This window comes from Microcoleus vaginatus PCC 9802, from assembly GCA_022701275.1.
Classification (GTDB): domain Bacteria; phylum Cyanobacteriota; class Cyanobacteriia; order Cyanobacteriales; family Microcoleaceae; genus Microcoleus; species Microcoleus vaginatus_A.
The window spans coordinates 3,595,284-3,652,954 of sequence record CP031740.1; the positions used below are offsets into that span (position 1 = coordinate 3,595,284).

Annotated in this window: 37 protein-coding genes and 2 pseudogenes (2 of these 39 cut by a window edge); 23 read left to right on the forward strand and 16 right to left on the reverse strand. The window is 45.0% G+C overall.

Annotated features, from left to right (window positions below; all coding sequences use genetic code 11):
• The 8 genes and pseudogenes from D0A34_14570 to D0A34_14605 form a co-directional block, all read left to right on the forward strand.
• Positions 1–2,716, forward strand: partial view of a GAF domain-containing protein gene (locus tag D0A34_14570; GenBank protein ID UNU19940.1) — the final stretch only. It extends 3,143 nt beyond the left edge of the window; 2,716 of the gene's 5,859 nt are visible here — the last part of the coding sequence; the start codon falls outside the window, past its left edge; it ends in the stop codon at positions 2,714–2,716.
• A 202-nt stretch (positions 2,717–2,918) separates the two neighbouring features.
• On the forward strand, positions 2,919–3,884 hold the full coding sequence (gene phnD, locus D0A34_14575) for a phosphate/phosphite/phosphonate ABC transporter substrate-binding protein (protein ID UNU19941.1): 966 nt from the start codon (positions 2,919–2,921) through the stop codon (positions 3,882–3,884).
• Complete coding sequence (locus D0A34_14580; GenBank protein UNU19942.1) at positions 3,881–6,076, forward strand: hybrid sensor histidine kinase/response regulator; 2,196 nt, start codon at positions 3,881–3,883, stop codon at positions 6,074–6,076. Before phnD ends, D0A34_14580 begins: the two co-directional genes overlap by 4 nt.
• A 9-nt stretch (positions 6,077–6,085) precedes the next feature.
• Entirely contained in the window at positions 6,086–7,369 is a 1,284-nt protein-coding gene (locus D0A34_14585) for a hybrid sensor histidine kinase/response regulator (GenBank protein UNU19943.1), read from the forward strand.
• A gap of 173 nt (positions 7,370–7,542) precedes the next feature.
• Positions 7,543–12,894, forward strand: coding sequence for a GAF domain-containing protein (locus D0A34_14590; GenBank protein ID UNU19944.1), 5,352 nt, complete (start codon positions 7,543–7,545; stop codon positions 12,892–12,894).
• 173 nt (positions 12,895–13,067) lie between these two features.
• Positions 13,068–18,449, forward strand: a complete 5,382-nt coding sequence (locus D0A34_14595; protein ID UNU19945.1) for a GAF domain-containing protein — start codon at positions 13,068–13,070, stop codon at positions 18,447–18,449.
• Positions 18,450–18,543: 94 nt separating this feature from the next.
• On the forward strand, positions 18,544–23,994 hold the full coding sequence (locus D0A34_14600) for a GAF domain-containing protein (GenBank protein ID UNU19946.1): 5,451 nt from the start codon (positions 18,544–18,546) through the stop codon (positions 23,992–23,994).
• Positions 23,995–24,022: 28 nt separating this feature from the next.
• Positions 24,023–24,151: pseudogene (locus D0A34_14605) on the forward strand (sensor histidine kinase).
• A gap of 170 nt (positions 24,152–24,321) precedes the next feature.
• Here the strand turns inward: D0A34_14605 and D0A34_14610 are convergent.
• The 3 genes from D0A34_14610 to D0A34_14620 form a co-directional block, all read right to left on the reverse strand.
• On the reverse strand, positions 24,322–26,574 hold the full coding sequence (locus D0A34_14610) for a PAS domain-containing sensor histidine kinase (protein UNU22301.1): 2,253 nt from the start codon (positions 26,572–26,574) through the stop codon (positions 24,322–24,324).
• 384 nt (positions 26,575–26,958) lie between these two features.
• Entirely contained in the window at positions 26,959–28,437 is a 1,479-nt protein-coding gene (locus D0A34_14615; protein UNU19947.1) for a leucyl aminopeptidase, read from the reverse strand.
• 86 nt (positions 28,438–28,523) lie between these two features.
• Complete coding sequence (locus D0A34_14620; GenBank protein UNU19948.1) at positions 28,524–29,702, reverse strand: transposase; 1,179 nt, start codon at positions 29,700–29,702, stop codon at positions 28,524–28,526.
• Between the two features lie 450 nt (positions 29,703–30,152).
• Between D0A34_14620 and bamD the strand changes: the two genes are divergently transcribed.
• Entirely contained in the window at positions 30,153–32,354 is a 2,202-nt protein-coding gene (gene bamD / locus D0A34_14625; GenBank protein ID UNU19949.1) for an outer membrane protein assembly factor BamD, read from the forward strand.
• Between the two features lie 147 nt (positions 32,355–32,501).
• On the opposite strand, the gene D0A34_14630 is transcribed toward bamD, so the two are convergent.
• A complete protein-coding gene (locus D0A34_14630) occupies positions 32,502–32,999 on the reverse strand; it encodes a pentapeptide repeat-containing protein (GenBank protein UNU19950.1) in 498 nt (165 codons plus the stop codon).
• Between the two features lie 109 nt (positions 33,000–33,108).
• Here D0A34_14630 and D0A34_14635 point away from each other — a divergent pair, with 109 nt between their 5' ends.
• The gene (locus D0A34_14635; protein ID UNU19951.1) at positions 33,109–33,477 is read left to right on the forward strand and encodes a phage holin family protein; all 369 of its coding nucleotides are present in this window, start codon (positions 33,109–33,111) and stop codon (positions 33,475–33,477) included.
• A 4-nt stretch (positions 33,478–33,481) separates the two neighbouring features.
• Here D0A34_14635 and D0A34_14640 read toward each other — a convergent pair whose 3' ends face one another.
• On the reverse strand, positions 33,482–34,273 hold the full coding sequence (locus D0A34_14640; GenBank protein ID UNU19952.1) for a cobalamin biosynthesis protein CbiG: 792 nt from the start codon (positions 34,271–34,273) through the stop codon (positions 33,482–33,484).
• A gap of 120 nt (positions 34,274–34,393) precedes the next feature.
• Here D0A34_14640 and D0A34_14645 point away from each other — a divergent pair, with 120 nt between their 5' ends.
• The gene (locus D0A34_14645) at positions 34,394–34,756 is read left to right on the forward strand and encodes a hypothetical protein (GenBank protein UNU19953.1); all 363 of its coding nucleotides are present in this window, start codon (positions 34,394–34,396) and stop codon (positions 34,754–34,756) included.
• 50 nt (positions 34,757–34,806) lie between these two features.
• Here D0A34_14645 and D0A34_14650 read toward each other — a convergent pair.
• Positions 34,807–35,049 (reverse strand): annotated as a pseudogene (locus D0A34_14650) (TetR/AcrR family transcriptional regulator).
• Positions 35,050–35,124: 75 nt separating this feature from the next.
• On the opposite strand from D0A34_14650, the gene D0A34_14655 reads away from it, so the two are divergent.
• Positions 35,125–35,487, forward strand: a complete 363-nt coding sequence (locus tag D0A34_14655; protein ID UNU19954.1) for a hypothetical protein — start codon at positions 35,125–35,127, stop codon at positions 35,485–35,487.
• Between the two features lie 110 nt (positions 35,488–35,597).
• Here D0A34_14655 and D0A34_14660 read toward each other — a convergent pair whose 3' ends face one another.
• Positions 35,598–36,215, reverse strand: a complete 618-nt coding sequence (locus D0A34_14660; GenBank protein UNU19955.1) for a TetR/AcrR family transcriptional regulator — start codon at positions 36,213–36,215, stop codon at positions 35,598–35,600.
• A 282-nt stretch (positions 36,216–36,497) separates the two neighbouring features.
• On the opposite strand from D0A34_14660, the gene D0A34_14665 reads away from it, so the two are divergent.
• On the forward strand, positions 36,498–38,093 hold the full coding sequence (locus tag D0A34_14665; GenBank protein ID UNU19956.1) for an insulinase family protein: 1,596 nt from the start codon (positions 36,498–36,500) through the stop codon (positions 38,091–38,093).
• A gap of 323 nt (positions 38,094–38,416) precedes the next feature.
• Positions 38,417–39,898: an insulinase family protein gene (locus D0A34_14670; protein ID UNU19957.1), complete on the forward strand. Its 1,482-nt coding sequence runs from the start codon at positions 38,417–38,419 to the stop codon at positions 39,896–39,898.
• Positions 39,899–39,979: 81 nt separating this feature from the next.
• Here D0A34_14670 and D0A34_14675 read toward each other — a convergent pair whose 3' ends face one another.
• The 3 genes from D0A34_14675 to D0A34_14685 form a co-directional block, all read right to left on the reverse strand.
• Positions 39,980–41,371, reverse strand: coding sequence for an asparagine--tRNA ligase (locus D0A34_14675; protein UNU19958.1), 1,392 nt, complete (start codon positions 41,369–41,371; stop codon positions 39,980–39,982).
• Positions 41,372–41,502: 131 nt separating this feature from the next.
• Entirely contained in the window at positions 41,503–41,868 is a 366-nt protein-coding gene (locus D0A34_14680; protein UNU19959.1) for a DUF2203 domain-containing protein, read from the reverse strand.
• Positions 41,869–41,909: 41 nt separating this feature from the next.
• Positions 41,910–42,095 (reverse strand): hypothetical protein, encoded by a 186-nt coding sequence (locus D0A34_14685; GenBank protein ID UNU19960.1) that lies wholly within the window; start codon positions 42,093–42,095, stop codon positions 41,910–41,912.
• 2 nt (positions 42,096–42,097) lie between these two features.
• Between D0A34_14685 and D0A34_14690 the strand changes: the two genes are divergently transcribed.
• On the forward strand, positions 42,098–42,373 hold the full coding sequence (locus D0A34_14690; protein UNU19961.1) for a hypothetical protein: 276 nt from the start codon (positions 42,098–42,100) through the stop codon (positions 42,371–42,373).
• A 245-nt stretch (positions 42,374–42,618) separates the two neighbouring features.
• On the opposite strand, the gene D0A34_14695 is transcribed toward D0A34_14690, so the two are convergent.
• A complete protein-coding gene (locus tag D0A34_14695) occupies positions 42,619–43,107 on the reverse strand; it encodes an anti-sigma regulatory factor (GenBank protein UNU19962.1) in 489 nt (162 codons plus the stop codon).
• A 101-nt stretch (positions 43,108–43,208) separates the two neighbouring features.
• On the reverse strand, positions 43,209–43,418 hold the full coding sequence (locus D0A34_14700) for a hypothetical protein (GenBank protein UNU19963.1): 210 nt from the start codon (positions 43,416–43,418) through the stop codon (positions 43,209–43,211).
• A gap of 140 nt (positions 43,419–43,558) precedes the next feature.
• Between D0A34_14700 and D0A34_14705 the strand changes: the two genes are divergently transcribed.
• The 3 genes from D0A34_14705 to D0A34_14715 all read left to right on the forward strand — a co-directional run bounded on the left by D0A34_14705 (position 43,559) and on the right by D0A34_14715 (position 45,828).
• Positions 43,559–43,753 (forward strand): hypothetical protein, encoded by a 195-nt coding sequence (locus D0A34_14705; protein ID UNU19964.1) that lies wholly within the window; start codon positions 43,559–43,561, stop codon positions 43,751–43,753.
• 51 nt (positions 43,754–43,804) lie between these two features.
• Positions 43,805–44,698 (forward strand): alpha/beta hydrolase, encoded by an 894-nt coding sequence (locus D0A34_14710; GenBank protein ID UNU19965.1) that lies wholly within the window; start codon positions 43,805–43,807, stop codon positions 44,696–44,698.
• Positions 44,699–44,841: 143 nt separating this feature from the next.
• The gene (locus tag D0A34_14715) at positions 44,842–45,828 is read left to right on the forward strand and encodes an aldo/keto reductase (protein UNU19966.1); all 987 of its coding nucleotides are present in this window, start codon (positions 44,842–44,844) and stop codon (positions 45,826–45,828) included.
• 482 nt (positions 45,829–46,310) lie between these two features.
• On the opposite strand, the gene D0A34_14720 is transcribed toward D0A34_14715, so the two are convergent.
• Complete coding sequence (locus D0A34_14720) at positions 46,311–47,939, reverse strand: transglutaminase (protein ID UNU22302.1); 1,629 nt, start codon at positions 47,937–47,939, stop codon at positions 46,311–46,313.
• A gap of 486 nt (positions 47,940–48,425) precedes the next feature.
• On the opposite strand from D0A34_14720, the gene D0A34_14725 reads away from it, so the two are divergent.
• Both D0A34_14725 and D0A34_14730 read left to right on the forward strand, forming a co-directional pair.
• A complete protein-coding gene (locus D0A34_14725) occupies positions 48,426–49,292 on the forward strand; it encodes a DUF928 domain-containing protein (GenBank protein UNU19967.1) in 867 nt (288 codons plus the stop codon).
• 307 nt (positions 49,293–49,599) lie between these two features.
• Entirely contained in the window at positions 49,600–51,720 is a 2,121-nt protein-coding gene (locus D0A34_14730) for a ShlB/FhaC/HecB family hemolysin secretion/activation protein (protein ID UNU19968.1), read from the forward strand.
• A gap of 67 nt (positions 51,721–51,787) precedes the next feature.
• Here the strand turns inward: D0A34_14730 and D0A34_14735 are convergent, their stop codons facing one another.
• Both D0A34_14735 and D0A34_14740 read right to left on the reverse strand, forming a co-directional pair.
• Positions 51,788–52,186 (reverse strand): hypothetical protein, encoded by a 399-nt coding sequence (locus tag D0A34_14735; protein UNU19969.1) that lies wholly within the window; start codon positions 52,184–52,186, stop codon positions 51,788–51,790.
• 259 nt (positions 52,187–52,445) lie between these two features.
• Positions 52,446–52,961, reverse strand: a complete 516-nt coding sequence (locus D0A34_14740; protein ID UNU19970.1) for an HNH endonuclease — start codon at positions 52,959–52,961, stop codon at positions 52,446–52,448.
• Positions 52,962–53,528: 567 nt separating this feature from the next.
• Between D0A34_14740 and D0A34_14745 the strand changes: the two genes are divergently transcribed.
• Together D0A34_14745 and D0A34_14750 are read left to right on the forward strand one after the other, a co-directional pair.
• Positions 53,529–53,864, forward strand: coding sequence for a hypothetical protein (locus tag D0A34_14745; GenBank protein UNU19971.1), 336 nt, complete (start codon positions 53,529–53,531; stop codon positions 53,862–53,864).
• Between the two features lie 506 nt (positions 53,865–54,370).
• Positions 54,371–55,702 (forward strand): D-alanyl-D-alanine carboxypeptidase, encoded by a 1,332-nt coding sequence (locus tag D0A34_14750; protein UNU22303.1) that lies wholly within the window; start codon positions 54,371–54,373, stop codon positions 55,700–55,702.
• Positions 55,703–55,843: 141 nt separating this feature from the next.
• Here the strand turns inward: D0A34_14750 and D0A34_14755 are convergent, their stop codons facing one another.
• Entirely contained in the window at positions 55,844–56,974 is a 1,131-nt protein-coding gene (locus D0A34_14755) for a DUF1460 domain-containing protein (protein ID UNU19972.1), read from the reverse strand.
• A gap of 206 nt (positions 56,975–57,180) precedes the next feature.
• Between D0A34_14755 and D0A34_14760 the strand changes: the two genes are divergently transcribed.
• A protein-coding gene (locus D0A34_14760) for a hypothetical protein (GenBank protein ID UNU22304.1) crosses the window boundary here: on the forward strand, positions 57,181–57,671 show its 5' end (the start). Its footprint extends 736 nt past the window's final position; the window shows 491 of its 1,227 coding nt (coding positions 1–491); its start codon is at positions 57,181–57,183; its stop codon lies off the right edge, out of view.

Consider the following 57,671-nt stretch of genomic DNA (forward strand, 5'->3'; position numbering starts at 1 on the left):
CTTTTTCGGTGGGGTAGAACTTGATACTTGGGAACCGGAACTTGCAGTCTACAGTGCTACATTGGCTCAGGTGAAGCAATATTCTGCTCGGACTTATTTGCATATGGAGCGGCAGATGTTGCAGAACTTGAGGGAAGTAGTGAATCACCCGGATTGCTTAATCGGCGAAGCCTATGATGAAACGGTGATGATTCCTAAGCACTATCAGGATCGTGAATTCAGTGCGATCGCCCTTGTCTACGTCTACAAACTACTGCTTGCTTATTCCTTTGGTAATTATCCGGCTGCTCTAAACTACATTACCCGAGCCAAAGAGTGTGTGATGGCCGTATCGGGATTAATTATTGTTCCCATTTTCCATTTTTATGCAGCCTTGACGCACCTGGCGCTCTTCCCCACACACCCAAAAACCGAGCAATCTGAAATTCTCGCCCTAGTGGAAACCCATCAAACGACTCTGCACCAATGGGCGCAAAATGCTCCCATGAATCATCTGCATAAATGGTATTTGGTTGAAGCAGAACGGCAGCGGGTTTTGGGCAATAAAGCAGATGCAATTGAAATGTACGATCGCGCCATCCAACTAGCTCAAGATCATAAATTTATCAACGAAGAAGCCCTCGCCAACGAACTAGCAGCGAACTTCTACTGGGAATGGGGCAAAGAAAAAGTAGCGAGCGCCTACATGATTGAAGCGTATTATTGTTATGCCCGATGGGGAGCTAAAGCCAAAATAGACGATTTGGAAAAAAGTTATCCTCGCCTACTCGGTATTATCCTTCAGCAAGCTCAATCCTTTAGTTCCTTTAAAGAAACGATCGCCCGGGGAACGATTACTTATACCCACTCTTCTAGCAGCAACTCTGAATTTCTAGATTTGCCTACTCTGATCGACGCCTCTCAAGCCATCTCTGGGGAAATTGAACTAGATAAACTCCTGACTACTATTTTAAAAATAGCGATCGCGAATGCGGGGGCAACTAAGTGTGTCTTATTGCTCAAACAAGAACAGTATTTACAGGTAGCGGCTCTTGTAGCAGAGGGACAGGAACCTAAGCTATTACCAGCAATACCTCTAGAATCAAGTCAGGATGTAGCGATTAGTTTGGTTAACAGTGTCAAGCGTAGTTTGAAACCTTTGGTAATAGTCGATGCTAGGGTAAGTTCCCAGGTTGCGGGCGATCGCTATATTGAACAGCACCAGCCGATAAGTGTTCTGTGTATGCCAATTCTTAATCAAGGGCAGTTGATCGGAGTTTTATACCTGGAAAATAACCTGACGGTTGGGGCCTTTACGACCGATAGGGTTGAAGTGCTAAACCTTATTTGCGCTCAAGCTGCCATCTCTTTAGAAAACACCCGACTTTATGCCCAAGAGCAGGAAAAATCCCAGTCATTACAAGCATCACTAGAACAATTAAAACAGGTGGAAGAATCTCTAGCCAAAGAACGAGAATTCTTGAATGCCATCATTCACAATATTACAGATGGGATTGTTGTTTGTAATTCTAGTGGCCAATTGACCCTATTCAACAAGGCAACTCGTGAGTTTCATGGCTTACCCGTGGAAGCATTACCACCCGAACAATGGGCAGAACACTTCGCTCTCTATCAAGCTGATGGTCAAACACCCCTATCAACAACGGAAATTCCACTGTTTCGCGCCTTGCAAGGAGAAATAGTCGAAAATGTAGAAATGGTAATTGCGCCGAAGCAGGGTTCTATCAGAATTTTGTTAGCCAGCGGACAAGCAATCTTCGATCCTTGGGGAAAAAAAGTCGGTGCGGTAGTTGTGATGCGAGATATTAGCGATCTCAAACGCATCGAAGCCGAACGGCAACAAAAGTCTGAAGCCCTAGAAAAGACTCTACGAGAACTCCAACAAGCTCAAATCCAACTTATCCAAGGTGAAAAAATGTCAGCCTTGGGCAATTTAGTAGCTGGTGTCGCTCACGAAATCAACAACCCTGTCGGCTTCCTTGCTGGCAACATTACCCCAGCCTTAGATTACATCAAAGATTTGTTTGGATTGCTCGATTTGTATCAAGAAAAATATCCGCAACTCGATCCAGAAATTCAAGAGGAAATCGAGAACATGGATCTTGACTACATCCGGGAAGATTTACCGAAATTAGTAGGTTCGATGCGGGAAGGCGTGAAGCGGATTCGGGATATTAGTACCAGTCTACGAACCTTCTCCCGTGCCGATACTAACTATCCCGTAGCTTGTAATATCCACGATGGCCTCGATAGCACCATTATGATCCTGAAACATCGCCTCAAGGCTAACGAAACTCGTCCAGAAATCAAAGTGATTAAGGAATACGGGAATTTGCCACAAGTGGAGTGTTATGCCGGACAGTTGAATCAAGTATTTATGAATTTGTTAGGTAATGCGATCGATGCTTTGGAGGAATCAAATCAAGGACGACATTATGCAGAAATTGCCAATCAGATTACCATTAAGACAGACATTTATCTGGACAAAAAACAAGCGATAATTTGCATTAAAGATAACGGTGTGGGCATGAGTGAAGCAGTGCAAGAGAATATTTTTGATGAGTTATTTACTACCAAGGAAGTAGGAAAAGGGACGGGGTTGGGATTGGCGATCGCCCGCCAGATTGTGGTTGAGAAACACGGCGGTACAATAGAGGTAAATTCTGTATTGAGAGAAGGGACGGAGTTTGCGATCGTCCTACCCTTAAAAAACTAGCGAGAACAAGATGAGTTATTACCAATTCGTTAACATTAGATTAAGTTGAGAAAATTGCTGTGATTGTATTTTTACACTTGACAAAAGCATGATAATGTGCAATAAAAAAGTAGGAATTTGAAATTCTACTAGACGTTGGGTTTCCGCTTAATTAAACCTCCCAAATATTAGTATCAATATCCAATTTAAGGAGCGTCCAGCTATGCAACCATATTTACAGCAACAACTCAATTCATTGATTAAGCGACCAATCGCCCTTATTGCTCTAGTAGTCCCTACATTAATAGTGATTAGTACAGGTTGCACTACTCAAACTTCTAGTAATAATAATCCTCAGCCAACGCCAACCAGCCAAGTAAGTGTTGAAAGCGTGCCATCAACTTTAACAATCGCATATATCTCTATAAGGAATGACACGCAGCAACAGGAACAACTACAAACTTTAACTAAATACTTAACTAAAACCCTGAAACGACCTGTATCTATCCAAGCGCTCAAAGATTACAATCGTAGCGTTGACCTCTTAGTAGAAGAAAAGGTGCAAGTCGCCATATTAGGACCACTCTCTTATATTGAGGCAAAGCAACGGAATCCGCAAATCGAGCCGATCGCTGCCCCTATCAATAAAGGTACGGGGCGGCCTTGGTATAAATCAGCTATTATCGTTAATTCTGGGAGTCGGATCAAAACCATCGAGGATCTTAAGGGCAAGCGGCTTGGGTTTGTCAGTAAACTATCAACATCAGGCTATATGTTTCCTGTAGTTTACTTGTTAGAGCAAGGTTTCAACTTGGATACTGATTTTGCCTCCGTTCAGTTCTTTAAGAATCAAGAGGACACATTAGCTGCGCTGCTAGATGGGAAAGTTGATGCCATAGCCACTAATTTAGAGATTTATAATCAAGCCAAAGAAGCTGGCAAAATTAATGATTCTTATCAGGTACTTTGGAAATCGGAACCAATTCCCGAATCTCCCATTGTTGTTTCTCAGAAACTACCCCCCCAGCTTATTGCTGAATTGAAAGAGGCATTTCTCAGCGTCCCTATTGGAATGCTGAGTCTTACTGGTGCTCCTTCTAATGGATATACCCTAGTGCAAGACTCAGACTACGATCGGGTCAAGCAAGTCAAGAAACAATTAGAGGAAAAATTGGGTAATACACAATGAAGATTTGGCAAAAATTTTTTGGTTCTTCTGTAATAACTTTAGGGATGATTATCATTGCCCTAGGAATGAGTAACATAGTGCTAGGACGCGCACGTAATGTGGTAGAAAAGGCACATTATAAAAGCCTGAAATTGATGGGGAATGCTCAAACTATAGATTCTCTCCTAGCGCGTCAAATTATTACATTAAAAGATTTGTTAGTGCTAGAAAATCCTCAAGTCAAAATTGCCGAATATGAAACGGAAAAGCAAAAATTTTTATCTATCTTAGATGAAATGCAAAAACTCAGTCCCGCCACTAAAGAATTAGATATTGTGTATCGTCGCTATCAAACTTTTGATCGGTTGGCTACCGAAATTAGTCAATCGGTTATTGCCCAAAATATTCGACCTCTAGCAGAGGTTAAGGAAGACTATAGGTCTATCAACACTTTTAACAGAGACATTAATTTTTTTACTTCTAAGATTATTAAAATTTTCCAAGAACAGCAAAAACAAGCTGTTAAAGAAGGGGAAAATCTCAATCAAACTGAGGAAATAGTCAAGTGGGGAATTCTTCTTTTTACTTTGCTAGTTCTTACGGGGCAGTTTTTCTTAATTCTATTACCTGCTGTGTGGTCTATCAAAAAACTTCAGGCAGGAGTAGCGACAATTAGAGAGGGTAATCTGGACTACAGATTAGACATCCAGACTGGTGATGAAGTCGAGCAATTAGCCAGCGAGTTCAACCGCATGACTGTCAAGCTAGCAGAATCTTATCGCGATTTGGAGGCAAAAAAGGATTATGCCAATGCGGCAAACCAAGCTAAAAGCGAATTTTTAGCTAACATGAGCCACGAACTCCGCACACCTCTCAACGGGATTCTCGGTTATGCTCAAATTCTGGGACGCTCCAAAGTTATCCCCGAAAAAGAACGTCACGGTGTGAATATTATTCACCAGTGCGGGTCTCACTTACTGACATTAATCAACGACGTTTTAGACCTCTCCAAAATCGAAGCCCGCAAACTAGAACTTACCCCCAAAGCCATTTACTTACCATCCTTCCTGCAAGGAGTAGTAGAAATCTGTCGAGTGCGTTCTGACCAAAAAGGTATCGATTTCATTTATCAACCAGATCCCAACTTACCCACAGGGATTAAAACTGACGAAAAACGACTCCGCCAAGTGCTGCTCAATCTCTTAGGAAACGCGATTAAATTCACCGACCAAGGCAGCATCACCCTCAAAGTAGAAGCGATAGAATCAAATGCAACTATGCCCTTGCCTCGGCTCAAATTCCAAGTGATAGATACAGGAGTCGGCATCGCATCTGACCAAGTAAACAAACTATTCCAAGCCTTTGAACAAGTAGGCGATCGCAAACGCCAATCGGAAGGCACAGGCTTAGGTTTAGCCATCAGCCAAAGAATTGTGCAATTAATGGGCGGAGAAATTCAAGTTGAGAGTCAGCTTGGGGTAGGCAGCACCTTCTACTTTGAGGTAGCACTGCCAATCGCCACAGACTGGGCACAAAAAAGTTCAGTCAAAGACGGACGCACCATCATCGGTTATGAAGGTGCATCGCGTCATATTCTAATTGTGGATGACCGCTGGGAAAATCGCTCAGTGTTGGTAAACCTGCTGGAGCCAATAGGGTTTACGTTTACCGAAGCGGAGAATGGTCAAGCAGGCTTAGAGAAAGCCAGAGAAAAACTGCCAGATTTGGTCATTACTGACTTAGCGATGCCGATAATGGGTGGATTTGAACTGCTCAAACAGTTACGCAACTCAGAGGAGTTAAAACACTTGAAAGTGCTTGTATCGTCAGCATCAGTAGCGCAAATAGATCAACAGATGAGTATAGAAGCAGGAGGGGATGATTTTCTGACCAAACCCGTTGATGCAGAGGAGTTGTTGATGTTGTTGGCCAAGCATTTACAACTCACCTGGAAATATGACGCAACTGAGTTAAGCACAAGCGATAATAAAGTATCCGCTACAGAACTAATTCCCCCATCGGCGGCGGACTTGCAAATTTTACTGGAACTCGCACAGGATGGTCTGCTGAGACAACTGGCAGAAACCGCTGCAGAAATTGGGCAAAAGGATGAGCGTTATCAGTCCTTTATTCAGGAAGTAATACAATTAGCTAAGCAATTCCAAACAGAGAATATTGAGCAATTGATTCAAGAACACCTTACTGATACTTAAGATTGAAGGATGACTATGACAACGGGTTTAACTGGCTTAATTTTAATCGTTGATGATACTCCCAGCAATCTGGATGTCATCTCGGAAGCGTTGAGCAATGCGGGGTATAAGGTGGCAATCGCTACCAGTGGCGAACGCGCTCTGCAACAAGTTGAGCGGCGACCGCCCGATCTGATTTTACTGGATGTGATGATGCCCGGAATTGATGGATTTGAAACCTGTCAACGCCTTAAAGCTAATTCCAAAACTTGCGATATTCCAGTTATGTTTATGACTGCTCTGGCGGATGTAGACAACAAAGTTAAAGGGCTTAACCTTGGTGCAGTAGACTACGTTACCAAGCCCTTCCAAGAACAAGAAGTGTTAGTGCGAGTGAAAACTCATTTACAGTTGCGTCTCTTGACTCAGAATTTAGAACAGCAAGTGGCTCAAAAAACTGCTGAATTACGAGCAGCTCAGCTCCAAATCATTCAACGCGAAAAATTGTCTGCTCTGGGTAACTTGGTGGCTGGTGTTGCCCACGAAATTAATAACCCTGTTGGCTTTCTTTATGGCAATATTCAGCCCGCTTTAGATTATATTAAAGATTTGTTTGGATTGCTGGATTTAGTTCACCAAGAATCTGCTAACTTCAGTGCGGCAATTCAAGAGGAAATTGATGCGATTAACCTCGAATACATCCGCGAAGACTTACCCAAGTTAATTGGCTCAATGCAAGAAGGAGTAAACCGGATTAAAGACATTAGTACCAGCTTGCGGACATTTTCTCGTGCTGATAGCGATCGCCCCATTGCTTGCAACATTCACGATGGTATTGATAGTACAATTATGATCCTCAAACATCGCCTCATAGCTTCTGATACTCGTCCAGACATTCAAGCGATCAAAGAGTATGGGAATCTACCACAAGTAGAATGTTATCCAGGACAATTAAATCAGGTATTTATGAACCTGTTGGCTAATGCGATCGATGCTTTAGAAGAATCCAATACGGGACGTAGTTATGCTGAAATTAAAATTAATCCTAATCAAATTATTATCCAGACTGAATTATCGGAAGATCGGCAGAAAGCAATAATTCGTATCAAAGATAACGGTATTGGCATGAGTGAGACGGTGCGGCAGAAGGTTTTTGATGAGTTATTTACTACCAAGGAAGTAGGGAAAGGGACGGGGTTGGGATTGGCGATCGCACGGCAGATTGTGGTTGAGAAACACGGCGGTACAATCGAGGTAAATTCTGTATTGAGAGAAGGGACGGAGTTTACAATTTTATTGCCGATGAAAGGATAAAACTATCTTGATAAATCGCCATCTTTCTGTTCAAAAGTGAAAAAGAATAAAAGCGGTAGAGTCGGTCGCCTGGGGATTTCGCAGTTCTATTTTCCTCAGACTCGACCAAGAAAAGTGTATACTTAGCTACAAGAGTCAATGTCTAAGATGGAATAATCCAGAGGAGTGCAGCAGTGGATTTGACGAACCGAATTTCGGGATATCATCTGGTTGAGCAACTATACTGCGGTTCGAGAACCCTAGTTTATCGAGCCATCCGAGAGATCGATCGGCTTCCGGTTGTCATTAAACTATTAAATCGAGACTATCCCAGCTTCAGCGAACTGCTGCAATTCCGCAACCAGTATACTATCGCCAAAAACCTACGTCTGCCTGGAGTCGTTGAACCCTACAATTTGGAATCCTATCGCCACAGCTATGCCCTAGTAATGGAGGATTTTGGCGGTATTTCTCTGCGAGACTACGCCCAAGAAGCCTCGCTGAATCTAACAGAAATCTTGGCAATTGCCCTTCAAGTAACTGACATCCTTGACGGACTGTACCGAAACAGAGTCATTCATAAAGATATTAAGCCAGCTAACGTCCTGATTCATCCCAAAACTAAACAAATTAAACTCATAGACTTTAGCATCGCCTCCCTACTGCCGAGAGAAACTCAAGAAATTCAAAATCCCAACGTTTTAGAAGGAACCCTCGCCTATATTTCTCCCGAACAAACTGGACGAATGAACCGAGGCATCGACTACCGCACCGACTTTTATTCTCTGGGAGTAACCTTTTACGAACTGCTGACAGGAAAACTGCCATTTGAATGTGACGACCCGATGGAGTTGGTTCACTGCCATATTGCCAAACAACCTCCTTCAATAAACAGCAAAGAAATCCCGCAGGTGGTTTCGGATATTGTCATGAAGCTGATGGCAAAAAATGCCGAAAAACGCTATCAAAGTGCATTAGGATTGAAGCACGATTTAGAGATTTGTCTGGCTCAATTACAAAAAACGGGTAACATTGAGACGTTGGCATTGGGAACGCGGGATATAACAGACCGTTTCCTCATCCCCGAAAAGCTATACGGCAGAGAAACTGAAATTGAGAATTTATTAGCGGCCTTTGAACGAGTTAGCACTGGCAGCACCGAAATGATGCTCGTGGCAGGTTTTTCTGGCATTGGCAAAACGGCAGTAGTGAATGAAGTTCATAAGCCGATTGTTCGTCAGCGCGGTTATTTTATTAAAGGCAAATACGACCAATTTCAGCGGAATATTCCGTTTTCGGCTTTTGTGCAAGCCTTCCGGGATTTGATGGGACAATTGCTATCAGAATCGGACGCTCAGTTACAAAGCTGGAAAACCAGGATTCTGTCAACAGTTGGAGACAACGGGCAAGTCTTGATAGAGGTGATTCCTGAATTAGAACGCATCATTGGCACTCAACCCCCTGCACCAGAACTGTCGGGAAGTGCAGCACAAAATCGCTTCAATCTGCTAATGCAGAAATTTGTGCAAGTGTTTACCACAGCAGAACATCCCTTAGTGATATTTTTGGATGATTTGCAGTGGGCAGATTCGGCATCTTTTAAGTTATTGCAACTGTTGATGCAAGATACAGGGCATCTGTTGGTGTTGGGTGCTTATCGGGATAATGAAGTGTCGCCCGTTCACCCGTTTATCCTGACAGTGGATGAGATTATTAAGTCTGGGGCGAGGGTGCATACTATTACACTGCAACCGTTGAGTTTAGCGGATATGAATCAGTTGGTAGCGGATACACTGAATTGCGATTTTCCTATTGCTAAACCAGTGACAGAATTGGTGTATCAAAAAACTCAGGGCAATCCTTTCTTTGCCACCCAGTTCCTTAAGGGGTTACATGACGATGGGTTGATTGCCTTTGATGGGAATATACGGTATTGGCAGTGCGATATTGCTCAAGTAAAAGCTTTAGCTATCACCGATGACGTGGTGGAGTTTATGGCACTGCAATTGCAGAAGCTACCGACACAAACTCAGGAACTTCTCAAGTTAGCTGCTTGTATTGGATCGCAGTTTGATTTAGATACTTTGGCGATAGTTTCAGAAAAGTCACCTGAAGAAACGGCGGCTGATTTGTGGAAAGCTTTACAAGAAGGCTTGCTCGTCCCCACCACCGAAATCTATAAATTCTTCACCCCAAGTGATGAGATAGCTACTGTTAACCAAGCTGCTGCTAATGCAAATTACAAATTCCTACACGATCGCGTCCAGCAAGCCGCATATTCGCTAATTCATGATTCGCAGAAAAAAGCAACTCATCTGAAAATTGGACAGTTACTCCAGCAAAAGTGCGCCGAGATAGAGCAAGAGGAAAAACTGTTTGATATTGTCGGGCATTTGAATCGAGGAATTGAGTTAATCACCCAACCGACCGAACGAGAAGCCTTAGCTAAACTAAACTTGGCAGCCGGTTGTAAAGCCAGAAAATCTACCGCCTACACCGCCGCCAGAGTTTATCTGCAAGTGGGGGTTGAGCTACTGAGGGCCAACTGCTGGCAAAGCCAGTATGAATTGACCGTGAACCTGTATGTTGCTGCTGCTGAAGCCGCCTATTTGAATGCTGACTTTGATGGCATGGAACAGATTGCAGCACAAGTGTTAGAGAATGCACAGACAATCTTAGACAAAATCAAAATTTACGAAATTCAAATCGCTGCCCAGACAGCACAGAGCAAGTCACTAGAAGCCATTGCAGTAGCAAGAGATGCACTCTGGCAATTGGGGATTGAACTACCCAGTGCACCTGATGAAGCCTTGATTAGCCAAGCGCTACAAGCCGTTGCCAGCCAACTCCAAGGTAGACGGATTGAAGACCTAGCTAATCTGCCGATGATAACTGAGGCCAAGGCTCAGGCTGCCATGCCACTGTTAGGAACGTTATATTCTCCCATCTTTTTGGGAATGCCGGGTTTGCTGCCCCTACTTAGCTGCAAGATGGTGAGTTTATCGCTCTCCTTTGGGAATGCGCCAGCATCGACGGTGGGGTATGGCATTCACGGACTGGTGTTGTGTGCCTTTTTGGGAGAGGTGGAAACCGGATATGCCTTTGGTAAATTGGCACTCTTACTGCTCGATAGGTTCAATGTCCGGGAATTCAAGTCCATGATTCTGAATCTATTTGGAGCCTTTATTCAGCATCGTCAGGAACCTCTGAGGGCAGTGATGCTGACGACGAAAGATAGCTATACGGCTGGCATGGAAACTGGCGATTTTCTAAGCGCTGGCTATAGCATGGTCACTTACAGCTATATGAACTTTTTCAGTGGAGTAGAACTGAGCAATTTGGAATCAGAAATAGCAAGTTACAGCGCCGCCTTGGCTCAGGTAAAGCAATATTCGGCTCAGATTTATGTAGATATGGTGCGGCAGACGGTGAATAACTTAAAGGAAGTCGAGATTCTGTCGGATTGCTTAATCGGCGAAGCTTACGATGAAACAGTGATGATGCCCAAGCATAATCAGGATTATGAATTCACTGCGATCGCCGAGGTCTATATCTACAAACTGTTGCTTGCTTACTGCTTTGGTAACTACCAAGATGCGAGCAATTACATTAGCCAAGCCCAGCCATATTTGATAGCAGTACCGGGATGTATTTTTATTCCCATTTTCCATTTTTATGCAGCCTTGACACACCTGGCGCTCTTCCCCACACATCCTGAAATTGAGCAAGGTGACATTCTCGCCTCTGTGGAAACCCATCAAACGACTCTGCACCAATGGGCGCAAAATGCTCCCATGAATCATCTGCATAAATGGTATTTGGTTGAAGCAGAACGGCAGCGGGTTTTGGGCAATAAAGCAGATGCACTTGAAATGTACGATCGCGCCATCCAACTCGCTCAAGATCATAAATTCATCAACGAAGAAGCCCTCGCCAACGAACTAGCAGCGAACTTCTACTTGGAATGGGGCAAAGAAAAAGTAGCGAGCGCCTACATGATTGAAGCGTATTATTGTTATGCCCGGTGGGGAGCTAAAGCCAAAATAGACGATTTGGAAAAAAGTTATCCTCGCCTACTCGGTATTATCCTTCAGCAAGCTCAATCCTTTAGTTCCTTTAAGGAAACGATCACTCGGGGAACGATTACTTATACCCACTCTTCTAGCAGCAACTGTGAATTTCTAGATTTGCCTACTCTGATCCAAGCCTCTCAAGCCATTTCTGGGGAAATTGAACTCGATAAACTCCTGACTACTCTTTTAAAAATAGCGATCGCGAATGCTGGGGCAACTAAGTGTGTCTTATTGCTCAAACAAAAACAGTATTTACAGGTAGCGGCTCTTGTAGCAGAGGGACAGGAACCTGAGCTATTACCAGCAATACCTCTAGAATCAAGTCAGGATGTAGCGATTAGTTTGGTTAACAGTGTCAAGCGTAGTTTGAAACCTTTGGTAATAGTTGATGCTAGGGTAAGTTTCCAGGTTGCGGGCGATCGCTATATTGAACAGCACCAGCCGATAAGTGTTCTGTGTATTCCAATTCTTAATCAAGGGCAGTTGATCGGAGTTTTATACCTGGAAAATAACCTGACCGTAGGGGCGTTTACTAGCGATCGCATTCAAGTGCTAAATTGGCTGGCTTCTCAAGCGGCTATTTCCTTAGAAAATGCCCGTTTGTATCAAGAATCTCAACAAGCATTTACCCATCTCAAACAGGCACAGATAAAAATAGTTCAAAGCGAAAAAATGTCAGCGTTGGGAAACTTAGTGGCTGGGGTTGCTCACGAAATTAATAATCCAGTTGGTTTTCTGGGTGGTAATATTCAACCCGCCTTAGATTATATCAAAGATTTGTTTGGATTGCTCGATTTGTATGAACAAAAATATCCGCAACTCGATCCAGAGATTCAAGAAGAAATCGAGAACATCGAGCTTGACTACATCCGGGAAGATTTACCGAAATTAGTAGGTTCGATGCGGGAAGGCGTGAAGCGGATTCGGGATATTAGTACCAGTCTACGAACCTTCTCCCGTGCCGATACTAACTATCCCGTAGCTTGTAATATCCACGATGGCCTCGATAGCACCATTATGATCCTGAAACATCGCCTCAAGGCTAACGAAACTCGTCCAGAAATCAAAGTGATTAAGGAATACGGTAATTTGCCACAAGTAGAGTGTTATGCCGGACAATTGAATCAAGTATTTATGAATTTGTTAGGTAATGCAATCGATGCTTTGGATGAATCAAATCAAGGACGAACTTATGCAGAAATCGCCAATCAAATTACAATTAAAACTGAAATTTATGAGGACAAAAAACAAGCGATGATTCGCATCAAAGATAACGGTATTGGCATGAGTGAAGCAGTGCGAGAGAATATTTTTGATGAGTTATTTACTACCAAGGAAGTAGGGAAAGGGACGGGGTTGGGATTGGCGATCGCACGGCAGATTGTGGTTGAGAAACACGGCGGTACAATCGAGGTAAATTCTGTATTGAGAGAAGGGACGGAGTTTACAATTTTATTGCCGATGAAAGGATAAAACTATCTTGAGAAATCGCCATCTTTCTGTTCAAAAGTGAAAAAGAATAAAAGCGCTAGAGTCGGTCGGCTGGGGATTTCGCAGTTTTATTTTCCTCAGACTCGACCAAGAAAAGTGTATACTTAGTTACAAGAGTCAATGTCTAAGATGGAATAATCCAGAGGAGTGGAGCAGTGGATTTGACGAACCGAATTTCGGGATATCATCTGGTTGAGCAACTATACTGCGGTTCGAGAACCCTAGTTTATCGAGCTATCCGAGAGATCGATCGGCTTCCGGTTGTCATTAAACTATTAAATCGAGACTATCCCAGCTTCAGCGAACTGCTGCAATTCCGCAACCAGTATACTATCGCCAAAAACCTACGTCTGCCTGGAGTCGTTGAACCCTACAATTTGGAATCCTATCGCCACAGCTATGCCCTAGTAATGGAGGATTTTGGCGGTATTTCTCTGCGAGACTACGCCCAAGAAGCCTCGCTGAATCTAACAGAAATCTTGGCAATTGCCCTTCAAATAACTGACATTCTCCAGGGACTTTATCGGCATCGAGTCATCCACAAAGATATTAAGCCAGCTAACGTCCTAATACATCCCGACACTAAACAAATTAAACTCATAGACTTTAGCATCGCCTCCCTACTGCCGAGAGAAACTCAAGAAATTCAAAATCCCAACGTTTTAGAAGGAACCCTCGCCTATATTTCTCCCGAACAAACTGGACGAATGAACCGAGGCATCGACTACCGCACCGACTTTTATTCTCTGGGAGTAACCTTTTACGAACTGCTGACAGGAAAACTGCCATTTGAATGTGACGACCCGATGGAGTTGGTTCACTGCCATATTGCCAAACAACCTCCTTCAATAAACAGCAAAGAAATCCCGCAGGTGGTTTCGGATATTGTCATGAAGCTGATGGCAAAAAATGCCGAAAAACGCTATCAAAGTGCATTAGGATTGAAGCACGATTTAGAAAAGTGTTTGCAGCAGTGCCAAGAAACTGGAAAAATTGAAACTTTTGAGTTAGGAACGCGGGATATATGCGATCGCTTCATCATTCCCGAAAAGCTTTATGGACGAGAACGAGAAATACAGCAACTTTTAGCAGCCTTTGAACGAGTAGCACAAGGGAACAGCGAAATGGTGCTAGTTGCAGGCTTTTCCGGCATCGGAAAAACTGTTGTAGTCAATGAAGTTCACAAACCCATTGTCCGACAGCATGGCTATTTTAGTAAAGGTAAATTTGACCAGTTCAATCGCAATATTCCCTTTTCGGCATTTGTGCAAGCCTTTCGCGATTTAATGACACAATTGCTCAGTGAAAGCGATCTCCAACTTAAAGCATGGCAAACCAAAATTTTAGCAGCACTCGGTGACAACGGACAAGTCATTATTGAAGTAATTCCCGAACTAGAACGCATTATCGGACAACAACCCCTAGCGCCAGAATTATCGGGAATGGGGGCTCAAAATCGGTTTAATTTGCTATTTCAAAAATTTATCTCGGTCTTTACTAGAAAAGAGCATCCCTTAGTGATGTTTTTGGATGATTTACAGTGGGCAGATTCAGCATCTTTAAAGTTGATGCAGTTGCTCGTAGGTGAGTCGCAGTCCAGTCACTTGTTACTAATTGGAGCCTATCGAGACAATGAAGTTTCCGCTGCCCATCCCTTGATGTTGACCCTTGATGAAGTAACTAAAATAGGGGCAATTGTCAATACCATCACACTGGCACCGCTAGCTCGAACCAGTTTGAATCAATTGGTAGCAGATACGCTAACCTGTTCTCCGAAATTGGCAGAACCGTTGACGGAATTAGTCGAGCGTAAGACCAAAGGAAACCCATTTTTTGCGACGCAGTTTCTCAAGGCATTGCATCAAGATGACTTGATTACTTTCGACCTCAAAGCTGGATATTGGCAGTGCGATATTAGCAAAATTACAGAAGCTGCACTAACGGATGATATCGTTGAATTCATGGCGCAGCAGTTACAAAAATTGCCCGTTGAAAATCAGTCAATTTTAAAATTAGCTGCTTGCATTGGCAATCAGTTCGATCTGAAAACATTAGCAATTGTTTTGGAAATTTCGGAGACTGAAACGGCAACGGCATTGTGGAAAACTTTACAGGAAGGTTTGGTTTTACCTCAGAGTGAGGTTTATAAATTTTATGTAGGGGAAGAAGAAAATATTGATCGAGCTACTTCTCAAACTGTTTACTATCGCTTCTTGCACGATCGCGTCCAACAAGCTGCCTATTCTCTCATTCCCGATCAGCAAAAACAAATCACCCACTACCATATCGGACAACTACTGCTACAACAAATTTCCCCCGAAGCCACAGAAGAACGCATTTTTGAATTGGTCAATCAATTAAACTATGGAACGGCTTTAATTGCACAACAAACCGAACGCGACGAACTCGCGCAACTCAACCTCACGGCTTGCCGCAAAGCCAGATCGGCAACCGCCTATCAAGCAGCCCGCGAATATGCCACGGTGGGGCTGAAACTGCTGGCAACTGACTGTTGGCAGAATCAATACGAACTTACTTTAGCTTTGTCCGAGTCGGCGGCAGAGACAGACTATCTCAACGGCGAGTTTGAGACAATGGAAGAATTAATTGATGAGGTATTGCGAGAGACGCGATCGCTATTAGACCAAATCAATGTTTACGAAGTCAAAATACAAGCTTATACAGTACAAAAGCAATTTATAGAAGCGGTGCAAACTGCCTTTGCTATTTTAAAATTATTGGAAATAAGCTTTCCCGAATCGCCAAAAGATGCAGATATTCAACGGGAATTTGCGTTAACTAAATCTCACTGGAGCGATCGGGAAATTAAAGAATTAATCCATTTGCCAGAAATGAAAAAGCCGGAAAAAAAAGCAGCTTTACGCATTCTCAACAGCATTGTTTCGCCAGCCTATATCGCTCTCCCTCAATTTTTACCCCTAATTGCCTGCGAGCAAGTGAAACTATTAATTAAAAATGGCAACGAGCCGAATGCTGCTTTTGCTTATGGGGTTTACGCCGTAATGCTTTGTGTGATAGTTGAAGACATTGAATCAGGTTATCAATTTGGTCAACTGGCTTCCAGCCTCTTGTGTAAATTCAATGCCAAAGAAATTACAGCCAAGGTAGTTCTCTGTACAGACGGAGATATTAAACATTGGAAAGAACCCGCCAGAGAAACTATCAAACCTTTACTCTCAGCCTATAAAATAGGTTTAGAAACGGGAGATATAATTTTTGCGACATATTGTGCTTTTTACAGTTTTTGTAATTCGTATTTCGCTGGCACAAACTTGACAGAACTAGAACAGGAAGTAGCAAGTTACAGTCAGGCATTTCGGGAACTAAAACAGGACACGGTTTTTTCGTGGAACGAACTTCATAGGCAGGGAATTTTAAACTTAATTAAACCCAGTATCAATCCAGGTTGCTTGGTGGGGGAAGCTTACAACGAGGAACAATATCTACCGGTTCATTACTCTGTCAACGATCGCCTCGCTCTCCATATCATACATAGCCACAAACTCATTTTAAATTATTTGTTTGAAAAAGTAGATGAGGCCGTGGAAAATGCCGCCACCGCCGAAAAATATTTGGATGGAGTAGGGGCGATGTTTGTGATTCCCGGATTTTATTTATACGATTCCTTAGCTCGATTGCGATGGTTAAATAATCGGGATACTGCCAACATAGAAACGCAACTAGCAAAAGTCGCAGCCAATCAGAAAAAAATGCAAACATGGGCTAGTCATGGACCAATGAACCATTTGCACAAATTTAATTTGGTAGAGGCGGAAAAATGTCGAATTTTAGGAAAAAAAGCCGAAGCGCTCGAATTCTACGATCGCGCGATCGCAGGAGCCAAGGAAAACGGTTATATCCAAGAAGAAGCGATCGCCAACGAATTAGCTGCCAAATTCTACCTTGACTGGTGCAAAGAAAAAGTTGCCGGCAGCTATATGCAGGAAGCGTATTACTGTTATGCCCGTTGGGGAGCTAAAGCCAAAATAGAAGACTTAGAACAACGCTATCCCCAATTACTTCAGCCTATCCTGAATCAGCCCAAACTTCGCTTTAATCCTCTAGAGACGCTGGCAACGATTAGCCACTCTTCGCACACTTCCACCAATAGCAGCACCAGTATTTCCGATGCCCTTGATTTCGCATCTATTGTGCAAGCTGCTCAAGCTTTATCCAGTAAAATTCAGCTTGATGAATTGTTCAGTAGCCTCAACCAAATTATTTTGAAAACTTCTGGGGCAGAAACTTGTGCTTTGCTACTCCCCCATCAGGATGAATGGCAAATCCGAGCAATAACTCACATCAATCCAGATAACGAGTTACCCACAACCTTACTGCAAACCCAACCTATAGATGGCTCGGCGGTGATTCCGCTCAAGCTGGTTTATTATGTCAAACATACCCTGGAAACTGTGGTTATTGAAGGTGGCAAGACCGATATCCCGGGTTTAATGAATGACTGTACGCTCCAGTATCACTCTCAGAGTATGCTATGTACTCCGATTCTCGATCGCGGGAACTTAGTTGCGATACTTTATCTGGAACATCGATCGACGAAAGGAGTGTTTACTCGCGATCGTCTCCTCATCCTCAACTTCCTCTGCACTCAGGCTGCCATTTCCCTAGAAAATGCGCGATTGTATCAGCAAGCCCAGGACTACGCTCACCAGGTGGAACAATCTCAACTGCAATTAGTACAGAGCGAAAAAATGTCGGCGTTGGGGAATTTAGTGGCCGGGGTTGCCCATGAAATTAATAATCCAGTTGGATTTATTTCTGGCAATATTTATGAAGCGATCGCCGCCGTCAAAGATATTACAGAATACTTGCAACTCTATAAAGAAAAATTTCCCAGTCCGGGTGAGGAGATTGAAGAAAAAGCTGAAGAGAGCGATATCGAATATCTCTTAGAAGATTTACCCAAAATGTTGAAGTCCATGCAAATGGGGTGCGATCGCATTCAAGGTATCAGCACCAGTCTTCGTACCTTCTCCCGAGCCGACAAAGATTACAAAGTTCCTTTCAATATTCATGACGGAATTAACAGTACGATTTTGATTCTCAAACACAGATTGAAAGCGAACGAACAGCGTCCAGCGATTGAAGTTGTGAAAGAGTACGGGAACTTGCCCTCAGTCGATTGCTTCCCCGGACAATTAAATCAGGTGTTTATGAATATATTGGCCAATGCCATTGATGCACTGGAAGAATCAAATCGGGAACGGAGTTTAGAGAAGATTAAAGCCCCAGCCAATTGCATCACGATTCGCACCGAAAGACCGTCTAAGGAGTGGGTGACGATTCGGATTTATGACAACGGGCTAGGGATATCAGATGAGATAAAAGGTCAGATTTTTGACCACTTATTTACAACTAAAGGTGTGGGTAAAGGCACGGGGTTGGGATTGGCGATCGCACGGCAGATTGTAGTTGATAAACACGGCGGTACAATCGAGGTAAATTCTGTATTAGGAGAAGGGACGGAGTTTACGATCTCATTGCCTAGAAACGGATGAAGTTAATTATGCGATCGCCGCATTTAACCCTTACACATAGAGGCGCACATTAATTTTTAGCAGTCAATATTTGAGATTAGGATAGCCAAAATAAATGAATCCAGGTAGAGATTTAACCAGTCCAATTGCCGGATACCGTCTAATCGAGCAACTGTACAGTGGTTCTAAAACCATAGTTTATCGAGCCATTCGAGAAATGGATCGGCTCCCAGTTGTCATTAAACTATTAAATAGAGACTATCCCAGTTTCAGCGAACTGCTGCAATTCCGCAACCAGTATACCATCGCCAAAAATCTACGTCTGCCGGGAGTCGTTGAACCTTACAGTCTGGAATCCTACCGCAACAGCTATGCCCTAGTGATGGAGGATTTTGGGGGCATTTCTCTACGGCAATACGCCCAAGATGGGTTCCGAAGACGGCTCGGTGAAGCACCTAGGCGGACTTTAGCAGAAATCTTGGAAATTGCCATTCAAATAACTGACATTCTTGACGGACTGTACCGAAACCGAGTCATCCACAAAGATATTAAGCCAGCTAACGTCCTGATTCATCCTGAAACTACACAAGTCAAACTGATTGACTTTAGCATCGCCTCCCTACTTCCGAGAGAGACTCAAGAAATTCAAAATCCCAACGTCTTAGAGGGAACCCTCGCCTATATTTCTCCCGAACAAACCGGAAGAATGAACCGAGGCATCGACTACCGCAGTGACTTTTATTCTCTGGGAGCAACCTTTTACGAACTGCTGACAGGACAACTGCCATTTGAATGTGACGACCCGATGGAGTTGATTCACTGCCATATTGCCAAACAACCTCCTTTAATAAACAGCAAAAAAATCCCGCAGGTGGTTTCGGATATGGTGATGAAGCTGATGGCAAAAAATGCCGAACAGCGCTATCAAAGTGCCTGGGGATTGAAGCATGACTTAGAACGGTGTTTGCAGCAGTACCAAGAAACTGGAAAGATTGAAACTTTTGAGTTAGGAACGCGGGATGTATGCGATCGCTTCCTCATCCCCGACAAACTCTATGGACGAGCAACCGAAGTAGAAACGCTCATACACGCCTTTGAAAGAGTCAGCGAAGGTGCAACAGAAATGATGCTCGTTGCGGGTTTTTCAGGAATTGGAAAAACCGCAGTGATCAACGAAGTTCATAAACCCATTGTGCGGGAACGAGGTTATTTTATTAAAGGGAAATATGACCAATTTCAGCGCAACATTCCCTTTAGCGCCTTTGTGCAAGCATTCCGCGATTTAATGGGGCAATTGCTATCCGAATCAGATTGGCAATTAGAAACATGGAAAAGTCAGATATTAACGGCATTAGGAGACAACGGACAAGTCTTAATTGACGTAATTCCTGAGTTAGAAAATATTATCGGTAAACAGCCACCTCCCCTTGAATTATCGGGAACAGCCGCCCAAAATCGCTTTAATCTACTGTTGGCAAAATTTTTGCAAGTCTTTACCAGTAAAGAACATCCGTTAGTTATGTTTTTAGATGACTTGCAATGGGCAGATTCCGCATCACTGAACTTGCTTAAATTATTGATGCAAGATGCGGGGTATCTATTAATATTAGGTGCGTATCGAGATAATGAAGTCTCCCCCGTACATCCATTCATTTTAACAGTGGATGAAATTGTCAAAACTGGGGCAACGGTGAATATAATTACTTTACCGCCATTAAGGGAGCCTGATATGAATCAGTTAGTGGCAGATACGCTGAATTGTAAATCATCCCTAGCCCAGCCTTTAACAAAATTGGTATATCAAAAAACTCAAGGTAATCCTTTTTTTGCGACCCAGTTTCTCAAAGCATTACATGATGACAAGTTAGTTAGCTTTGATTGCGAGATTCAATATTGGCAATGCGATATTGCCCAAGTTAAAGCCTTAGCAATTACTGATGATGTCGTTGAATTCATGGCATTGCAATTACAGAAATTGCCCATAGAAACTCAGGATAGTCTCAAACTAGCTGCTTGTATTGGGGCGCAGTTTGATTTGAATACCTTAGTAATTGTCAGTGAGAAATCACCAGACAGTACCGCAACAGCTTTATGGAAAGCTTTGCAGGAAGGTTTGGTAATTCCTACTACCGAAATGTATAAGTTCTTTACCCAATCTGATAGTGAGGAAGTTTTCAATGCTTCCGCTAATCCGACTTATCGATTTTTACACGATCGCGTCCAACAAGCGGCTTATTCATTGATTCCTGACGAGCAAAAACAGCAGACCCATTACCATATTGGGCAACTACTCCAACAAAACTTATCAGAGATAGAAAAAGAGGAAAAGCTGTTTGATATTGTCGGGCATTTGAATTTAGGCATTGAGTTCATGACTCAAGCAGAGGAACGGGAAGCCTTAGCCAGATTGAACTTAGCAGCCGGAAAGAAAGCTAGAAATTCTACAGCCTATGCAGGCGCCAGAAGTTTTGTGAACACAGGGCTGGAGTTACTCACAGAAAACTGTTGGCAAACTCAGTATGAATTAACCCTAAATCTTTATGTGGCTGCGACTGAAGCGGCTTACTTAAATGCCGATTTTAATGGCATGGAAGAAATGGCAGCCCAGGTTTTGCGATCGGCGAAAACAATACTAGATAAAGTCAAGATATTTGAGATTCAAATCAACGCACTGACAACTCAGAATCAGATATTAGAAGCGATCGCTATCGGCACCAATACCCTAGCACAATTGGGGATTGAACTCCCCTCTGAAACTGACGAAACCTTGACAGGCATTGCATTACAAAACCTTGCCAACCAACTGGAGGGCAAAGAGATTGAGGAACTGGTTAACCTTCCCGCGATGAGCGATCCTCGGACAATCGCGGCGATGCAATTGTTAGGCATCTTGTTTCCGGCTATTTTTGTGGGAAATCCTGCCTTGCAGCCTCTACTTTGTGCCACAATGGTCAGTCTATCACTTCAATTTGGCAATGCACCAGGATCAACGATCGGGTATGTGGGTTATGGCATTGTGCTGTCTGGGTTTTTGGGAGAAGTAGAAAAGGGTTATCGCTTTGGGCGAGTAGCACTTAGCTTACTCAATCAGTTTAATTGGCGGGAATTTAAATGTATCACTTTACTTTGGTTTGGCTGTTTTATCCAGCATCGTCAAGAAGCACTGAGGGCAACAATCCCAACGGCGAAAGAAGGCTATTTAGTCGGAATGGAAACTGGTGATTTTTTCAATGGTGGCTACAGCATCATCAGTTATTTCTATAATAATTTTTTTGCAGGAGTAGAGATTGATGCTTGGGAAGCAGAAATAGAAAATTACTGTGTGGCTTTAGCGACTGTGAAGCAATATTCTCCTATCGTTTACCTGAAAATGACACAACAGACGGTGCAGAACTTGAGGGAAATTGTCAATCAACCGGATTTGTTAATCGGTCAGGCTTATGATGAAACCGTGATATTTCCTCAGCATAATCAGAATAGTGAGCTTCCTGCACTCGCTCTTGCCTATAACTACAAAATAATGCTTGCCTATCTCTTTGGCAACTACACCAACGCCCTAGACTACATTGCCCAAGCAAGCCTCTATTTGAGGGGAGTGGCAGCAATGATTCATACTCCGGTTTTCCATTTTTATGCCGGGTTAACGTACTTGGTACTCTGCTCTACGCAGTCAGAAATTGAGCAAGCGAACACTCTCGCTTTGGCAGAAACCCATCAAACTACTCTGGCTCAATGGGCACACCAAGCTCCCATGAATTATCAACATAAAGTTGACTTAATAGAGGCCGAAAAATGCCGGCTTTTCGGCAAGAATTATGAAGCTGGAGATTGGTACGATCGCGCAATTGCCGGAGCCAAGAAAAACGAATATATCCCAGAAGAAGCTTTAGCTAATGAACTAGCTGCGAAATTCTACTTAGATTGGGGGAAAGAAAAAGTTGCACAATCTTACATGATTGAGGCGTATTACTGCTATTGGCGTTGGGGTGCAAAGGCTAAAGTCGCTTCTTTAGAACAACACTATCCACAACTACTGAAAGCTATTCTCCAACCTGCTAACTTTGTAATCACATCTGGGACAACAACCAACCCTACCTGGATGGGAAGCCTAGCTAGCGTCAGTAGTAGCGAGAATTTATGGTTGGATTTTCCAGCAGTAATGATGGCGGCACAAGCCATTTCACAAGAAATTGAATTAGAGAAACTGTTAGCCACTTTGATGCAGATTACGCTTGCGAATGGGGGAGCACAAATCGGTTGTCTAGTGCTTCACCAAGACCGACAATGGTTAGTCGTCGCTCAAGCCGCAGACAAGCAGACAAAAATATTAGAAATTCCTCTGGAACAATATCAGGAAATTCCTCAGAGTTTGATTTATGCGGTGGCACGAACTCAAGCGACGGCTGTTTTTGACAACTTAAGTAAAGCCGACCAATTTGCAGGCGATCGCTATATTATCGCTCATCAACCTAAATCAGTTTTATGTACTCCAATTATTCGCCAAGGAAAACTCGTCGGTATTGTGTACTTAGAAAATAACTTAACACTGGGAGCATTTACTAATGAGCGAGTAGAAATTCTCCAGATACTCGCAGCTCAAGCGGCGATCTCTATTGATAATGCTCGTTTATATAAACAAATAGAGAAATATTCCCAAAGCTTAGAAGCAGAAGTAGCGCAAAAAACGGAAGATTTAAGCCAAAAAGCTTTTGATTTAGAGCAAGCATTTAAACACTTACAACAAACCCAATCACAATTAATTCAGAGCGAAAAAATGTCCTCTCTCGGTCAACTGGTAGCTGGGATTGCTCACGAAATCAACAATCCAGTAACATTTATTCATAGTAATCTTGCACATATAGAGGATTATGTCAAAGATTTGCTTATTTTACTTGATATTTATCAACAAGAGTATCCTGAACCCAGTGGAGTAATTCAAGCGAAAATAGAAGAAATGGAGTTAGAATTTATCTGGAAAGATTTAATTAAAATTCTGGAATCTATGAAAGCAGGGAGTGATCGCATTAGCCAAATTATCCTGAGTTTGCGTAACTTTTCCCGCTTAGATGAAGCCGACATGAAAGCAGTAGATTTACATACTGGAATTGAAAGCACTTTGCTAATTTTACAAACTCGCTTAAGACTGAGCGATGGCAAATCACAAATACAAGTTATTAAAGAGTATGGAAATCTGCCCAAGGTTCTTTGTTATGCTAGTGAGATCAATCAAGTATTTCTGAGTATTATCAGTAACGCTATTGATGCTCTTCACTCAATTAATAAAACCGATAAAAATCCTGTAATCACGATTCAGACTGAAGTTATAGAAAAAAACAGGGTTAGAATTAAAATCAATGATAATGGTGCCGGTATCCCGACTAATATTCAATCCCGAATATTCGATCCATTTTTTACAACTAAACCCGTGGGTAGCGGTACAGGTTTGGGTTTATCTGTTAGCTATGGTATTGTCAAAAAACATGGCGGTAAATTAACCTGTAATTCTAGAGTTGGAGAGGGTACAGAGTTAGCGATCGAGATTCCTATCAGCTATGTTAGAGCCTAAAGAAGGTTCTTACTGCTACTCCCGTTGGGAGGTCAAACAAAAGATATTAGATCATTTATTGACGACGCAAGCAGTGGGCCAAGGAACGGGTTTAGGATTGGCGATCGCACGGCAGATTCTAGGTGAAAAACACTTTGGTATGCTCGAATTCAACTAAACTTTAGATCGCGGTACACAATTTACAATTTCACTGCCATGTTGAGCATTACCTGGGTAATTTATAGCCAATTATTAGATTTTTCTTGAAAATTGAAAGTTTTTTACACCCCACTTTACAATTTATAGGGATAACTTCTGCCAAATTCTTGATACTTCCGTCGCACTAATTTATAAAGGAATCTCGATCGCAAATTCCGTACCTTCTCCTATGGTGGAACGGCAGCTCAAGGCTCCGGCGTGTTTTTCCGCGACAATTCGGTAACTGATGGCTAACCCTAAACCAGTGCCTTTTCCCATCGGTTTTGTCGTGAAAAACGGATCAAACAATCGGCTCCGCACGTCTTCTGTCATGCCGATCGCATTATCGGCAATGCGGATGCAAATACTATTTTCGTTCAGGGCTTCTGTGCGAATCCTAATAGTTGGTTTCCAATCCTCGCCGCCGGCCGCAGATCGCCTTTTTTGGTTGCAAGCATCTTCCAAGGCGTCAATACTGTTGCTAAGCAGATTCATAAATACCTGATTGAGCTGACCTGCATAACATTCTATTAAAGGGAGTTGACCGTAATCTTTGATTATTTTTATTTCTGGATAGTCGCCTCGGGCTCGGAGTTTATTGTGCAATATTAAGAGGGTATTATCTATGCCTTCGTGAAGGTTAGTAAGTTTTTTTACCGAGTCGTCTAAACGCGAGAAGTTTCGCAAACTCAGAACTATTTCGCGAATGCGATCGGCTCCCATTTTCATCGAAGATAATATTTTTAGTAAATCTTCTGTCAGAAATTCTAAATCGATATTATTAATACATTCTTGAATTTCTACCACGGGCTGAGGATAGTGTTTTTGGTAAAGTTCCACAAGCTGCAACAAGTCTCTGATATATTGGCTGGCGTAGGAAATATTGCCGTAGATAAAACTGACAGGGTTATTAATTTCGTGAGCTACTCCAGCTACCATTTGACCGAGACTTGACATTTTTTCGGTATGAATTAGGTGAGCTTGAGTTTCTCGGAGTTCTTTGAGAGCGATTTCTAGCTGCTGGGCTCTGTTGTTGGCGATCGCCTCGGAGAGTCGCAAAGCATCCTCCGCTGCTTTGCGCTCTGTCATATCAAAAATCGCACCGTTGAGGGATAAAACTTGACCGGCTGCGTTGAAAATGGCTTGACCTTTCTCTGCAACCCACCGCACATTTCCGTCGCAGTGAATCAGGCGATATTCGAGCGTGTAAGGTTGTTTTGTCTTAATAGCCCGATCGATAATTGTCTCGATATGCTCAGCGTCTTGGGGATGAACGATACTCGGAAAAGCCTGCACCGGTTTTTGCATAAAGTTAGCTGCGGGATAGCCGGAAATAGCTTCTATGCCACTGCTGATAAAAGTTAAGCTCGATCGCCCTGCTGCACTGCAACGGTAAACTGCACCGGGAATGCTAGAAACTAATGACCTAAATTCTTCTTCTCTTTCCCGCAAAGTAGCCTCAATTTGCTTGCGTTCGCTAATGTCGCGAGCAAACGCGCACTGATATTCTTTGCCGTTAAATTCCAAATGATCGATCGTAATTTCTACCGGAAAAATGCGACCGTACTTAGTGAGGTGGTGAACTTCAATATTAACCGAACCGCAGCGTTTTAAGACTTTCCAGTGCAAACTCCAAGCAGTTTGGGGAAAATCGGGATTGATGTCGTGCACGGTCATCGAGAGCAATTCAGCGGTAGAATATCCCAATGAAGTGCAAGCAGCGTCGTTGACGTACAAAAATTTACCGTCAGGCCCGATCCAGAATATCGCATCTGCAGATCGGTCGATCGCAAACTGAGTCAGTTGCAACTTTTCCTCAACTCGTTGGCGATCGGCAATTTCTTTTTCTAACTGTTCGTTAAGCGAATTGATATCTAAAGCGCGAACGACAATAGTATCTGAAGGGGAAAATTTGAGTGATGGTTTTGCCAATTCTCCTTTTTGGATATCATGCTGGTGATGGTTTTTTTCTACCTCTTTTAACGGCAGTTGTTGAAGATTTTCTTTGTGATTTAAACCCGAATCTGCAAGTGTTTTCGGCATGAGGGCGAGAGCGAATGCGGCTAAAAGCAAAGAAATCAAAGCACTTGTAGCTTTGAGAGTTACCGACAGCCAATATATGGAATGCCAAAGCGTCCAAACTTCCGTCAATTTAGCAGCGCCCCAGGCAAAAAAAACAACCGCAAACAGCCGGAAAATCTTGCGGTGAGAACCTTGGCGGGAAAAATAAACTAAAGAGAGGGCGATCGAGCAATAAGCCAGTGCCGTCAGCGAATCAAAAACCGCGTACAGTCGCAATTCCGGTACCGCGTTGCAGCCGAGTGCGGAAGATACAGCAAGTGGTGAAAAAAAAACTGTTAATTGTTCTTGCATGAAGTTCAAGAAAAAAGTTATCTGTACCAATGCAAATCCGATCAAATCTAATTATTTGATTTTGGCTAGTGAAATATTTACATAATTATATACTTTTTTCATTTTTTCTGAAACCGCTATTTTTTCAGCGAATGTCAAAACTGTCGAGGTTGGGCCCGGGGAACGAAGCTTTATCCCAAGTATGAGCAATGGTGAGCGTCACGGCTCGCAACGCTTACGTTGCTCCCTGTGACGGAATAGATAGGTTCGCCTACTGATTGCTTCAGAAACATTTAAATTTTTAATGATCACTATTAAATTTTCTTTTAGATGACTTAAGCAGTGAGCCAGGGGTTAAAAAACCCCTGGCTCACAGATGGACTAGCAGACTTTTAAGGCAGAGAAAATCTCAATTTTTGCGCTGGGAATCCACAATTAAGCGCCGCCGAGCGCCCAATGCACCAAAGTCCGAACTCCAAAACCCGTAGCCCCAGGGCCATTGTAGCCATTTTCTTTGTCGCTCCAAACCGTGCCGGCAATATCTAAATGCGCCCAAGCAGTATCCTTTACAAACTGCTTCAAAAATAGCGCCGCCGTAATAGAACCGCCGGGACGTGGGCCAGTATTTTTCATGTCGGCGTGCAATGCTTTCAATCCCTCAAAATACTTCTCTTCCATCGGCATCCGCCAAAATTTTTCGCCGGCCAATTCTGAGGCGGCGACTATTTCGGCGGCGACGCTATCTTGAGGACTCCACAAACCCGCGATATCGTCGCCTAAAGCAATTACGCAGGCCCCGGTTAGAGTTGCTAAATCGACAATCGCGTCCACTCCCAATTTATCAGCAAATACCAAAGCATCAGCCAGGGTTAAACGGCCTTCAGCGTCGGTATTGTTGACTTCAATTGTTTTGCCGTTGGAAGCTGTAAGGATGTCTCCAGGGCGCATGGCGCGACCGCTGATCATGTTTTCAGTGACGGCGCTGATAAAGTGAACTTCCACATCGGGTTTGATGTGCCCGATCGCCTTTGCTGCTCCGAAAGTAGCCGCAGCGCCGCCCATATCTACTTTCATCATTTCAATGCCGCTGCCCGCACCTTTGATGTTCAAACCGCCGGAATCAAAGGTCAATCCTTTGCCCACAATTGCTATTTTGCGGCGCGGTGTGCCTTCTGGTTTGTAAGTTAAGTGGATAAATTTCGGCGGTAAATCAGATGCTAGGGCAACGCCTAGAAAGGCTCCCATGCCTAGTTTTTCGCAGTCTTCCCGCTCCAATATTTCTAATTCTAAACCGCATTCGGCAGCTAGACTTTGAGCAGTTTCGGCCATGGTAATCGGGGTAACAAAATTTGCCGGCGCTGCGACTAATTCCCGTGCTAAAATGACTCCGGCAGTGATTTGGCGGGCGCGGGCGATCGCACTTTCGGTACCGGCAAAACCGAGCAAATGAATTTGTTCGAGTTGCGGGTTTTTGTCTTCATGTTCTGATTTGAAACGGTTGTCTTGATTCAGGGAGAGTTCTACACCTTCGGCGATCGCGCTTGCTGTAACATCCGGAGCGTTTTTCCACACCGGAAAGCTAATTCCGAGGGTTTTGCATTTCTCTTTTTTGGCTAACTTGGCGCAAACGCCTGCTGCTTGCCGCACGGTGTCTAATTTTAAGTCCTCTGTTTTGCCCAAACCCACGATCGCAATTTTGCGAATGGGATTATTGCCGCCGACACGGGTGATGGCGCTCGTGCCCACTTTGCCCTTAAAATCTACTTCCAGTAACAGCTCTTTCAAAGTGCCTGCCAGCTTTTCATCTAATTGTGCCAGCTCGCCGGTGAGTTCCAAGCCGTCCTCAAATAGACCAATTGCCAGGGCGTCTCCCGTCCAAACAGAGCGGGGCGTATCGGTGACTAGAAATTCCATGTTTTGATTTAGAGTTGAGATTTTAGACTTTAGATTGTACTTTTTGACACCCCCCCGGCCCAAGCGCGAGGGATTCTAGCGGTTGTCTAAGACGAGGCTGAAGCCGTCGTCAAAGACGCATCACCAGTTAAGGGACTGTCATTGACCCCATCCTCTGAATCAACGATTTCCATTGCAGACACCGCTTTCTGAAGATTCAAAGGACACGCAAATCCTACCCACTGCCCAATATTTTGCGAAGCGTTCCAGTCCGCGTTACAGCGATACCCATCAAATCCTTTGAATTGGTGCTTGACTCGTTTGCCGATAACACCATTTCGATGATCCGATTTACTGGTATAGGGTGCCGGCACCGACTCAACGGGAACACCTGCACGAATTGCTTTATAGCGGGTGAAGATTTCAAGCTGATAGAACGCCCAAGCATCTCGGTTCTGAGCTGCATCCGATTTGGTTTTCTTGCGTTGCTTTGAGGTACTTCTGATTTCAGAAAGATCCTCAAACCGCAATCCCATTCCGAAGTATGAAGCAAACTGAACCAACTGCCTAGAAATCTCGTGATTGATCTGCGTCATGATGCGACGCTCACGCGATTCTAGCTGCTTAACCTTTTTCAGCTTTTTCGCTTCTTGGAGAACCTTACGGGTTTTCTGAAACCGTCGTCGGGTGGCTTTAACTTTGCGACCATTCCAGAACTTGCCGAAGGAGTTGGGCAGTGCTGCGACTGCAATATTGTTTTGTCCTCGATCGACTCCAATCCAACCTTTAACATCACCTGCATCGGGAACTTCCATCGATACAGAAATGAGTGCATACCAAACACCTTTTTTGGACTTGCATAGCTTCAGACTGCCTAATTTGGCAGAACCTTCGATCGCTTTATCCAAAACTTCGGTATGCGAGGCGGCATGAACATCAAGAGGAATTCTTCCTTTCCGCCCTCGATAGAGACTGAAAGAGACAGTGAATAAATTGCCAGACTTGAGAACCTCATAACCTTGGTTGTTCACTTCAAGCCACATTTGCTTAAAGTGCTTCACCTTAGTTTTTGCATGGGTGTTCCGAATGGTTTGATTGATCCACATCGATCCAATCTCAATATGTCTAAACGCGGCACTCGTCAGCTTTTTACGATCCTTGTTGTCAACTGCCAGCAAATCATTTGCAACAGCCGTATTGACGGCGGTGAGCCGCTCAAATTCAAGTGCTTTGCAGGCATTCAACCTGTGAAACGGAAGCTTTAACGTTAGTGTTAGCTGAGCCATATTAAGAACGACCTTAACTTGACCTGTTAATTGTATCCTGCAAATAGTCGTAGGATATGAAGAATGGTTAAATATCCGACCCATACTGCGGGAAGACAGCCTGTTGTTAGCTTTCCTCCCCCGGCCCCAGCACGGAGGCTCTAAGCATAAGTTTTGGTAGTTAGTGGTTTGTCGTTTTTCCTTGGTGCGGGGAAATAGATCGATCGCACAAATTTTCCGCTCCACATCAAAATAAATTCTGCTACTATATCAGCCAAGTCCGCCTGCGATCGGATCTCGCGCCAATCTCAATAATCTGTTTTGGGGTCGGCCAAAAGGGCCCGCCCCACTCTTAACATTTATTTCTCGTTAAACAGGTATCCTGCCTGTGATGGCGTGGAACACCCATCCTGCCTCTGATGGCTTTTGACAAACGATCGGTTATCTATTGTTATTCTCTTAAATTTTCCCATGCTAAAAAGACGCCGGGCCCGATTTTCTGTTTTAATCAGCGTTTCAGTTTGCGTTATTGCGATCGGCTCTTTGGTTGCTGCGATGAAATGGATGGGTTTGGGCTCATTCCAGAAGGCCGAGCAGCCCCTGGAAGGAGCGAATTCCGAATCGCAAGTCAAGATGCTGGTGTCGCTGTCACCGAGTGAGCGATCGGCAAAATTAGTTGAACTCGCAGCTACTCAGTCTGCAAGTACAAACCCGCAGCAGCAAATCTCCCCTCAAAGCCGCGCCCGCTACCTGCTTGCCAGCGATTTAATCCAGCAAGGAAATGCCGCCAAAGCATTAAACTTATTGGACAAATTAGAGCAAGAATATCCGGTTTTAGCTGCTCACATTGCCCTAAAAAGAGCGGAAGCCTACCAATTGACTGGCGACAAAGGCAAAGCCCAAAAAGCTTGGCAGGAACTGCTCAAAAACTATCCGAGCGACCCGGTAGCAGCGGAAGCTTTATATGTTTTAGGCAAGTCAAAACCGGAATATTGGCAACAGGCAATTACTGAATTTCCCGCTCATCCCCGCAGCGTAGAAATTGCCCTCCGCAAGTTAAAAGAAAATCCCAATCAGCCGCAGTTGATGCTGCTCGTAGCAAAATACGGTCATTATGTCAAAGACTACGGGACAATTTTGGAACAACTGGTGCAGCGAAACAGCGCCACTTTAAAACCGGAAGATTGGGAAGAAATTGCCTTTGGCTATTGGGAAAAACAAGATTATGGCAAAGGAGCTATTGCTTACGGGAAAGCTCCCCGCAACGCCAAAAATCTTTACCGAAAAGCTCGCGGTTTGTGGCTCGACGGAAAAATCCCGGAATCGAGAATTGCCTATCAAGAATTAGTGCGGGAGTTTCCCGATGCCGAAGATACTGGTTTGGGTTTAATTCGGCTATCGCGGCTGAGCGAACCGAAAGAAGCGATCGTTTTGCTCGATCGAGTTATTAGCAAATTCCCCAATTATGCCCCCGAAGCTTTGTTAGATAAATCCCAACTTCTCGACAAAGCACGCAGCGGTCAATCCGCCTCAGATACCCGCAAGTTGCTATTGACAAAATACAACAATTCTGATAAAGCAGGCGAATTGCGGTGGACGATCGCCCAGCAGTTTGCCAAAGGCGGAGATTTAAAATCAGCTTGGCAGTGGGCGAGAGAATTAACCACCCACAATCCCGACAGCGAACAAGCTCCAGAAGCAGCATTTTGGGTCGGGAAATGGGCACAGCAACTCGGCCGCGAACAAGACGCCAAGACTGCATTTGACTACACGATCTTACGCTATCCAGAATCATATTTTGCGTGGCGATCGGCTGTACTTCTTGGCTGGCCAGTCGGAGACTTTACCACAGTCCGAGATTTGTCTCCCAATGTAGTGCGACCGCCTCAGCGCCCCGAACTAACTGCGGGTTCTCCTACGTTGAAAGAACTCTATCAATTAGGTCAAGATAGAGATGCTTGGACGCTGTGGCAAATAGAATTTATCGACCGCGTAGAACCAAGTATTGCCGAACAGTTTACCGACGGTTTAATGCGAGTTGCAGTCGGAGACAATTTAGACGGTTTGTGGATGGTTGGTAGTTTGCGACAGCGCGATAAACCAGATGATAGAACCCAATACCTGGAACTCAGACAGCAACCGATTTATTGGCAAGCACTTTATCCTTTTCCTTACTTAGAAACCATTGTCAAATGGTCCCAAGAACGCAAAATAAATCCTGTATTAGTAACAGCATTAATCCGGCAAGAATCGCGGTTTATGCCCGCAATCAAATCATCAGTTGGCGCCACTGGTTTAATGCAAGTAATGCCAGAAACAGCAGCTTGGGTTGCCGCTCAAATCAGCCTCAAAAAGTATTCATTGGAGAATGTGGACGACAACGTTAAACTCGGTACGTGGTATTTGGATCACACTCACGACGAGTACAAGAATAACTCGATGTTAGCTGTGGCGAGTTATAATGCCGGGCCAACCGCAGTATCAGATTGGTTGAAGAGGTTTAATTTTAGTGACCCGGATGCTTTTGCGGAAAAGATTCCGTTTCCTGAAACGAAAGGATACGTAAAATCGGTGTTTGAGAATTACTGGAATTATCTGCGGATTTACAATCCAGAAGTTAATCAGTTAATGAGTGAGCATTATGCGGCTGCTCAGAAAAAAGCAAAGCCTTAGTAAATTTGGTGTAGGCTAAGCTTTCAGGAACGGACTCTCCGGCCCGTTCCACAAACAAATTTATTTTGTGTATTGATTTTGTAGGTGGGCTTCTAGCCCGCCCCTACCAATCTTCCAGAAATTGAAAGTATGGAATGATAAAATAAATCAGCGGCATCCCAAGGAATCACGAGTATAAATCCCTGTTTGAGAATTAATACCGCTGGCTTTTGTGCACAATTCTTTAATTTGTGAGCCGTCCATAATTGCGTCGGTAAAGTCAGCGCCGGTAATATCAACCCCCTCAAAAGTAGAACGCAGCAAAATTGTTTCCGCTAAAATGGCATCACTTAAATCGGCATTAGTAAATTTAACTTGATCTATCATGGCATTAGTTAAATTTGCTCCGTGCAAATTCGCCTGAGTCATCACCGAAGCGCTCATAATTGCTCCCTGCAAATCGGCATTAGAAAAATTAGTCAAGTCCATATTAGCGTTAGAAAACTCGGCAGCGCGCAGCATTTGACCGGAAAAATCGCGTCTTGTCAGTTCGGCGTTGCTAAAGGACAACGGCGGAGCGTAATATTTAGATTGAGCCTGGGCTGGCTGCGGCAGGATGAAGATAGTTAGCGCCAAAAGGAATGCTGCTAGTTGCCGGAGTTTCATAAGTCTGATATTCTCGCAAGGTGGGTATTTCGTAGTGTATCCCGAACTTTGGTCGATCGACTAAACAGTTAAAATCTTAATTAATAGTGATGGAGCTGAAAAAAAAGATATGCTAAGTTTTTTCTTAACTTGGATAGTAGCAGCGGTTTCGCTAATCATTACCGCTAACATTGTACCAGGTATGGCGGTGGTTAGCTTTCCGGCGGCGATGCTGGCTGCTGTTGTTATCGGATTGGTGAACGCGGTTGTCAAACCGATTATTACATTGCTGACGCTGCCTTTGACCATTATTACTTTAGGTTTGTTTTTGTTTGTTGTGAATGCAATTTCGCTTTCCCTGGCTTCGTCGTTAGCGGGTGCGTTCAATATCGGCTTTGCGGTTAACGGTTTTTGGCCGGCTGTGTGTGGTTCCATTGTGTTGTCATTTGTTTCTGGGGTCATCGGTCGATTTGTTAATGCCGATACTTTGTCTCAGTAATAAATTATCCCAGATACTCGATCGGGCAAACTGCAACCGCTACTGTTACCCCAGAACCCGCCCTAGCCCCTCCTTGTGAAAGGGGGGGATTTTTGGTGCGAAATATTTGTTTAGGAACTAAGAGGGGATTTGAACCGCACATAAACGCAAATGGACGCTGATGATTGATTGATATCTGCGTATATTCGCCTTCATCTGCGGTTAAATTTTCTTCTCTAACTGCACAAAGTGCAGCAGCTTCTGCTACGCTGGGCGTCCCGACTGCTTTTGCTGCAATATTTGAAGGGTTGGGGACTTCTACGGAACTTAAAATGTCCGCCGCAAAGGTTTTTAACGGCCAATTTCGCTCTTGACAAAGTTCTAACAAGCCCACTTCACCTGCTTTAGTGTCTATTGTAGCAATACCTGCGATCGCACTTTCGGCTAAATGATAAGCACGGCATACTTGTTTAATCGCTGTTTCGATTAATTCTCGCCCTGTTCCGCGTTCGCAACCTATCCCTATCCACAACACTCTCGGATGCCACTGAACCTTTGGCAAAGCAGATTCCGGCGAAAATCTTCTCTGGGTGAAACTAATCCAAATTCTGGCTTTGATAGTTGATAAAATTTCCCCCTCCCAACACAAAGAATGTTTTTCTGGCAGACTGTTTTGCCACAAAGTAGAACCCACTTCTTGAATTACTTCGACAGTTTCTCCTCTAGCCATAGCCGCCGCCACTCCAGTCCAGTCACCTTCGCCCCGCCTCCAACCGCTGGGAATGTCTAGTATATCTAAAGTAAATTCATCGCTCATTATTCAGTTATCTCTTCTGTAGTTTCACTGCGACCGTAATCTTCAAAAAAAATTAACACTCTGTTTAGTGAAAATTTTGGTATAATTGTAGCACCCACTACAAAAAATCAAACATTTAAGATGGTAGAACTAAATAAGTTACTGTTAGAGTTTGAAAGCAACCTCAAATCGGAAGGAGTCACAAAAGAATGGAAAGAGCGCCGGCCAAGTTGGGTTAGCGATGTGGCAGCATCAGTTAACTTGACATATCTAGCAGAATTGCTAGTTGAATTGGAATCAAAGTTGCAGGGAGAATCGGTTGATATTCAGTGGTCTGAGCGTCGCAACCGTTGGGTAGAAGAATGTCTGGGAGCATCTATTGTTCAAGAAGTCTCAAGTTTATTGCTGGAACTAGAAACCAATACTAATTCGGAAGCTATGGCTGATGAATGGCCACACAATCGCGAGAATTGGGTACAGCAAATGCACAAGTTTAACGAGTAGTTTCCAGGAGTCAGAGCCTGCAAATATGCGTTGCCAGGCTCTAAAATTTCCTAATGACTAATCACTAATTCTTCATCTTTCAGCAAAACCCCATTCAGAAAAATATCAGCGAGTCCTTCAGCCATTTCGTGCATTTGTGGCCGAGAAGCATTCGGCTCCATAATCGTATTTTGACTGAAGCACGCGACTGCAAACATTCCCCAAAATACCTGAGCGACAATCTTCGGATTCATCTTTAGATAAACTTGTTTTTCCATCGCAGTTTTCCAAAAAACCTCAGCCACATCGCTCATTATAAAAAACGAACAGTCTCAATCAATAAAATTTGTACAAAAATAGCACAAACTGCAAACAAGACAAAATTTAATATGGTAGAACTAAACCAATTACTGTTAGAGTTTGAATCCCACCTAAACGGGGACGCAGTGACGGAAGAATGGAAAGAACCTCGCCACTATTGGATGAGGGAGGTGTCAGCAGCTATTGACGAAAAACACCTGGCAAAATTGCTAGTTGAATTAGAATCAAATTTTCAGCGTGAAGCGGTACAAAGTTACTGGAAAATGATCCGGGAAAGTTGGGTAGAAGAATGTCATATAGCATCGACGCTTGAAGAAGTATCAAGTCTCTTGCTGGAACTTGAAAGCAATACAACTTGGGAAGTAATGACGGATGAATGGCAGCAAAATCGTGAGAGTTGGGTGCAACAAATGTACGAGTTTATAGAGTAACTGGTGATTGGTGATTGTGATTGTGATTGGTTGGTGGTTATTGGTTATAATAACCAATAACGCACAAATAACAACCAACAAATGACTAATGACCAATGACTAATGACTAATTATTCATCCTTGACTAAAACCCCATTCAGAAAAATATCTGCGAGGCCTTCGGCCATTTCCTGCATTTGCTGCGGTGAAGCATTCGGCTCCATAATCGTATTTTGACTGAAACCTGCAACTGCAAACATTCCCAAAAATACCTGAGCGACAATCTTCGGATTCATCTTCCGATAAACTCCTTTTTCCATCGCCGTTTCAAAAAAAGCCTCAGCCACATCGCTCATTTTTCCGATGACTTCCAACTGAATTCTGTCGCGCAAATCCGGGTGAAATTGCGCCTCCAAAAAACACACCCGCATCATGTCGCTATTCTCGCGGATATTCAGCATCCGTCGCCGCATCACCTGAGCCACTGCTTTGTAACTGCCCATCTCGCTCAATTCGGTCAGCAAATCCGTCAGCAACTCCACCCATCCTTCCGTCGCCACCTCAATCAAAATCGCTTTTTTATTATCAAAATGCCGAAATAGCGTACCCTCTGCCACCCCCGACGCCGCGGCTAAATCGCGAGTTGTCGTGCCGTCGTATCCGCTGCGGGCAAACAAGCGCTGAGCGGCTTGTAAAATCCGCTTCTTGGTTTCTGTTTCAGAAGGAGGAGACTGATTAAAAATTCGCATGGCTTTGCAATCGGTAATTGGCGACTTGGATCTACGGGCTCGGGACTGAAGGGCTAAATAATGTTAAGTTTTAAGTTGTGCGCGACTTTAATCCCCAACTTAAAACTCCTGGCCGGGCCCCAGACCCTTTGTGAGATTTGCTGTATCAGCCTAACATCTGCAGCGCAACAGATCGCTTATGCTTCCAAAAATCTTTATCCTGAGAAAAGAATCCCTGGCCACCGAGTACAAACATTTTTTTGTTTGACACTCCAAAATCTAAAATCTAAAATCTAAAATCGAATGACCCCGCAGTTCCAAAAACCCCGTGAAGCGAAGCTATCCCGTAGGGAATCGCCCGATCGCCAAACTCGATTCATAGCCTCCCTGCTGGCCGCTGTACTGCTGTGGTGGGGACTTTCCCCCGAAATCGCCCTCGCCCGCTCCAACCCGGCTAGCGGCTCCCAAGCAGTCTCTGTTCAACCATCACTCGATCGAGTAATCAGCCAAGTCAGCGAATTTAAGCTCGACAACGGCATGAAATTCATCGTACTCGAAAGGCCCAGAGCGCCCGTAGCATCGTTTCTGATTCACGCCGATGTGGGTGGAGCAAACGAACCCGACGGTCAAACAGGTGTCGCTCACTATCTCGAACATTTAGCCTTCAAAGGCACGCCAAAAATCGGCACTACCGACTACCAAGCCGAAAAGCCGCTGCTAGAAAAACAAGACCAACTTTTCGAGCAAATGCAAGCAGCCAAGGCCAGGGGCAAAACTGAAGAAGTCGCCCAATTAAAAGCAGAATTTGACAAAGTTGAAGCCGAAGCTTCGCAATTTGTCAAGCGCAATGAACTCGGCAAAATAGTGGAACAAGCAGGCGGAGTCGGACTAAATGCCGCTACTTCCGCCGACGCCACAATGTATTTTTACAGCCTTCCAGCTAATAAGTTAGAAATGTGGATGTCGCTGGAATCCGAGCGATTTCTAGAACCAGTATTTCGGGAATTTTACAAAGAAAAACAGGTAATTTTAGAAGAGCGCAGGCTGCGAACCGAGAATTCTCCGATCGGACAAATGGTTGAAGTTTTTGCCAACAAAGCTTTCTCTGCTCATCCCTACCGCCGCCCCGTAATTGGCTACACTGAAGACATTAAAAACCTCAGCCGCAGCGACGTGCAGAAGTTTTTCGAGACTCACTACGTCCCCAGCAAGCTGACTGTGGCGGTGGTAGGAGACGTGAAAGCTTCGGAGGTGAAGCGACTCGCTCAAATTTATTTCGGCCGTTACAAGGCGAAACCAGCCCCTCCAGAATTGCAGATTGTCGAACCTTCCCAAACGCAAACTCAGGAAGTCACGCTGCAATTAAAAACTCAACCTTGGTATTTGGAAGGATACCACAAACCGGCGATGAATCATCCCGACAATGCGATTTATGAAATGATTGGTTCTTTGCTCAGCGATGGCCGCACTTCTCGACTTTACAAATCTTTGGTAGAACAGCAGCAATTGGCGCTGGTGGCTCAAGGTTCCAGCGGTTATCCAGGGGAAAAGTATCCGAATTTGATGTTATTTTACGCTCAAACTGCTCCGGGCCGCACGGTTGATGAAGTAGCCTCCGCTTTGAGCAAGGAAATCGAGCGCCTGAAAACAGAGCCGGTTTCTGCTTTGGAATTGGAGCGCGTGAAAACTCAGGCGAGAGCCGATTTATTGCGATCGCTCAATTCTAATATGGGCATGGCATTTGCGCTGGTGGACTATCAAGTGAAAACCGGTTCGTGGCAAAATTTGTTCAAGGAATTGGATGCGATCGCGGCTGTTACTCCCGCTGACATTCAGCGTGTCGCTCAGGCAACTTTCCGCCCGGAAAATCGTACTATTGGCAAGCTTTTGCCACTGTAAGAAGAAGGAAGAAGGAAGAGGGAAGAAGGAAGAAGGAAGAGGGAAGAGGGAAGAGGGAAGAAGGAAGAAGGAAGAAAGAAAACTCGTTTCCCGACTCTGCCCATTCCTGACAACTTAACGTAAAACCGATAGTCCGGCAGGAGTTGAAACAAGAGCCTCAAAGCTAAAGTCCTCTTGCATAGGACTAATGAGTTCTTCAGTCCTCCTCGCTGTGGACTTTAGCTATAAGCCCCGTGGAATTCATTCCCTGGCGGACCAGAGGCTTAAGTTGTCACCAATGAGCTCTGCCTCGCTATGTCACAATATAAAACTTAGGAGAAAGAATGAAAAGGACTAAATTGAGACTGAAAAAAGTAAAGTTATTTCTGCTATCGCTTTGCTTTTTTACTGTTTCACTTGGCACGTTTAATTTGTTACCTTCCTTTGCGGCGGCCCCCAAACACTACGACGAATTAACATTTCCCCCGCTGGCAGAGATTAAACTGCCTAAATACACTCGCTTCGAGCTGAAAAATGGCATCCGGGTGTATCTGATGGAAGACCGGGAACTCCCGTTAGTCGGGGGAACGGCGCTATTTCGCACGGGCGAGCGTTTTGAACCTGCCGATAAAATCGGACTGGGAGGTTTGACGGGAGAAGTGATGCGAACTGGCGGCACGAGTCGGCATACGGCTGATGAATTAAATCAGTTGCTAGAACAGCGCGCAGCTTCGGTAGAAACGGGGATTGATATTAGTTCCGGCAGCGCTAATTTTAGTGCTTTAGCTGAAGATGTGGAACCCGTGTTTGACTTATTTGCGGAAGTGATTCGGGAGCCAATATTTGCTCAGGAAAAGTTGGATTTAGCGAAGAACCAAACTCAAGGTGCGATCGCCCGCCGCAATGACGATCCTAACGGTATTACCGGTCGCGAGTTTCAAAAATTAATTTACGGCGAGCGCAGTCCTTACGCGCGCACGGTAGAATACAAAACCCTCGCCAATATTTCCCGCGACGATTTGGTGAGTTTCTACCAGAAATATTTCCATCCCAAGAATATGATTTTGGGTATTTCTGGCGATTTTGATACAGCTAAAATGCGATCGCTCGTCGAGCAAAAATTCGGCAACTGGCAACCGAGTCAAAGTGCACAAGTACCTGGGCTACCAACGGTATCGCCAGCAAATGGGGGCGGCATATTTTTGGTAAATCAGCCGCAATTAAGTCAAAGTTACGTGCAAATGGGACATTTGGGCGGAATGCTCAGCAGTCCAGATTACGGTGCTTTGGACGTGATGAATGGGGTTCTCAACGGTTTCGGTGGCCGTTTGTTTAATAACGTGCGATCGCGCCAAGGCTTAGCTTATTCAGTATACGCCGCTTGGAGTCCGAGGTTTGACTTTCCGGGGGTGTTTGTCGCAGGAGGCCAAACGCGATCGGATGCCACAGTACCGTTTATCCAAGCGATTCGGGCCGAGATCGATCGTATCCGCACCGAACCAATTACCCCGGCAGAATTAGCTTTTGCTAAAGATTCCACCCTAAATTCTTTCATCTTCAAATTTGAAAATCCCAGTCAAACTTTGTCGCGATTAATGCGCTACGAATACTACGGTTATCCCGAAGATTTCATTTTTCGCTACCGCCGCAGCATCGAAGCAGCAACAATTGCCGACGTGCAGCGCGTAGCCCAGACTTACTTGAAACCCGAGAATTTGGTAACATTAGTAGTGGGAAATACGGCGGCAATTCAACCGCCGTTATCGAGTTTGGGGACTTCGGTAAAAGTGCAATCTGTTGATATCACAATTCCCCCCGCGACTTAAATTTATTTGTGATTATGAGTCGCTGATCCGGGTAAGGACACGGCGTTGCCGTGTCCCTACCTTTTGCCGCACAATCGTCAACTAAAAATCAATACTCAAAGGTGCTCTCGGAAACGGAATCACATCCCGAATATTCCCCATTCCCGTCATAAACTGCACTAACCGCTCAAATCCCAGACCAAAGCCAGCGTGAGGCACAGTACCGTAGCGGCGCAAATCCAAATACCACCACAATTCCTCCTTATTCATACCCTGCGCTTCCATGCGCCGCTCCAACACATCCAGCCTTTCTTCCCGCTGCGAACCGCCGATTATTTCCCCAATATTAGGAGCCAAAACATCCATTGCTCGCACCGTTTTCTCGTCCTCATTTAAACGCATATAAAATGCTTTAATCCCGACCGGATAATCGCTGACAATTGTCGGCTTTTTAAACAAGTCCTCAGCCAAATAACGCTCGTGTTCCGACTGCAAATCTAAACCCCAACTTACGGGAAAATCAAACTTTTTGTCTGCCTTTTCCAAAAGTGCGATCGCCTCGGTATAAGTAATCCGCTCGAACTGATTATTAATGATATTTTCAGCAGTAGCCAAAACCGTCTTGTCAATGCGCTCATTGAAAAACTCCATATCTTCCGGGCAACGATCCAAAACGTATTTAAAAATGTACTTTAAAAACGCCTCAGCCAGATCCATATTTCCCTGCAACTCACAGAAAGCCATCTCCGGTTCAATCATCCAAAACTCAGCCAAATGTCGCGAAGTATTAGAATTTTCCGCTCGGAAAGTCGGCCCGAAAGTGTAAACATTTCCGAAAGCCAGCGCCATAACTTCCGCTTCCAACTGGCCACTAACTGTTAAATAGGCGCGCTTTCCAAAAAAGTCTTTAGCATAATCAATCTCTTGCGAATCAGTGCGCGGCACATTCTTTAAATCAAAGTTGGTAACGGCGAACATTTCCCCCGCCCCTTCGCAGTCGCTAGCAGCAATAATCGGAGTATGAACCCACAAAAAACCGCGTTCTTGAAAAAATTGGTGTACCGCCGCCGAACAAGCATTGCGAACTCGAAAGACAGCACCGTGGGTGTTGGTGCGCGGCCGCAAATGCGCGATTGTCCGCAAAAATTCAAAGGAATGCCGCTTTTTTTGCAGCGGATAAGTTTGCGGGTCTGCATCACCGTAAACTTGCACTTGTGAAGCTTTCAACTCAATTCGCTGCCCTTTTGCCGGAGATGCTACCAGCACTCCCGACACTTCTAGAGATGCACCTGTATTCAGTTGTTTCAGTACATTTTCAAAATCTGGCAAATCGGAATTTATGACTACTTGCAAGTTAGCCATCGCCGAACCATCGTTGACTTCGACAAAGGCAAATTCTTTCAATTCGCGTTTGGTACGAACCCAGCCTTGAACAGTTACAGTTTCGTCGGGTTCACCTGCGCGCAAAATTGCTGCTATTCGTTGATTTGTCATATCCACTCCTGTTTATTTAATATTTTGCACCATATTTCTCTCTTTTCTCTGACTCAGCGTTCTCTGTGGAACAGGCGTCCCGCCTGTGAATTTCTGCGGTTCATTAAAAAAATCATAAATCTCAACATAGTTCAACCTGCATAGGATTTCAAAATCCAACCGAGCAAAATACCGAGTCCCCCAAAGCGAACTGCTTGCCAAAAAGGTTGTTTTATGCTTCCCCAAGAAAACAGGCTGCTTTCTAAATTCAACTCGATAGTTTCCAATTCTTGCTCAATTTCCCGCAATTCTTTTTTGAGTTGTGGCAATGGATTTCGGCGTCCCGACTGGCGGATTTCTTCGCGCCGATGGCCGAGTTCGACTTGGCGCTGTCGATCGACCTGAATTTGAGTGTACCGTTCTTTGACTGCCGCGAGCGAGCGCTCCACTGCTGCGAGCGCTTGAACAAACTCGCTTTCTTGCTCTTCCGGATTTAACTCTGACGGCTGTTGAGGCATTTGGATCTGCAAACCTGACAATAAAAAAAACCGATTTCCAATTAAGTTGTTATTATATGCAGTATATTTTCTAAATTAACGAACTCTAGCCAAATAGACATAAGTATAGCAACTTTATCGGCATTGAAAACGTTTTTAATTGCTGAAACCATTGATTTTATCGCATTTTCCTTCTTCCTTCTTCCTTCTTCCTTCTTCCTTCTTCCTTCTTCCTTCTTCCTTACCACCTATGCTTGAAACTACACAAACAACCCAAACTGTCAACCTCAACGAGCTGAGCACGGTAGAACTAGCCCAAGCTCTAGCCGCGCGCCTCGCCATCCACGAAAAAGATTGGCACCGCCTCAAAGCCAACCGTTCCGCCCGGGCCTGCGAGCAAGCTGCGGCCGCTTTGGTCTTTTTGCTCAAAAAACAGCCAGAAGAAGCTCTCCCGCGCTTAAACCAAGCAGCAGGATGGCTCGATCGATCGATATCTGCTCCTCCCTGTCCCACCCACGGCAAATAATTTTGAGTTTTGAGTCTTGAGTTTTGGCTTGATTAGTCGCTCAAAAATTAGACAATCGCGCCACTCGAGCGAGCAGCGCGATTGTGAGTTCAAAAGATTTATACTTTTTTAACTCAAAACTCACATTTTGCATTATGATCAGCTATCAATAGCCAGAACGTTCAAATTCTCACTGCAAACTTCAGCCCGAGAACGAAAAATTTTCCAGGTCTAGCTGAGGTAAAAACTGCTGCCAAATAGCAGTTCTAGCGCAAGCGAGGCAGTCGGTAGCGACCGGTAAGTTCTTTGCACAGCCGTAACTCTGTACCTTGAGAATTCCACTCTACCCGATCGAATATTTGGTAAAGAATAAACAACCCCCTACCACATTCCTGTTCCACATGAGGTAGTCCAGAGTTATCTGCAACGTCATCTGCTAGGAGATTGTCGCAATCATCGGTATAAAGGTTACAACTGCAAGGGGCATTAAAGCCAGAACCTTCATCCGATATCACCCACCAATATTGGTTTTGGACGATCGAAAAACGGACTCCAACAGTTTTACCGGGGTCTAATTTGTTTCCATGCTTAGCAGCATTTACCAAAGCTTCTTGAAGCCCCAACCGCAATTCTGCTTGCCAGTAATCTGGCACCTCTGCTAGGAGCAGATCCAAAATAGGACAAAGGTATAGAGTAGAAGCGAAGCTAATCGTAATCCAATTGCGTCCGACGGGACGAGGTGAAATAGCAATCACTCAGAAAACTCCCTAACTTTCAGGTGGATAAAGTTCACACCCTGCATAGTTGGCTCCCTAGTATTCAAAATGCTAATTAATTGAGCGGCGCAGCTCTACTTCTATCTTAGAGTATCAAAGCAATTAAGAACAGCAAACAACGTCACAAAATATTCAGCGATTCTGAGAAACTTCTGCAGAGTTCCATCAGTAATTTTACTTATAACTTCTCCCAGCCACGAAATTTTTGATTTCAGCTTTTGCCAACTCGTAACGCTTAGGTTCGCTGCATCCCCCAAGCCGTCAACACCTCTTTCACAAACGATCCCCACGTTGAAAACCTCGGAAATAACTATAAAAAAGTCGATCCCTTAACGCTCGCCAATCAGGTTCGACCCTCGCCACCAAGCTTTGCATTGATCGCCCCAGAGCTATCTCTTACCGCCACACAGCACAATCATCATACCTAGGTGTGTTGCAGCCAAAACCCGATATATTTTCCCAAATGCGATCGGGCAAAATATCTCCCATTGCTGCGCCCCTCACAAAATCAATATTCGTTACAAAACTTATTAAGCCTGAGTGTGGCAGAGCGGCAGATCCCAATTCGCCGCCATTGACCAATCCTTTGCTGGCGAAACCCCGGCGCGTTGGTCAAAATTTATAAATCTGAGCGTCGCGATACAATAGTTAAAGTAAATAATTATTTCTTTACATCATGCAAACAACCCCAGCCATCACCACAGCCCCCATAGCCGGCACTTACTGGCAGTGGCGGGGGCATTCAGTATACTACGTTCGATCCAGCGATCGGCATCCAGAACGCCCTCCCCTGCTGTTAATTCACGGTTTTGGAGCCTCCACAGACCACTGGCGAAAAAATATCAGCGGCCTGAGCAAAGACTTTGAAGTGTGGGCGATCGACCTGATCGGATTTGGGCGATCGGCAAAACCCGAATTGCAGTACAGCGGCGACCTGTGGCGCGACCAACTCCACGACTTTATTACCAACATCATCGGCCGACCCGCCGTACTAGCCGGCAACTCCCTCGGAGGCTACGCCGCCTTGTGTGTAGCAGCCCAGCGCCCCGAATCAGCAGCCGGACTGATATTAATCAACAGCGCCGGCCCCTTCAGCGAACCGCAGCCCGCACCCGAAGCCCCGCCCTTGCAAAAAGCCATATCTGGGGTAGCTAAAACTTTATTTCAGCAAGATTGGGCAAGTTTTCTGCTGTTCCAGTACGTGCGCCAGCGATCGACAATTCGGAAAACCCTAGAAAAAGTATATCTCGACCAAAGCGCCGTTACAGACCAATTAGTAGAAGAAATATACCTTCCCTCCTGCGATCCCGGTGCCCCCAAAGTATTCGCTTCCGTATTCCGAACACCCCAAGGCGAAAAAATTGACGTATTACTTAGTCAATTAACCTGCCCGTTGCTAATGCTTTGGGGAGAAGGCGATCCGTGGATGAATTCCACAGAAAGAAGCGCCAAATTTCGCAAATACTATCCGCAGTTGACAGAACACTTTATCAAAGCGGGGCACTGTCCCCACGACGAAGTACCAGAACAGATCAACGAACTGATTCGCGCATGGATAATTGACCAATAGTCGATCGGCACATAAATAATTTTCCCCCGGCTATCTCCTCCCTCGGAGAGGGGGGAAATTATCCGATTTGGGGTAAAAATCTATGTATTGTGCCAACACAAACGCGGTTAATTTCTCTCACATATTCTGAGGAGACGGAAACAATGACCCGCAAAAAGACTCGCCGCAATTTTATATTGAGCAGTATAGCTGTTGCCAGCAGCATTGCAGGCGCTAAGGCGATCGAACAGCAGGATCGGGAAATCGCAGCCGCACCCAATAACAAGGCGGCCGCCACAGTAAAAATGCCAGAACGACTGTTAGGCAACACCGGGGTGAAAGTGCCGATTTTCGGTTTGGGGGGGGCCGGACAAACACCACTGTCGCAGCCGGGAAGAGAAGCAGAAGCAGCGGTGCAAATTGAACGCGCGATCGAACTAGGCATTCGCTATTTTGACACGGCGGCCGAGTACGGGCCCAGCGAAGAAAACTTAGGCAAAGTTTTGCCACCATATCGATCGCGCCTCTTCTTAGCCACAAAAACCTCCGCCAGAGACAGAGACGGCGCGTGGAGAGACTTAGAGCGATCGCTCAAAAGATTGAAAACCGATCGACTAGACTTGTGGCAACTCCACCACGTCTCATTCCCAGCCGAATTAGACCAAATTTTCAGTGCCAAAGGAGCAATAAAGGCGATCGAAGAAGCCAAACAGCAAAAAATAATTCGTTTTTCCGGCATCACCGGACACCACGAACCAGCCATTATTGCCGCAGGCTTGGAGCGCTATCCTTTCGACACAACATTAATCTCCCTCAACGCCGCCGAAAAACATCACCCGCGCTCCTTTGTTACCAGCGCTTTACCAGTTGCCCAAGCCAAAAACATCGGCGTCATAGCCATGAAAATACCTGCTTACGGCAAATTATTTCAGAACGGTGTTTTAGATGGAATGCACCAAGCAATGGGCTATACGCTTTCACTTCCCGGCGTGCACTGCTGCGTCATCGCCGCCGACTCAGTAAAGCAATTAGAAGAAAACTTTAAAGTCGCCCAAGCATTCAAACCCCTGAACAAAACAGAAATGGCAGCACTTGAAAAACGCACCGCCGCCGCTTGGCAAGAAAATACATTTTTCCGACAGTGGACTTAAACTCCCAAATCCAAAATCGCCTTTTTCCTCTGTGTTTATTGTGGCGCGCGCGGGACGCCCGTGAGTCATAGTTTTGTATGAAGACTCAAGTCCTCACTACAAAATTCTAACGGTTATTTTTACTGAACTTGATATCATCTGCGGTGAAAATATTTCAAATCACAAAACAAGGCGAGCCAACCAGGTCGCCTTGTTATATAGCATAAAAAAGGCGATTTGTCAACAGCAAACCGCTACTTTTTTTTCCGTTTAGCCTTATCTAACCGCCTGCGATCGCGCCACTCAACAGAAGTCAAATAAGCGACCCCGCCAGTCACCGTCAGCAGCAGTACAAAGGCCACTAAAACAAGAATATTAGCAATCGAAAATTCCACAACCCCTCTTCCTCTGATTTTACATTTTCAACTTTCGATTTTAGATGAAAAATGTTAACAATTAACAGTTGAATGTTGACGGCTAACTGTTAATTGTTAACACTCGATTCAAACTGCTGGCAAATCTTCCAAAATTGTAAACCTCACATGATTAATTGCCAGAGTCCCCACGGAAACATCCTCCTTGTTCAAAGGAAGACCGCCGCTCGTGAGACTTTGAAACCGAATTCCCTTGCCAATTTCTACGTGATACCAAGCCAAACCCATAAAAAATCGCAAAGGATAAGGGCCTCTGTCTTGAATATCATCAGGATTAGATTCCATCGGCACCCAGCCAAAACCCGGAATGTAAAATTCCAGCCAAACGTGATTGAAATCTGGCTCCAGCGACACACCTTTTCTGTCAGCAAAAGGCGGACACTTGTAGCGCCCGATCGTGCGGCAAGCAATCCGGTTCAACCTTGCCAAAGCCAACAACAAGCCCACGTACTCGCCGCAAGAACCGATGCCCCGGCGTAATACAAGATCGGGAGTGTCAATGTGAGGCCTAATCCCGTAAGAAAGTTGGTCGTAAACAAAATTGCGAATGCTCAGTAACTGCCTCAGAATATTAGTTTCTGAGCCAATGGCAGCCACAGCAGCCGATCGCACAATCTCCGTATCCATCGCCAAATTGTCATTATCCACCAAATACTTAGCGGCAAACTCTGGGGACAGCTTCGGAACCTTTTCGACATCCCGAGGCGACAACTGATACTTAATCGATCGAACTTCTAACAAAGCCTTCCAGCCAAAAATTCGGCGTTCCCCAGGGTGCAGGCGATCGAACTTAAACACCGCCACACGTTCCCCTTCCTGAATTTCCTCAGTAAAAGGTATTCCGATAGGCGTAACACTCCTTACCTTTTGCCGATGAGTTTCCGAAGGCAAAGCAATCCGCCATTCCAAATTTTCGATTTCTACCTCATCGAGAGGAGACAGTTCCTCCACATAAGACATTTCCATCAAAAAACCGTTTGACAGAGCGTAGCGCTCGGCTTCATTGTAGTGAAAATACAAAGGCTGAATAAAAGTGCGATCGCGCTTCGTCACCTGAAAAGGATCTTCCGAATTCGGGTCATCCCGGATGTAAAGTTCATCCCCGGCATAAGCCACGTACAGAACCTCCTCCCCGGTTTCGGAATCCTTGTGAAAAGCCAAACCAGAAGGCGACTCAAAGGGAGTCAAAACGCTAAATTTAATCTCCCCAGTTCCCCGTTCCAAACAGTAAACAGTTTGCTCAGTTTTGTCGCAAACCCAAATTTCCTCATCCCGGACTGTGATATTTTCCGCCCCAATACCGGGAGCGTAAAACCGAGTAATTTCCCGACCTGTTTTTAGGTCAAAAACCAGAATAGATCCCAATCTTTGGCAAGTGACATAAAGCGTAGATTTCCAAACAGCAATCCCGTCAGCAGGATAAGGAAGGGAAACAAAATGTTCGGGTTTGAGTTCAGCGATCGCACCGTCCCGAATTGCGCCCCGACAGCAACAAATATCCTCATCCCGCGCAAACCAGAGAGTATCTTCCGAAATAGCCAGCCCGGTTGCGCCCGCAAACTTAGCCGTTTGATAAGGATTCAAAACAGTAGTGTTGTCACTTTCTTTATCGATCTCCAATAGCAGCCCTTCGGCGCGATCGACAGCGAACAACCTATTTCCTAAAAAAGCAATGCCGTGCAGTGCCAAGACTCCGATGGGTCTTACCATCCGCAGCCCCGAAGGCTGTTTGTCCGAGAGAACAGGTGAATCGAGATTCATGCTAAATTTCTTGCCGGTATTGTACAGAAAACCTGATATGTAACTTGTAGCCGATCGCTTGAGGTTCACCAGCAAAATTGCCGAGTTTCCTGATATCCAGGACTGACGCATCAACCTGGTGTTTTTACGAAAATAATTCGTTTTAGCCTCTTGTCTGAGTTAAAAAACCCGGAATATTAGCCTGGGTCAAAGTTGGGTTTAACAAACTCAACCCAACCTGCTGCCGTCAATGCAAGTAAGTATAACTACTAAGCTACCACTGAAAAACGCGACAGAGAATTCTATGTTGAACAGAACGACTAAACTAATCGTATCGGCCTAAAGATATAAATTAAGTACAACAGATTAGTAGATTCGCCAAAACCTTGGGTAGAATAAAACCGTGCGATAAAGTTCCTAGGTTCATCAAAAGGCAGGTTCGTCATGGCTTTGAAGTCTGCTCTAAATATCGGTGTTCTTTCCTTAATTCTGTCTTTAGAGGCAGTTGCCGCCGGTAGTTTTTTAATACCAGCAGAGGCTCTCAACAGCCGCGCAAACATTGTCCAGCGCCCCTCACGGCCGCAGCTACCCCTCAACTGGCAAACAGTTCAACCCCCTGAATCCAGCGGAAGCAGACCGAACATTCAGCCAACGGGAGCCACGTGGAATAGCTTTCAACCGCCGGAGGACGGAGTACCCGGAAGGCGTGAAGGGGGAGGAACCCGCGGCTTAGAATGCCCCACTGCCACAACTGCCTTAACTGCCTTGATTCCCCAATCAACTATGGGGCAAACCATATCAGCAAAACCAACATTTTTCTACTACCTTCCCGTACCCCTCGACAAAACAGTTCAGTTTGAGTTAGCAGACCAAAGAGACAAAACACTATACAAAAAAAGTTTTCGCATGGTAACTAGCCGTGCAGGTATCGTTAGCGTCAGCCTCGACTCCGACGACAACTCGCCAGCCCTGGAAGTTGGCAAAAACTATCAATGGTACTTTACTATCAAATGCAACCCAAAAAATACAACAGAGGATGTTCTCGTTTCCGGGTGGATCAACCGCACCGCACTCGCCCCAACCGTGAAAACAGAGTTGGATCGATCGCCCGCTCACACCAAGCTCAGCATCTTCGCGCAACAACGCCTCTGGTACGAGTACCTGGCAACTCTAGCTCAATTGCGTATAGAGTCTCCCAGCGATGCCAGTTTAGCGATCAAGTGGTCAGCAGTGTTGAACTCAGTCGAACTCGGCAAAATAGCCCAAGAACCCTTAGTCGCAAGTGAGTTAACACCTATCACAAGAAAATAATTCAACACCAGTTTCAAAAAAGAATGCAACGGTAGGCAAGCCCCAAACGGTGATAGCCATCAGTCATTACCCAATCTAAAATCTAAAATCTCAAACCTAAAACAGTATGACTGGTGCAGCAAGTACGAAAAACTCGGTTTCGAGCGCCGTATTTGGCAGCACCACAGATGATTCTTGCCTGTTCTGGGTTGTTTGGTCGATCGTCCTAAATAAATTAAAATTTGTGTACCGATCAGCAGTTTGGACTTCTGGCATCTTGAAAGGCGGACTGTGGAGATTTTGATGGTCAAATTTCGCCTAATACTAAATGATAAACTGGCATAGTCAAGCAGCCGACAAACTTATTTTAGAGAAATTATTAATTATGCGCCCGAATGCAAATATTGCACTATTTCGCTTGGGAATTTCACTTCTAACTGCGCTCCCGATGGCTTGCTTTTATGCCAATAAAGCTATATCCCAAACAAAGGATATATCTCAGTTGCCCGTCTCCGCTGACAACTCAGCAGATAGGGGCAATCAAGTATTAGCACTGCAAAAACTGGAAATCAAGCAGGATGAAACAGGAACCAACTTAAATCAGTTTCCCGATTCGATCGACACCAACCCTGAACCAGAAACACAATCGAACCCCGCCGAGAACAGGCAAGAGGCCTGTTCCACAATAGATGGAACTGCTTGTGGTGCGGGCATCTTGCCCGAACAAACACATCTGGTTGACAACGATCCCCAATGTCAGAACCAGCTACATTGCAATCATGTTTTAGCCCAGAACCAACCCTCGCTGCCTCCAAACCTGCCACCGCCGCCGACGGAACCAGATCCAAATCGCGATCGATTTCTGCAACAGGCCCCGCAGCCTTCCCCAGAACCTCCCCAAGTACCGCCCACAGTAGCGCCGCGGTCCCCGTCGCCAGTTCCCCCAACGCTGCCGAATACACCAATTGAGGTGCAGAAAATTCAAGTAGTTGGCAGCACAATTTTAAGCCAAGATGAAATTAATGCCTTAGTCAACCCCTTAGAAGGCCGTTCTACCACCCTAGAACAGCTCAAACAAATCGCCGACAAAATTACCGAAATTTACCTCAATCGTGGCTACATCACTTCCAGAGCAGTCTTGCCACCCCAAACTATCACCGCAGGGGTAGTCCAAATTCAAGTGATTGAAGGCAAGCTAGCTCGAATTGAGGTAGAAGGAACTAAAAGATTGAATCCAAGTTACATCCGCAGCCGGATTCGACTCGGTGCAGGAATGCCTTTAAGCACAGCTTCATTAGAAGACCAACTCCGGCTGCTGAGAGTCGATCCTTTATTTGACAATGTAGAAGCCAGTCTGCGGGCTGGGGATAATGAAGGCGAGAGCATTCTGATCGTCCGAGTCTCGGAAGCTAATCCATTTCAACCTACTTTCAGCATTGACAATTACTCGCCTCCCAGTGTCGGTTCCGAAAGATTGGGAGTTAGTTTGCGACACCGCAATATAACAGGAAATGGCGACGAACTGGCAGGGGCTTATTATCGATCCCTTGGGGATTCAGACGTGTTTGATTTCAGCTATCGCGTGCCGCTAAATGCGATGAACGGCACTTTGCAATTGAGGGCAGCGCCGAATCGCAACAGTATCGTACAAGCAGATTTTAAACGTTTTGACATTTCGGGAAAATCGCATTTATTTGAAGTTAGTTACCGCCAGCCGCTGCGGAGAACGCCGATCGAAGAATTTGCCTTGTCTGCCGGTTTTACTTATCAAACAGGTAGAACTTTTCTCGCTGGCGAACCGTTTCCTTTTGGCATCGGCCCGGACTCCAATGGTGTCACCACTACCAGCGCAATTAAGCTGGGACAGGACTACATTCGGCGCGACCCCCAGGGTGCTTGGGCCCTGCGATCGCAATTTACGATCGGCACTAGCTTGTTTGATGCTACTCAAAACGAAGGTTCTGATCCCGACGGACAATTTTTTAGTTGGCTGGGTCAAGTGCAGCGAGTACAGCGATTGAATGACAAACATTTATTAATTGTGCAGGCAGACTTACAGTTGTCAGCTAATAGTTTGTTGCCTTCCCAGCAATTTGTAATTGGCGGTGGACAATCTTTGCGCGGCTACCGCCAAAATGTCCGTTCTGGCGATAACGGCTTCAGAGTTTCCATCGAAGATCGGATTACTTTGCAGCGCGATGCTTCGGGAAATCCCAAACTTCAATTGGCTCCTTTTTTGGATGCGGGTACGGTGTGGAACGTTGCGAACAATCCTAATAAATTAACAAATCAGACATTTTTAGCAGGTTTGGGTTTGGGGGTAATCTGGGAACCGATACAGCGGGTGAACCTGCGCGTAGATTACGCTTTTCCTTTGGTGAGAATTAGTGATCGGGGCGACAATCTGCAAGATAAGGGCATTTACTTCAACATAATTTATACGCCATAAGGAGAGAGGGGGAAAGAGAGAAATCTTCCCTCTTCCCTCTTCCCTCTTCCTTGTTCAACATCCAATATTAATCGCCGACTTCCCCGACAACCTCCGCAGCAGCCTGAGTTTCGAGCCAGAGTTTGAGCAGCAATAGCTCGGCCCGATCGCCCAACACAGTCGCAAACACCCCATCAGCCCCCTCAGATGCGCCAGAAATCCACGTACCGCGCAGTGTCACTTCTACAAAGTCAGCATCAGCAACACAAAGCTCGATCGCATCGTTGTCGTCTCGGCGGGCCTCAGATTCTAACAGAGACAGCGCCGCCAAATTCGCGGGCAGCAAAAATGCCGCAGTGCTCGGTTCGACGCTGATGCTTTGACCAACTCGCATAGCCAGCACAACTCGCAGCGCCACTAACTGTTCGGGAGATTGAGCCAAACGCTCCAGGTTAAAGCCCGTTTCAGTGTAAGTCAACTTCAGCATATTGACAGCCCTAAATTTGGAATTGAAAGTTTAAAATTGAAAATCGGGAATTGGGAATTGGGCATTGGGCATCGGGCATTGGGCATCGGGGATCGGGAATTGGGGATTGAGCATCGGGCATTGGATAGGTCGGAATGAAAAGTTTGCTATCGCGACCTAAAATCCTTTTCAATTACAGGACTGAATTAGCTATTAACTATTAGCTATTACCAATTACCAATTACCAATTACCCATGCCCTATGCCCCATGCCCTATTCCCTATTCCCCTATTTGGTATTCGTGCCAAAACAGTTCGGCAAAAGCAACAGTGGGGTGTATGGGGGCCTTCGGCTTAGTTCGCAGAGACATTCCGGCTTCTATGGGAGTTCGATCGCCCTTACGAGAGTTGCACCGTTCGCAAGCAGTCACCACGTTGTCCCAAGTATGCGGGCCGCCCTTTGATCGAGGCATCACGTGATCCAGCGTCAAATGCCGATTGCTACCGCAGTATTGGCAAGAATGAGCGTCACGGCGCAGAACTTCCCGGCGATTGACCGGGGGCACTTTCCACAGGCGTTCCCTGTTACCAAAAGTCAAGCGGATTTGTTCGGGTACGTGGATGCTGGTGGTGGGCGATCGCACCACCCAGCCGTTGCCGATGCTAAAATCCAGAGGTTCAGCCTTGCCTGTTACCAACAGTACGATCGCCCGTTTGATGTTGACACGGCTCATCGGTAGGTAATTCTGAGAAAACACCACCACAGATTGCCTCAATACATCAGTTACTACGGTCACGGCTTGCTCCTCCTCATCAATTTTGGATTTTAGATTTTGGATTGTGAATTTTGAATTTTGGGTGCTTCATCAGCATTGGCTACATCTGGTTTTTTGCCAGTTCCCCAAGCGGATCGAATTTCTCAAATATCCAATCAAATGCCCCCGCTTCTCTTACTTAGAAGCGGGGGCTAGAAAAACTGCTAAAGGCAAATTTTCATCCTGTCTTGGTACAGTCGTTTAGCTGTACCTCCCGCTTCGCGTATCTCGATATGGCTGTGCCACTCGCAGACCGTCATGGTCTACCTCGTTGTAATTAATTTCTGCAATTTCTCCTAATCCACTATAACCGTGTTTATTTAGGCCCAAGCCCGCCCACGAGGTCGCTGCGACAGTCGCCAAACCCGTCCAAAAGACGTGCCGTAACGACTCGGAGCGACCCTTGGGGCGATCGCACTTCAGTTGATAGGTGGAGTAGGTGGGGAGAAATTTCACTGTAGGCAGAAGGTGGTTAAGAGGCTTTCAATCTAGCTGTAAACATACTACACTGATATTACACATATGTCCACCCGTCACGGAGAAAAAATTATGCATACCCTACCTAGAACCTCAACCACCGAAATGGAAGTCACCAGCATTCGACTCGAAAGAGAACTCAAAGAGAGACTTAAAGAGCTCGCGGGCAATCAAGGCTATCAAGCTTTGATTCGAGATTTGCTATGGAATTACGTGCAGCAGAAGTCTGGAGAGTATCGGCAGATGTTTTCTCGATCGGATATTCGAGCTAGCATTAATGCCACAGCACAGCAGGAGGAACGCTGCGCGCTTACAGGAGAGTTGATTCGACCGGGCGGGCCGATGTTATTAGGCCTGACGATGCACGGCGAAATGGTGCCGCTGAGTATAGGGAGTATGGCTGGATAAACCAGTTTATCGAAAATTTGTGAGAGCGATCGGCCTGGGGTGAAGGCCCCAGGCGCTGAAGATCATACTATTTTAGATTTTAGATTTTAGATTTTAGAATTGGCAATGACTTATAAGATAAGGGTTGGGAGCTTGCCTAGAGTTGCATTGCTTTTGGGAACTGGTATAACAATACTTCAAACATTTTTTGATTACCAACCGTAGAATAAGGGTTTCAAGGCTCCAAGGCAATCGAGCTCCCAACGAAAATTCAGGGTTTCAGATTACGAACTAAAAACAGTCCGGGCTATTGGTATAAAATCCCGCAGTATTTAAACAATATCTATTTAACCAACCACGAAGACGCGAACAGCGCGAAGAAAGATGGAGAAGAAGATAGCTACTGTTAGCGGTTCGCAATTCTGGTAACGCAGCTCCGGATGCTCCAAAACGCGCGGGCTAGTGCTAAAATTTCCATCGGGCGTGCCGAACAGACGATCGTACATTTGATGAAAAAAATTAAAGTAATGCTGAAAAACCGCTACTTGACTGCTGCGAGTTCGATCGCCCTTCTCACAATTATTGCCGGATGTGCAGCTACTGAATCACCTCAACTTGCATCTCCCTCTCCTGTAGCTGAATCTTCCCCGCCGCCAGTTAAACCAAGTCAGCCTCAGCCCTTAATAGTCTCTGCTACCAATCCTGAAACCCCCACAAATACCAAAATCCAGCAATATCTCAACGGGTTGGTAGCCCAAGGTTTTGCCAAAGAAAACCAAGGCGTCTGGATGCAATCTGGTAATACTTTGCTAGCCAATCATCAAGGTACCGTTCCTCTGTCAGCCGCTTCTATTACCAAAGTAGCAACATCTCTCGTAGCGCTGCAACAATACGGGCCGGAACATCAATTTATTACCTTAATTGGTACAACGGGAAAAATTGAAAACGGCGTCTTAAAAGGCGATTTAATTGTTGGCGGAAGCGAAGATCCGTTGTTTGTCTGGGAAGAGGCGATCGCCCTTGGTAACGCCTTAAACCAAAAAGGAATCAAGCGAGTCACTGGCAATTTGATAATTGTCGATAAGTTTTACATGAACTTTGAACTTGATCCCCTCAAATCGGGAGAATTGCTCAAACAAGGATTGAACAGTCAAATCTGGCCCAGCGAAGCCGCCGCCCAGTATCAAACCCTGCCTCCCAATACGCCAAAACCCCAAATAGCCATTGAGGGTACTGTACAAGTTTTGCCTGCATCTCCCAACGATGTGCAGCCTTTAGTCAAACATTATTCTTTGCCCCTTACCGAACTGATCAAAAAAATGAATCAGTACAGCAACAATCTCATGGCAGATATGCTAGCTGATACTGTCGGCGGCGCCAAAACAGTCGCGCAAAAAGCAGCAGCAGCAACCGGAGTTCCGCCCGCAGAAATTCAACTCGTCAACGGTTCGGGATTGAGCGAAGAAAATCTCATTTCTCCCCGGGCTGCTTGCGCGTTATTTATAGCTTTAGAACGCTATCTTGAACCTTACAGCATGACAGTTGCTGATGTCTTAACTGTTGTTGGGAAAGATGAAGGAATACTGGCAGAACGGGCGCTTCCCAAATTAGCAGTAGTCAAATCTGGCACGTTGGATAATGTTAGCGCTTTGGGGGGAGCGCTGCCCACTCAAAAACAAGAAACAGTGTGGTTTGTGATTATGAATCGCGGGGCAAATGTCGAGACATTTCGCACTCAGCAAGAGGTTTTGCTGAAAAGCTTTTTGAATGAGTGGGGAAGTGTTCAAGTTTCGCCGCGCGAATTAACGCCAAATCCTGCTAGAAGTAGTAAGGTATCTCGCAGCGAAATTGTTCAATAAGCTGTTGTGCATTTAAATTTTATATTCCAGGCGCCTCGCGTGCCCATCCCCCAACAGAGTGTGTAGGGTGTGTCAGCACAGAAATTTTAAATTTTGAGCTAAAATAATCCAAGCTGATACACCCTAGGAGTACAAACCAATTTAATTAGGGGTTTTCGCCCTAGCTACCACAATGCCGATCGCACTTTCGACTCTCCTAATATATCTGTGCAAGTCGTAAGCAACCGTCACCTCCCCAGCCGGCGAAGCGTGAATTAAACCCATATTGCCGTCAGCATTGCGATAGACTAAACCCGTGTGGGTGACATCCAATCCTTTAACATCCGTGGCTACCGCTACAATATCCCCTGGTTTTAACTGAGAATAAACACTTTTTATCCGATTTGTCGGGATGTAATTAACAGTAGTTTTGGCTAAGTCTGCTTCTTGGCTGACTATGCACTGATAAGTTGCTTCGTCTTTGACCATTTGCGGGTAACTGCTGCGGTGCTGGCTCATGAAATTTAGTGTTTTATTCATGGGAACTCCACCTAATTGAGCGGTGATATTTTCCACAGTTTGCCGTTTTTGATTGTCGTTAATCCAGTCGGAAAAATAGTGCAATCTGCTGCAATAACCGTTCATTTTACCGTTTAAGTACCGCTGTTCTTCTATGCGAGTGACAAAATTTTGATAGTCGTAATCTTGTACTGCTACGCCCCTGGCGATCGCCAAAACAGTTTCTACAAATAAAACGCAATCAAATTTATTCAAAGTTACGATCAACTTTTCTTCGCCGGATTCGTCCAGCAAACCAGCGGCGTAGGGCTTTCCTAGGAAATTATCGGCGATCGCCTGGACGATTTCTCCGATCGAGCGATCGTGCAAATTTTGTTGTTTTGCATACTGTACAACCTTTTCAAAACGTGCTATGTCTTCAGGTTGTGCAGCCGTTTCTCTCTCCGTATTATTTGAGTCTGATCGTCTCGCCAGCACCTTCAGCAATTCGGAATAGGAAATTTCCGCTAAATTGTTGAAGTCCCAAAATATACTCGGAAAACTGGAAACAGTTTGCTTGTTTGTTACTTCCAGATTTTCGCTTTCTCCCGTCAAGGAAAACGCTACATCCGCGCCCTGTCCTGCTGTTTGTGGCTCAACAACATATCCCGTAGCAGATTGAGACTGAAATGCCCAAACATCAGGTATCAAAGAATTATTCACGCCGACGATCGCAAATCCCAAAACAGCCAGACTCCAAAAATTTCTCATGTTTTTCAAAGGATTTTGCTTCAACTCAGTGCTATCCTGAAAATTTTACAATTACTAGAAGTCTCAATCAGCCTAGTAGACAGATAAAATTGGCAACAGCGGACTAGATCGATAGACTTGTCATTTAGATGCCGCCCTATTATAAACTGATCGTGCGAGTTTGATAGCACAAAACTGTAATGCAAGTAGAACGCCGACGCCGCCCACGCCCAATTCCCCCCCGACGCCCAATCGAGCCCCTAGGCCCAATCGGGCCACGACGCCAAAGCAGCCAGCCTCCTGTCCAATCCCGTCGCCGAGTCAGGACGAAATTTTCTCGCTTAAAATACCGTAACATCCTGTGCTTAATTGCGGGGGCGATCGCGATCGGTTGGATTGTCACAATACCGTTCAGAATTCGCCGTCCCCCAGAACCGCCAGTCATCTTGGCTCAACAGGCTGTCTCGCCTCAAGAAACACTCTCGCCTCCGACAATTGAACCCTCGGAAAATTTAGCCGCTCGTCAAAGCGAGCCTACCTTTAGCTACAACATCAAAACACCTCCCAATCCCGTTTACTCTCAAGAATTGCAAGGGATTGTTGATGAAGCTGTGAAAATTGCGACCAGCAAAGGACTACCCGCAGAATCCCTATCAATTTCCTTATTTGATGTCAGCAATGCCAAAGCTCACAGCTTCGCCGGATATCAAAATCAAACTCTCCGATTTCCCGCTAGCGTTGC

What these genes read in the sequence shown, in the direction of transcription:
- D0A34_14640 (UNU19952.1), bottom strand. Translation starts at nt 34,273, where the DNA reads ATGAGCGATGAATTTACTTTAGATATACTAGACATTCCCAGCGGTTGG.
- D0A34_14670 (UNU19957.1), top strand. Translation starts at nt 38,417, where the DNA reads ATGAAAAGGACTAAATTGAGACTGAAAAAAGTAAAGTTATTTCTGCTA.
- D0A34_14715 (UNU19966.1), top strand. Translation starts at nt 44,842, where the DNA reads ATGACCCGCAAAAAGACTCGCCGCAATTTTATATTGAGCAGTATAGCT.
- D0A34_14690 (UNU19961.1), top strand. Translation starts at nt 42,098, where the DNA reads ATGCTTGAAACTACACAAACAACCCAAACTGTCAACCTCAACGAGCTG.
- D0A34_14660 (UNU19955.1), bottom strand. Translation starts at nt 36,215, where the DNA reads ATGCGAATTTTTAATCAGTCTCCTCCTTCTGAAACAGAAACCAAGAAG.
- bamD (UNU19949.1), top strand. Translation starts at nt 30,153, where the DNA reads ATGCTAAAAAGACGCCGGGCCCGATTTTCTGTTTTAATCAGCGTTTCA.
- D0A34_14655 (UNU19954.1), top strand. Translation starts at nt 35,125, where the DNA reads ATGGTAGAACTAAACCAATTACTGTTAGAGTTTGAATCCCACCTAAAC.
- D0A34_14725 (UNU19967.1), top strand. Translation starts at nt 48,426, where the DNA reads ATGGCTTTGAAGTCTGCTCTAAATATCGGTGTTCTTTCCTTAATTCTG.
- D0A34_14580 (UNU19942.1), top strand. Translation starts at nt 3,881, where the DNA reads ATGAAGATTTGGCAAAAATTTTTTGGTTCTTCTGTAATAACTTTAGGG.
- D0A34_14745 (UNU19971.1), top strand. Translation starts at nt 53,529, where the DNA reads ATGCATACCCTACCTAGAACCTCAACCACCGAAATGGAAGTCACCAGC.
- D0A34_14620 (UNU19948.1), bottom strand. Translation starts at nt 29,702, where the DNA reads ATGGCTCAGCTAACACTAACGTTAAAGCTTCCGTTTCACAGGTTGAAT.
- D0A34_14585 (UNU19943.1), top strand. Translation starts at nt 6,086, where the DNA reads ATGACTATGACAACGGGTTTAACTGGCTTAATTTTAATCGTTGATGAT.
- D0A34_14675 (UNU19958.1), bottom strand. Translation starts at nt 41,371, where the DNA reads ATGACAAATCAACGAATAGCAGCAATTTTGCGCGCAGGTGAACCCGAC.
- D0A34_14635 (UNU19951.1), top strand. Translation starts at nt 33,109, where the DNA reads ATGCTAAGTTTTTTCTTAACTTGGATAGTAGCAGCGGTTTCGCTAATC.
- D0A34_14710 (UNU19965.1), top strand. Translation starts at nt 43,805, where the DNA reads ATGCAAACAACCCCAGCCATCACCACAGCCCCCATAGCCGGCACTTAC.
- D0A34_14665 (UNU19956.1), top strand. Translation starts at nt 36,498, where the DNA reads ATGACCCCGCAGTTCCAAAAACCCCGTGAAGCGAAGCTATCCCGTAGG.
- D0A34_14615 (UNU19947.1), bottom strand. Translation starts at nt 28,437, where the DNA reads ATGGAATTTCTAGTCACCGATACGCCCCGCTCTGTTTGGACGGGAGAC.
- D0A34_14680 (UNU19959.1), bottom strand. Translation starts at nt 41,868, where the DNA reads ATGCCTCAACAGCCGTCAGAGTTAAATCCGGAAGAGCAAGAAAGCGAG.
- D0A34_14630 (UNU19950.1), bottom strand. Translation starts at nt 32,999, where the DNA reads ATGAAACTCCGGCAACTAGCAGCATTCCTTTTGGCGCTAACTATCTTC.
- D0A34_14730 (UNU19968.1), top strand. Translation starts at nt 49,600, where the DNA reads ATGATAAACTGGCATAGTCAAGCAGCCGACAAACTTATTTTAGAGAAA.
- D0A34_14645 (UNU19953.1), top strand. Translation starts at nt 34,394, where the DNA reads ATGGTAGAACTAAATAAGTTACTGTTAGAGTTTGAAAGCAACCTCAAA.
- D0A34_14750 (UNU22303.1), top strand. Translation starts at nt 54,371, where the DNA reads ATGCTGAAAAACCGCTACTTGACTGCTGCGAGTTCGATCGCCCTTCTC.
- D0A34_14600 (UNU19946.1), top strand. Translation starts at nt 18,544, where the DNA reads ATGAATCCAGGTAGAGATTTAACCAGTCCAATTGCCGGATACCGTCTA.
- D0A34_14735 (UNU19969.1), bottom strand. Translation starts at nt 52,186, where the DNA reads ATGCTGAAGTTGACTTACACTGAAACGGGCTTTAACCTGGAGCGTTTG.
- phnD (UNU19941.1), top strand. Translation starts at nt 2,919, where the DNA reads ATGCAACCATATTTACAGCAACAACTCAATTCATTGATTAAGCGACCA.